Origin of the sequence: Streptomyces sp. NBC_01723 (assembly GCF_036246005.1) — a bacterium.
Lineage (GTDB): Bacteria > Actinomycetota > Actinomycetes > Streptomycetales > Streptomycetaceae > Streptomyces.
This window is the reverse complement of record NZ_CP109171.1, coordinates 8,471,895-8,528,606: the sequence shown is the minus strand read 5'-3', so window position 1 is coordinate 8,528,606 and position 56,712 is coordinate 8,471,895. Positions and strand designations below refer to the sequence as shown.

General features: G+C 72.5%; 50 protein-coding genes and 1 pseudogene (2 of these 51 running past the window's edge). 27 read left to right on the top strand and 24 right to left on the bottom strand.

Annotated features, from left to right (window positions below):
- The 5 genes in view from OIE75_RS39635 to OIE75_RS39615 are tightly spaced (at most 7 nt apart) and all read left to right on the top strand, a layout consistent with a single transcriptional unit that may run on beyond the window.
- A protein-coding gene (locus tag OIE75_RS39635) for a hypothetical protein (RefSeq protein ID WP_373463050.1) crosses the window boundary here: on the top strand, window positions 1–407 show its final stretch. Its footprint begins 925 nt before the window's first position; the window shows 407 of its 1,332 coding nt (coding positions 926–1,332); its start codon lies off the left edge, out of view; the stop codon is at window positions 405–407.
- Entirely contained in the window at window positions 404–1,351 is a 948-nt protein-coding gene (locus OIE75_RS39630; RefSeq protein ID WP_329473829.1) for a glycosyltransferase family 2 protein, read from the top strand. Before OIE75_RS39635 ends, OIE75_RS39630 begins: the two co-directional genes overlap by 4 nt.
- Window positions 1,348–2,586: a polysaccharide pyruvyl transferase family protein gene (locus OIE75_RS39625; RefSeq protein WP_329473828.1), complete on the top strand. Its 1,239-nt coding sequence runs from the start codon at window positions 1,348–1,350 to the stop codon at window positions 2,584–2,586. Before OIE75_RS39630 ends, OIE75_RS39625 begins: the two co-directional genes overlap by 4 nt.
- The gene (locus OIE75_RS39620; RefSeq protein ID WP_307017268.1) at window positions 2,583–3,134 is read left to right on the top strand and encodes a dTDP-4-dehydrorhamnose 3,5-epimerase family protein; all 552 of its coding nucleotides are present in this window, start codon (window positions 2,583–2,585) and stop codon (window positions 3,132–3,134) included. The genes OIE75_RS39625 and OIE75_RS39620 overlap by 4 nt, the downstream gene beginning before the upstream one ends.
- A gap of 7 nt (window positions 3,135–3,141) precedes the next feature.
- The gene (locus OIE75_RS39615) at window positions 3,142–4,476 is read left to right on the top strand and encodes a glutamate-1-semialdehyde 2,1-aminomutase (protein WP_329473827.1); all 1,335 of its coding nucleotides are present in this window, start codon (window positions 3,142–3,144) and stop codon (window positions 4,474–4,476) included.
- Between the two features lie 7 nt (window positions 4,477–4,483).
- Here OIE75_RS39615 and OIE75_RS39610 read toward each other — a convergent pair whose 3' ends face one another.
- From OIE75_RS39610 to OIE75_RS39600, 3 genes are all read right to left on the bottom strand, one after another.
- Window positions 4,484–5,164: a phosphatase PAP2 family protein gene (locus OIE75_RS39610; RefSeq protein WP_443078433.1), complete on the bottom strand. Its 681-nt coding sequence runs from the start codon at window positions 5,162–5,164 to the stop codon at window positions 4,484–4,486.
- Between the two features lie 117 nt (window positions 5,165–5,281).
- On the bottom strand, window positions 5,282–6,418 hold the full coding sequence (locus OIE75_RS39605; protein WP_329474163.1) for a PQQ-dependent sugar dehydrogenase: 1,137 nt from the start codon (window positions 6,416–6,418) through the stop codon (window positions 5,282–5,284).
- Window positions 6,419–6,618: 200 nt separating this feature from the next.
- On the bottom strand, window positions 6,619–7,476 hold the full coding sequence (locus tag OIE75_RS39600; protein ID WP_329473824.1) for an aldo/keto reductase: 858 nt from the start codon (window positions 7,474–7,476) through the stop codon (window positions 6,619–6,621).
- Between the two features lie 149 nt (window positions 7,477–7,625).
- On the opposite strand from OIE75_RS39600, the gene OIE75_RS39595 reads away from it, so the two are divergent.
- A complete protein-coding gene (locus OIE75_RS39595; protein WP_329473823.1) occupies window positions 7,626–8,198 on the top strand; it encodes a snapalysin family zinc-dependent metalloprotease in 573 nt (190 codons plus the stop codon).
- Between the two features lie 53 nt (window positions 8,199–8,251).
- Here the strand turns inward: OIE75_RS39595 and OIE75_RS39590 are convergent, their stop codons facing one another.
- The 3 genes from OIE75_RS39590 to OIE75_RS39580 are packed head-to-tail and all read right to left on the bottom strand — an operon-like array spanning window position 8,252 to window position 11,072.
- Entirely contained in the window at window positions 8,252–9,262 is a 1,011-nt protein-coding gene (locus OIE75_RS39590) for an ABC transporter substrate-binding protein (protein ID WP_329473822.1), read from the bottom strand.
- Between the two features lie 15 nt (window positions 9,263–9,277).
- Window positions 9,278–10,051: an ABC transporter ATP-binding protein gene (locus OIE75_RS39585; RefSeq protein WP_329473821.1), complete on the bottom strand. Its 774-nt coding sequence runs from the start codon at window positions 10,049–10,051 to the stop codon at window positions 9,278–9,280.
- A 1-nt stretch (window position 10,052) separates the two neighbouring features.
- On the bottom strand, window positions 10,053–11,072 hold the full coding sequence (locus OIE75_RS39580) for a FecCD family ABC transporter permease (RefSeq protein ID WP_307018307.1): 1,020 nt from the start codon (window positions 11,070–11,072) through the stop codon (window positions 10,053–10,055).
- A 263-nt stretch (window positions 11,073–11,335) separates the two neighbouring features.
- On the opposite strand from OIE75_RS39580, the gene OIE75_RS39575 reads away from it, so the two are divergent.
- Genes OIE75_RS39575 through OIE75_RS39560 form a run of 4 tightly spaced genes read left to right on the top strand, consistent with a single transcriptional unit; the run spans window position 11,336 to window position 15,535 of the window.
- Window positions 11,336–12,055 (top strand): GntR family transcriptional regulator, encoded by a 720-nt coding sequence (locus tag OIE75_RS39575; RefSeq protein ID WP_329473820.1) that lies wholly within the window; start codon window positions 11,336–11,338, stop codon window positions 12,053–12,055.
- Window positions 12,052–13,044, top strand: coding sequence for an ADP-ribosylglycohydrolase family protein (locus OIE75_RS39570; protein WP_307017252.1), 993 nt, complete (start codon window positions 12,052–12,054; stop codon window positions 13,042–13,044). The genes OIE75_RS39575 and OIE75_RS39570 overlap by 4 nt, the downstream gene beginning before the upstream one ends.
- A gap of 47 nt (window positions 13,045–13,091) precedes the next feature.
- Window positions 13,092–14,570: a purine-cytosine permease family protein gene (locus OIE75_RS39565; RefSeq protein ID WP_329473819.1), complete on the top strand. Its 1,479-nt coding sequence runs from the start codon at window positions 13,092–13,094 to the stop codon at window positions 14,568–14,570.
- On the top strand, window positions 14,567–15,535 hold the full coding sequence (locus OIE75_RS39560; RefSeq protein WP_329473818.1) for a PfkB family carbohydrate kinase: 969 nt from the start codon (window positions 14,567–14,569) through the stop codon (window positions 15,533–15,535). Before OIE75_RS39565 ends, OIE75_RS39560 begins: the two co-directional genes overlap by 4 nt.
- A 24-nt stretch (window positions 15,536–15,559) precedes the next feature.
- Here the strand turns inward: OIE75_RS39560 and OIE75_RS39555 are convergent, their stop codons facing one another.
- The 3 genes from OIE75_RS39555 to OIE75_RS39545 all read right to left on the bottom strand — a co-directional run bounded on the left by OIE75_RS39555 (window position 15,560) and on the right by OIE75_RS39545 (window position 18,856).
- Complete coding sequence (locus OIE75_RS39555) at window positions 15,560–16,006, bottom strand: response regulator (RefSeq protein WP_122619402.1); 447 nt, start codon at window positions 16,004–16,006, stop codon at window positions 15,560–15,562.
- A complete protein-coding gene (locus OIE75_RS39550; protein ID WP_329474162.1) occupies window positions 16,003–17,547 on the bottom strand; it encodes a sensor histidine kinase in 1,545 nt (514 codons plus the stop codon). The genes OIE75_RS39555 and OIE75_RS39550 overlap by 4 nt, the downstream gene beginning before the upstream one ends.
- A 70-nt stretch (window positions 17,548–17,617) precedes the next feature.
- Window positions 17,618–18,856 (bottom strand): PP2C family protein-serine/threonine phosphatase, encoded by a 1,239-nt coding sequence (locus OIE75_RS39545; RefSeq protein WP_329474161.1) that lies wholly within the window; start codon window positions 18,854–18,856, stop codon window positions 17,618–17,620.
- A 274-nt stretch (window positions 18,857–19,130) separates the two neighbouring features.
- Between OIE75_RS39545 and lanL the strand changes: the two genes are divergently transcribed.
- From lanL to OIE75_RS39515, 6 genes are all read left to right on the top strand, one after another.
- On the top strand, window positions 19,131–21,938 hold the full coding sequence (gene lanL, locus OIE75_RS39540; protein WP_329473817.1) for a class IV lanthionine synthetase LanL: 2,808 nt from the start codon (window positions 19,131–19,133) through the stop codon (window positions 21,936–21,938).
- A 4-nt stretch (window positions 21,939–21,942) separates the two neighbouring features.
- Window positions 21,943–22,077 (top strand): hypothetical protein, encoded by a 135-nt coding sequence (locus OIE75_RS39535; RefSeq protein WP_272924110.1) that lies wholly within the window; start codon window positions 21,943–21,945, stop codon window positions 22,075–22,077.
- A gap of 104 nt (window positions 22,078–22,181) precedes the next feature.
- Window positions 22,182–22,700 carry a GNAT family N-acetyltransferase gene (locus tag OIE75_RS39530; protein WP_329473816.1) on the top strand — a complete coding sequence of 173 codons (519 nt, stop codon included), beginning with the start codon at window positions 22,182–22,184 and terminating at the stop codon, window positions 22,698–22,700.
- 60 nt (window positions 22,701–22,760) lie between these two features.
- Window positions 22,761–23,696, top strand: coding sequence for a helix-turn-helix domain-containing protein (locus OIE75_RS39525; RefSeq protein WP_329473815.1), 936 nt, complete (start codon window positions 22,761–22,763; stop codon window positions 23,694–23,696).
- Between the two features lie 193 nt (window positions 23,697–23,889).
- Complete coding sequence (locus tag OIE75_RS39520) at window positions 23,890–24,822, top strand: ion transporter (protein WP_329473814.1); 933 nt, start codon at window positions 23,890–23,892, stop codon at window positions 24,820–24,822.
- Window positions 24,823–25,355: 533 nt separating this feature from the next.
- On the top strand, window positions 25,356–27,284 hold the full coding sequence (locus tag OIE75_RS39515) for a CASTOR/POLLUX-related putative ion channel (protein WP_329473813.1): 1,929 nt from the start codon (window positions 25,356–25,358) through the stop codon (window positions 27,282–27,284).
- Window positions 27,285–27,336: 52 nt separating this feature from the next.
- Here the strand turns inward: OIE75_RS39515 and OIE75_RS39510 are convergent, their stop codons facing one another.
- Window positions 27,337–27,639 (bottom strand): hypothetical protein, encoded by a 303-nt coding sequence (locus tag OIE75_RS39510; RefSeq protein WP_307017228.1) that lies wholly within the window; start codon window positions 27,637–27,639, stop codon window positions 27,337–27,339.
- A gap of 29 nt (window positions 27,640–27,668) precedes the next feature.
- Window positions 27,669–27,863 (bottom strand): hypothetical protein, encoded by a 195-nt coding sequence (locus OIE75_RS39505; RefSeq protein ID WP_307017226.1) that lies wholly within the window; start codon window positions 27,861–27,863, stop codon window positions 27,669–27,671.
- Between the two features lie 147 nt (window positions 27,864–28,010).
- Between OIE75_RS39505 and OIE75_RS39500 the strand changes: the two genes are divergently transcribed.
- Entirely contained in the window at window positions 28,011–30,473 is a 2,463-nt protein-coding gene (locus OIE75_RS39500; protein WP_329473812.1) for an SCO7613 C-terminal domain-containing membrane protein, read from the top strand.
- Window positions 30,474–30,501: 28 nt separating this feature from the next.
- Here the strand turns inward: OIE75_RS39500 and OIE75_RS39495 are convergent, their stop codons facing one another.
- The 4 genes from OIE75_RS39495 to OIE75_RS39480 all read right to left on the bottom strand — a co-directional run bounded on the left by OIE75_RS39495 (window position 30,502) and on the right by OIE75_RS39480 (window position 33,936).
- A complete protein-coding gene (locus tag OIE75_RS39495) occupies window positions 30,502–31,053 on the bottom strand; it encodes a YciI family protein (protein WP_307017222.1) in 552 nt (183 codons plus the stop codon).
- Window positions 31,054–31,116: 63 nt separating this feature from the next.
- Window positions 31,117–32,826: an acyl-CoA dehydrogenase family protein gene (locus tag OIE75_RS39490; RefSeq protein WP_329473811.1), complete on the bottom strand. Its 1,710-nt coding sequence runs from the start codon at window positions 32,824–32,826 to the stop codon at window positions 31,117–31,119.
- 65 nt (window positions 32,827–32,891) lie between these two features.
- Window positions 32,892–33,458, bottom strand: a complete 567-nt coding sequence (locus OIE75_RS39485; RefSeq protein ID WP_329473810.1) for a PadR family transcriptional regulator — start codon at window positions 33,456–33,458, stop codon at window positions 32,892–32,894.
- Window positions 33,459–33,561: 103 nt separating this feature from the next.
- Complete coding sequence (locus OIE75_RS39480; RefSeq protein ID WP_329473809.1) at window positions 33,562–33,936, bottom strand: AQJ64_40280 family protein; 375 nt, start codon at window positions 33,934–33,936, stop codon at window positions 33,562–33,564.
- A gap of 213 nt (window positions 33,937–34,149) precedes the next feature.
- Here OIE75_RS39480 and OIE75_RS39475 point away from each other — a divergent pair, with 213 nt between their 5' ends.
- Both OIE75_RS39475 and OIE75_RS39470 read left to right on the top strand, forming a co-directional pair.
- Complete coding sequence (locus tag OIE75_RS39475) at window positions 34,150–35,055, top strand: DUF7537 family lipoprotein (RefSeq protein WP_329473808.1); 906 nt, start codon at window positions 34,150–34,152, stop codon at window positions 35,053–35,055.
- 84 nt (window positions 35,056–35,139) lie between these two features.
- Entirely contained in the window at window positions 35,140–36,192 is a 1,053-nt protein-coding gene (locus OIE75_RS39470) for a LacI family DNA-binding transcriptional regulator (protein WP_329473807.1), read from the top strand.
- A gap of 36 nt (window positions 36,193–36,228) precedes the next feature.
- Here the strand turns inward: OIE75_RS39470 and OIE75_RS39465 are convergent, their stop codons facing one another.
- From OIE75_RS39465 to OIE75_RS39440, 6 genes and pseudogenes are all read right to left on the bottom strand, one after another.
- Window positions 36,229–36,939 carry a sulfite exporter TauE/SafE family protein gene (locus tag OIE75_RS39465; protein WP_307017209.1) on the bottom strand — a complete coding sequence of 237 codons (711 nt, stop codon included), beginning with the start codon at window positions 36,937–36,939 and terminating at the stop codon, window positions 36,229–36,231.
- A complete protein-coding gene (locus tag OIE75_RS39460; RefSeq protein WP_307017207.1) occupies window positions 36,936–38,345 on the bottom strand; it encodes an amidohydrolase family protein in 1,410 nt (469 codons plus the stop codon). The genes OIE75_RS39465 and OIE75_RS39460 overlap by 4 nt, the downstream gene beginning before the upstream one ends.
- Window positions 38,342–39,793: a uracil-xanthine permease family protein gene (locus tag OIE75_RS39455; protein WP_329473806.1), complete on the bottom strand. Its 1,452-nt coding sequence runs from the start codon at window positions 39,791–39,793 to the stop codon at window positions 38,342–38,344. Before OIE75_RS39455 ends, OIE75_RS39460 begins: the two co-directional genes overlap by 4 nt.
- 517 nt (window positions 39,794–40,310) lie before the next feature.
- Window positions 40,311–40,583: a DUF3253 domain-containing protein gene (locus OIE75_RS39450; protein WP_307017203.1), complete on the bottom strand. Its 273-nt coding sequence runs from the start codon at window positions 40,581–40,583 to the stop codon at window positions 40,311–40,313.
- Between the two features lie 954 nt (window positions 40,584–41,537).
- A pseudogene (locus tag OIE75_RS39445) lies at window positions 41,538–41,882 on the bottom strand (PRC-barrel domain containing protein); the annotation flags it as partial.
- 500 nt (window positions 41,883–42,382) lie between these two features.
- Window positions 42,383–42,763 (bottom strand): STAS domain-containing protein, encoded by a 381-nt coding sequence (locus OIE75_RS39440; protein WP_329473805.1) that lies wholly within the window; start codon window positions 42,761–42,763, stop codon window positions 42,383–42,385.
- A 530-nt stretch (window positions 42,764–43,293) separates the two neighbouring features.
- Between OIE75_RS39440 and OIE75_RS39435 the strand changes: the two genes are divergently transcribed.
- Window positions 43,294–44,478, top strand: a complete 1,185-nt coding sequence (locus tag OIE75_RS39435) for a type III polyketide synthase (RefSeq protein WP_329473804.1) — start codon at window positions 43,294–43,296, stop codon at window positions 44,476–44,478.
- Window positions 44,479–44,491: 13 nt separating this feature from the next.
- Here the strand turns inward: OIE75_RS39435 and OIE75_RS39430 are convergent, their stop codons facing one another.
- Together OIE75_RS39430 and OIE75_RS39425 are read right to left on the bottom strand one after the other, a co-directional pair.
- Window positions 44,492–46,657, bottom strand: a complete 2,166-nt coding sequence (locus OIE75_RS39430; protein ID WP_307017198.1) for an ATP-binding SpoIIE family protein phosphatase — start codon at window positions 46,655–46,657, stop codon at window positions 44,492–44,494.
- A 91-nt stretch (window positions 46,658–46,748) separates the two neighbouring features.
- On the bottom strand, window positions 46,749–47,651 hold the full coding sequence (locus OIE75_RS39425) for a carbon-nitrogen hydrolase family protein (RefSeq protein WP_329473803.1): 903 nt from the start codon (window positions 47,649–47,651) through the stop codon (window positions 46,749–46,751).
- A 235-nt stretch (window positions 47,652–47,886) separates the two neighbouring features.
- On the opposite strand from OIE75_RS39425, the gene OIE75_RS39420 reads away from it, so the two are divergent.
- The 3 genes from OIE75_RS39420 (at window position 47,887) to OIE75_RS39410 (ending at window position 51,825) form a co-directional block, all read left to right on the top strand.
- Window positions 47,887–48,798, top strand: a complete 912-nt coding sequence (locus OIE75_RS39420) for a LysR family transcriptional regulator (RefSeq protein WP_307017194.1) — start codon at window positions 47,887–47,889, stop codon at window positions 48,796–48,798.
- Between the two features lie 103 nt (window positions 48,799–48,901).
- The gene (gene hisD / locus OIE75_RS39415) at window positions 48,902–50,263 is read left to right on the top strand and encodes a histidinol dehydrogenase (protein WP_329473802.1); all 1,362 of its coding nucleotides are present in this window, start codon (window positions 48,902–48,904) and stop codon (window positions 50,261–50,263) included.
- A 113-nt stretch (window positions 50,264–50,376) separates the two neighbouring features.
- Window positions 50,377–51,825 carry an amino acid permease gene (locus tag OIE75_RS39410; protein ID WP_329473801.1) on the top strand — a complete coding sequence of 483 codons (1,449 nt, stop codon included), beginning with the start codon at window positions 50,377–50,379 and terminating at the stop codon, window positions 51,823–51,825.
- A gap of 4 nt (window positions 51,826–51,829) precedes the next feature.
- Here OIE75_RS39410 and OIE75_RS39405 read toward each other — a convergent pair whose 3' ends face one another.
- A complete protein-coding gene (locus OIE75_RS39405; RefSeq protein ID WP_329473800.1) occupies window positions 51,830–52,849 on the bottom strand; it encodes a LacI family DNA-binding transcriptional regulator in 1,020 nt (339 codons plus the stop codon).
- Window positions 52,850–53,050: 201 nt separating this feature from the next.
- Here OIE75_RS39405 and OIE75_RS39400 point away from each other — a divergent pair, with 201 nt between their 5' ends.
- The 4 genes in view from OIE75_RS39400 to OIE75_RS39385 are tightly spaced (at most 44 nt apart) and all read left to right on the top strand, a layout consistent with a single transcriptional unit that may run on beyond the window.
- On the top strand, window positions 53,051–54,190 hold the full coding sequence (locus OIE75_RS39400) for a cupin domain-containing protein (protein ID WP_329473799.1): 1,140 nt from the start codon (window positions 53,051–53,053) through the stop codon (window positions 54,188–54,190).
- Window positions 54,191–54,195: 5 nt separating this feature from the next.
- Entirely contained in the window at window positions 54,196–54,939 is a 744-nt protein-coding gene (locus tag OIE75_RS39395) for an alpha/beta fold hydrolase (RefSeq protein WP_307017185.1), read from the top strand.
- Between the two features lie 44 nt (window positions 54,940–54,983).
- Complete coding sequence (hisD, locus tag OIE75_RS39390; protein ID WP_307017182.1) at window positions 54,984–56,294, top strand: histidinol dehydrogenase; 1,311 nt, start codon at window positions 54,984–54,986, stop codon at window positions 56,292–56,294.
- On the top strand, window positions 56,291–56,712 hold the 5' portion of the coding sequence (locus tag OIE75_RS39385) for an SDR family NAD(P)-dependent oxidoreductase (protein ID WP_329473798.1). The gene runs 373 nt beyond the window's last position; the window shows 422 of its 795 coding nt (coding positions 1–422); it begins with the start codon at window positions 56,291–56,293; its stop codon lies beyond the right edge, outside the window. The genes hisD (OIE75_RS39390) and OIE75_RS39385 overlap by 4 nt, the downstream gene beginning before the upstream one ends.

The following is a 56,712-nucleotide window of genomic DNA, read 5'->3' as shown; positions in this document are numbered from 1 at the left end:
GCCTCCTCCTGGGCGGCGGGCAGGCCGTCGGCGCACTGCTCTGGGGCGCGGCGCTGCTGCTGGTCCCGGACCGGCTCGGCGAGCTGGTACTCGGTGATGTCTGGTACGCCGCGTCGGCCATCGTCGTGCCGGTCACGCTCGGTGTCGCGGGCGCCGGCCTCGGCACCGGCGCGGCGGCCGGGCTGCGCGCGCTGGCCGCGGCCCGGCGCAGCCTGCGCTGCCAGCTGTTCGCCTCCGTCTGCTACGTCGGCGGAGGGCTCGGTGGTGCCTTCGCGGCCGGCACGGCCGGTTCCGCCTGGGGCGTCGCCACCGCCGCCGCCTGCGGCTCCGCCGTCTGGTGGCTGCAACTGCGGGCCGCCCTGCGCGAGCGCCACCACCATTCCATCCGTGAAGTGAGGACGCCATGACCGCCCATCCCCGGCTGAGCATCGGCCTGCCCGTGTACAACGGCGAGGAGTACCTCGCCGAGGCGTTCGACGCCCTGCTCGGCCAGACCTACGAGGACTTCGAGCTGGTCGTCTCCGACAACGCCTCGACCGACGGCACCCGGGACATCTGCCGCCGGTACGCCGCGCGGGACTCACGGATCCGGTACCTCAGGCTGCCCAGGAACATCGGCGCCGCGCCCAATCACAACTACGTGTTCACCGAGTGCCGGGGCGAGCTGTTCAAATGGGCCTCGCACGACGACCTGTACGCCCGGGACCTGCTGCGGCGGTGCGTGCAGGCGCTGGACGAGCGGCCGGACGTGATCCTGGCGCACAGCGGCCAGGCGGTCGTGGACGGCGACGGCGAGGTGAAGGTCCCCTACGAGTACGGGCTCGCGACCGACTCGCCGCACGCGCCGGAGCGCTTCCGCAGTCTGCTGTTCGAGCCCGGCGGCGACGACTTCTACGGGGTGATGCGGGCCGACGTGCTGCGCCGGGTGAAACCGCACGACAGCTACCACCACGCGGACCGCACCTTCGTCGCCGAGATCACCCTGCACGGCCCCTTCCACCAGGTCCCGGAGCTGCTGTACTTCCGCCGCGACCACCCCACCCGCGCCGAGCGGGCGAACCCGGGCAAGCGCGCCCGGTGCGTCAACCTGGACCCGCGCCGGGCGGGCCCGCTGCACCCGACGCCCCGGCTGCTCGCCGAGTACCTCTGGGGCTTCGTCGCGGCGATCCGGCGGGCGCCGTTGTCGGCCGGGGACCGGCGCGCGTGCTACCGCCACCTCGCCGCGTGGATGACCAGCCGGGCCCGGCCCGGTGCCGGTGAGCGGGTCGAGGACCGCGCGCCGGTCGACCCGGGCCGGCTCACCGTCTCCGTCGACGCGCTCGTCGCCGGCCGCGAGGGGAGGCAGGCATGACCGCCCCGCACGAAACGCCGGTGCGCGTCGGGCTGTTCGGGCTGCTCGGCTCCGGCAACGTCGGCAACGACGGATCCCTCGAGGCGGCGCTCGGGTACCTCCGCGCAGAGCACCCGGAGGCCGTCGTGGACGCGCTGTGCGGCGGACCCGAGGACGTCGAGAGGCGATACGGGATCCCCGCGACGCGGCTGAACTGGTACAGCGGCGAGTACCGGACCGCCTCGCGGGCCGGCGCGATCGCGGCCAAGGGGCTCGGCAAACTCGTCGACGCCGCCCGCACCGCCGTCTGGGTGCGCCGGCACGACGTGGTGATCGTGCCCGGCACGGGCGTCCTGGAGGCCACACTGCCCCTGCGGCCGTGGGGTTTCCCGTACTCGCTGTTCCTGCTCTGCGCGACCGGGCGGCTGCTCCGCACCCGGGTCGCGCTGGTCAGCGTGGGCGCGGCCACGATCGGCCGGCGGCCGACCCGGGTCCTGACGCGCTGGTCGGCACGGCTGGCCGCGTACCGGTCGTTCCGGGACGACATGTCCCGTGACGCGATGCGGGCGATGGGCGTGGACACCGCCCGCGACGAGGTCTACGAAGACCTCGCGTTCGCCCTGCCGACACCGGCGACGGGCGTGCCCTCGGCTCCGCCGGGCACGGTCTGCGTCGGTGTCATGGCCTTCTACGGCGGCAACGACGACCGTGCCAGGGCCGACGAGATCCACCGGCGCTACCTCGACGGGACGACCCGGTTCGTCAGGGCGCTCGTCGCGGAGGGCAGACCGGTCCGCCTGATCACCGGCGACGAGCTCGACCGGCCCGTGGCCGACGGGATCGTCGACGCGGTGGACTCGCCGTTGGTCACCGTCGCCGAGACGGCCTCGCTCGCCGACCTGATGAAGGAGACGGCGGCCGCCGACACCGTGGTGGCGACCCGGTACCACAACCTGGTCTGCGCGCTGAAGGTCGGGACGCCGACGCTCGCGCTCAGCTACTCGGCCAAGAGCGACGCCCTGATGGCTCGCATGGGGCTGGCCCCGTACTGCCACCCGGCCCGTGAGGTCGACGCCGAGCATCTGCTGGAACGGTTCCGGGAGTTGGAGAAGCGCTCGGCGGAGCTGCGGCTGACCCTCGCCGAGCGGAACGAGGCCGCCGTCCGGCGGTTGGAGCGGCAGTTCACCGTCCTGACCTCGACCCTGTTCCGCTCGGCCGGCAACGCCGACGCCCCCGCCCGACAGGAGACTTCATGAAGGCGACCGCGGTCCCGGAGATCACCGGCGCGTACCTCTTCGAGCCGGTGCCGTACGCCGACGAGCGCGGCTTCTTCTGCCGCACCTTCGACGCCGACGTGGTCCGCTCGGTGGGCCTCGACCCGGACGCCTTCGTCCAGGACAGCGTGTCCCGCTCGGTCCGGGGCGTGCTGCGCGGGATGCACCTGCGCTCGGGTGCCGGAGAGGCCAAGCTGGTGCGGTGCTCGTACGGGCGGATCTTCGACGTCGTGGTCGACCTGCGGCCCGGCTCCCCGACCTACCGCAACGTGGCCACCTTCGAACTGTCCGGCGAGACGCAGATGACCCTGTACATCCCGGCGGGGTGCGCGCACGGCTTCCAGGCGTTGACCGAGACCGCCGACACCTCCTACCGGATCGACCGCCCGCACGATCCGGCCGAGGACGTCACGATCGCCTTCGACGACCCCGAACTCGCCGTCCCCTGGCCACTGCCGCCCATGTCGATGTCCCAGCGGGACCGGGAGGCGCCGAGCCTCGCCCAGGTCCTGAAGCAGAGAGAGGGCTGAAGTACGCGTGGACACCCAAGAGTCCGGAGGTTTCCTCCTGCCCCGGTCGCGGCAGGCCAACGAGCGGCTGCACGCCATGATTCCCGGGGGCGCGCACACCTACGCCAAGGGCGACGACCAGTACCCCGACGACCTGGCCCCGGTCATCAGCCACGGCCGCGGTGCCCACGTGTGGGACGTCGACGGCAACCGCTACGTCGAATACGGCTCCGGCCTGCGGTCGGTGAGCCTCGGGCACGCGCACCCGCGGGTGGTCGAGGCGGTACGGCGCGAACTCGACCGCGGCAGCAACTTCGTCCGGCCGTCCGTCGTGGAGGTCGAGGCCGCGGAACGCTTCCTGGCCACCGTGCCGACCGCGGAGATGGTGAAGTTCGCGAAGAACGGCTCCGACGTCACCACCGCCGCGGTACGTCTCGCCCGCGCCGTCACCGGGCGCGCACGAGTCGCCATCTGCGGCGACCATCCCTTCTACTCCGTCGACGACTGGTTCATCGGCACCACGCCCATGTCCGCCGGTGTTCCGGCGGCGACCACCGACCTCACCGTGGCGTTCCCGTACGGCGACCTGGCCGCGACCGAGGAACTGCTCACCCGGTACCGGGACGAGGTCGCCTGCCTGATCCTCGAACCGGCCACCCACACCGAGCCGCCGCCCGGGTACCTCGCCGGTCTGCGCGAACTGGCCGACCGGCACGGCTGCGTGCTGGTCTTCGACGAGATGATCACCGGCTTCCGCTGGTCCGAGGCGGGCGCCCAGAGCCTGTACGGCGTCGTCCCCGACCTCTCCACCTTCGGCAAGGCGCTGGGCAACGGATGCGCCGTCTCCGCGCTGGCCGGGCGCCGCGATCTGATGGAGTGGGGCGGGCTGCGTCACTCCGGCGACCGGGTGTTCCTGCTGTCCACCACGCACGGGGCCGAAACGCACTCGCTGGCGGCCGCGATGGCCGTGCAGACCACCTACGTCGAGGAGGACGTCACCGCCCGGCTGCACGCGCTCGGCGAGCGGCTCGCCGCCGGTGTCCGCGACGCCGCGGCCGGCATGGGCGTGTCCGACCACGTCGTCGTCCGGGGCCGGGCCAGCAACCTGGTCTTCGCCACCCTCGACGAGAACCGTCGGCCGTCGCAGCGGTACCGCACCCTGTTCCTGCGCCGGCTCCTCGCGGGCGGTGTGCTGGCCCCGTCGTTGGTGGTGAGCGACGCGCTCAGTGACGCCGACATCGATCACACCGTCGACGTGGTGGCGCAGGCGTGTGCGGTGTACCGGAAGGCGCTGGACGCGGGTGATCCCACACCGTGGATGGGGGGACGACCGGTGAAGCCGGTGTTCCGGCGTTCGGTGTGACGTGGCGTCAGCGGCGCTCCGGCCGAGGGGCGTCGGACATCCGGCCGGCCAGCCTGTCGGCCGTCCGGTCGACCATCCACGCGGTGGCCGGTGTCACCGCCAGCGCGGTGCACCAGCCGCCGAGCGCGTCCGTCGGGTAGTGCGCGCCCAGGGCGACCTGCGCCCAGCCCATCGCGGCGCCCGCCACCGTCGCCGTGGCAAGCACGAGCGACGGGCCGGCCGCGCCGCCGAGCCGGAGCCGGCCGGTCACGAGCAGCGCCACCGCGAGGGCGAACGCGGTGAGGAAAGCGGTGTGCCCGCTCGGGTAGGAGAGGTGACCGTCGTGGATGGTGCGTCCCACCAAGGGCTTGAGAAACTTCGTCGCCACCACGGTCAGGCCGGGACCGGCCACGACGAGCACCGCCGCACGAGGCCACCGAAGCAGCAGGGCGGCCGCCCCCGCGGCCACCACCAGCATCGCCGCTCCCCCGGGCTCCCCCAGGAAGTCCGTGGCCAGGGCGACGTGCCGCCACGACGCCCCCGCACCGTCCACCGCCGCCCCGACCCGCGCGTCCACCACCCCGGGCCCGCCGGCACCGCCATAGAGAATCCCGAGCGCGACGACCACCAGCCCGGCGAGGGCCGCGATCGCCCCCCACCACACGCGGGGACCCGTTGGAAGCACCGCGCGCTCCCGCGCACCGGTCACAGGCGCGCCCACTCAACGGGGGCGTCGGACGACGCGGTCGGGCCGCACGACGAGGGTCACTCGCCTACCCTACCCTTGCGAAGTGCGGCCCTTCCGGCGCTCCGTCATTCCCTCATGTCACGCCGGGTCGACTCGCCAGACCGTGCCGCCGATGGCCAGGGCGTACAGCTCGCCGTCGGTGTCCTGGGCGAAGGAGACGACCTCTCCGCCGTTCACACCGAGGTCGTGCTCGGCGGTCACCTTGCCGTTCTCGATCTCCAGGGAGCGCAGGGTGCCGTCGCAGTAGTCGCTGTAGACGTACTGGCCCTCGAGGTCCGTGATGGCCTGGCCGCGGTAGACGTAGCCGCCGGTGACCGAGCAGCCGAGGCCGTTGCGGTCGTACTCGTGGATCGGCGGGACGTGGTTCGCGGGCTCGGTGCCGCCGCGGAAGGGGTGGGTGCCCTCCATCTGCGCCCAGCCGTAGTTCTCGCCGCCCTTGCTGTCCGCGGGCGCCCAGTCGATCTCCTCCCAGGCGCTCTGGCCGACATCGGCGATCAGCAGGTCGCCGGAGCCGGCGTCGAAGGAGAACCGCCAGGGGTTGCGCAGTCCGTACGACCAGATCTCGCTCCTGGCGTTGGAGTCGCCGACGAACGGGTTGTCCTTCGGGACGGCGTACGGGGTGCCGCCCCGCGGGTCGATCCGGAGCAGCTTGCCGAGCAGGGTGTCGAGCTTCTGCCCGTTGCCGTCGGGGTCGCCGCCGCCTCCGCCGTCACCGAACGCGATGTAGAGGTAGCCGTCGGGACCGAACGTGATGTCGCCGCCGTTGTGGTTCGACTCGGGCTGCTCCTGGGTCAGGACGGTGCGCCGGGTGTCCTCCTGGATCGACCCGCCCTGGACGGCGAACTCGTCGATGGTGCTCGTGCCCTGGAGGTCGGTGTAGGAGATGTAGAAGTGCGCGAAGTCGTCGTCGAAGGTCACGCCGAGCAGGCCGCGTTCGCCGTCGGTGGTGGTCTCGTCGGAGATGTCGAGGACGGGTTCGCCGAGTCCGGCGTCGTTCAGGACCCGGACCGTTCCCGCGCGTTCGGCGATCCAGACCGTGTCGCCGGGTCCCGCGGCACCTGCGGTCGGGTTCGTGGCCCGGGCCACCTCCGTCAGCGCGACCTGCGGGGCGCTCGTGCCGATGGCGGGCTCGTCGGCGTACGCCGTGGCCAGAGCCAGGTATCCGACGAGACCGAGCGTGCCGATGATCGCCGACAATCTGGTGGGAACTTTCACCATGGCCTCCCGGAGGCGGTGAGTGGGGGGAGTTCACCCGTTGCTCGGGGTCGCGGTCGTGGGGCGTCGTCCGAGCCGGCTCGCAACTCGGGTGGGGGGGAAGGTCGTGCCGCCGGCCACCGCCGACCATACGAGCCCGGAGCGCCTAGGCCTAGACCAATGCGCGCCACTTCCGTCACTCGGCTTCCACACCGGTGGCGCTACTGATCCGTTCCCCGGCTCCGAGCGTCTGCGAGGCGGTCGAGGCGATCGCGATGGGCCTGGGACAGGTGGAGGTTCTCGGCGGCGAGGTTCTCCTCCAGGTGGTCGATCCGGGCGGTGCCCGGGATCGGGAGGACGACCGGCGAGTGGCCGAGGAGCCAAGCCAGGGCGAGCTGTGTGGGGGTGGCTCCGACTTCGGCGGCCACGGCGGCGACCTCGGCCCGCTGTCCCGACTCTCCCCAGGCGACGGGGCGCCAGGGCAGGAACGCGGTCCCCGCCGCCTCGCAGGCCGCCAGCACCGGCTCGTGCTCGCGATCGAGCAGGTTGTAGCGGTTCTGCACGCTCGCGATGCCGACGATCCGGCGTGCCTGGTCGAGTTCGCCCACCGTGACCTCGGACAGTCCGATCCGGCCGATCTTCCCCTCGTCCCGCAGCTCCCGGAGCGTGCCGACCTGGTCGGCGAGCGGGGTCTCCGGGTCGATCCGGTGGAGCTGGAGCAACTCGATCCGCTCGACGCGCAGTCGGCGCAGAGCCTGCTCGACCTGGTCGCGCAGAACTGCCGGCCGGCCGTCGAGCCGCCACTCGCCATCGGGGCCCGACCGGGCGACGCCGACCTTGGTGGTGATCAGCAGGTCATCGGGATAGGGGTGGAGGGCCTCGGCCAGGAGTTCCTCGTTGGCTCCGCCGCCGTACAGGTACGCGGTGTCGATCAGGGTGACGCCCAGCTCGACCGCCCGCCGGGTGACCGCGAGCGAGGTCCTGCGGGCCGGGTCCGGGTCCGTCGGCAGGTGCATGGCCCCGAAGCCGAGCCGCCGTACTCGCAGATCCCCGCCGATCAGGAACTCAGTCGAAGTCACGTGCCGCCCGCTCCCCCTCGCTCAGGGCGCCACGCTATCAGCGCGGTTGTTCGACACCGGGCGGAATAGCGGATTGACCGCCGGGTCGAGCGGGCAGGGACGCTGATGATGTCATGAGCACGACTCCTACCCCCACAAGGAGGTCGAACATGCACGTCCGTACGCTGACCGGCGGTATCGCCGCAGCCCTGCTGATGTCCATGCCCCTGCTGAGCGGCCAGGCCGTGGCCGCCGACGCCCCGAGCGGCGCGCGGCCCCTGGCCGCGGCCACGGTGCTCACCTACGACGCGAGCGGTTCCGCGGAGTTCCGGTCGGCCGTCGACCGGGGCGCGGCGATATGGAACGAGAGTGTCGAGGGCGTGGAGATGCGCCCGGCCGCGTCCGGGCAGCGGGCCAACATCCGCATCCTGGCCGACAACGGCTGGCCGCGTGCCTACACCACCTCACTGGGCAACGGCACGGTCTACATCGGACGCCAGGCGGTGGACCAGGGCTACAACACGGTGCGCATCTCGTCCCACGAACTCGGCCACATCCTGGGTCTGCCGGACCGCAAACCCGGGCCGTGCTCCAGCCTGATGTCGGGCTCCACGGCGGGCGTCGCCTGCACGAACCCGTACCCGAACGCGGCGGAGAAGTCCGAGGTCGAGGGCAACTTCGGCAACGCGGCCGCCTCGCCGTCCGAGGCTCCGGCGCGGCTGCCCGTGCTGGTGCGCGACTGACCGACGCGCGACTGCCGTACGGCACCTCGCCGGTGCCGTACGGCATCGCCCGGTCAGTCCGCGAGCCGCCGCAGGTACGCGCCGAACTTCTCCAGACCGTCGATGTTGCGGGGTCCGCTGATGCCCTCGTTGTAGTCGAGGACGAAGAAGTTGTTCTTCCGCACGGCGGGGAGCCCCTTGGTGTGGGGAGACTTCTTCAGGAAGTCGATCTTCTTTTTCGCGGGCAGGTCGCCGTAGTCGAGGATGACGACGACCTCCGGCTCCGATTCGGCGACCGACTCCCAGTTGACCTGGGTCCAGCGCTCGTCGAGTCCGTCGAAGACGTTCCTGCCGCCCGCCGACTTGATGATGTCGTTGGGCGGGACCTGATTGCCCGCGGTGAACGGCTGGTCGGTTCCGGAGTCGTAGAGGAAGACGGGGACCGGGTCATCCGCCGGAGCCTTGGCCTCGACGGCCTCGACGCGCTCCTTGAGGCCGTCGACCACCGTCTTGGCCTTCTCCTCTTTCCGGAAGATCCTGCCCAGCCGTTCGAGGTCGGTGTAGAGGGCCTCGAAGGGGGTGACCTTCTCCGGATACCCGGGATAGTTGAAGCAGCTCTCGGTGTGCATGAAGCTCTGTATGCCGAGCTTGTCCAGGATGGCCGGCGTGATGCCCCGCTCGTCCTTGAATCCGGAGTTCCAGCCCGCGACGACGAAGTCCGACTTGGCCTCGACGACGACCTCCTTGTTGAGCAGGTCGTCGCTGAGCATCTTCACCTTGGCGTACTCGGACGCATACGGGGACTCGCTCACCGGCGGGTTGGCCGGCGGCATGACGTAGCCGTGCACGTGATCGGTCAGGCCGAGGGCGAACAGCTTGTCCGCGCTGCCGGCTTCGTAGGCGACGGCCCGCTCGGGGACCTTGTACCGCACCGGCTCACCGCAGCGCTTGACGGTGACCTCGGCGGACGTCTTGGCGTCCGGTTCGACCTCGGCGCCGCAGCCGCTGAGCACGAGCGCCGCCACCAGGGCGGATCCGAGAGCCGCACGCTGCCGGGTCGGGACGGGGAAGGGACTTCTACGCATGTCGTGTGGCGCCTTTCACCGGGATGAGCCGAGCGAGTAGAGGAGTTGGGGACCGCCCGTGAGCGGGTGCGGGACGATGCTGGCCGTCACGCCGAAGACGTCGCCGACCAGTTCGGTCGTGAGGACGTCCGCGGGCGTGCCCGAGGCGACGAGGCGGCCCCGCGACAGCACGCCGAGGCGGTCGCAGGCCGCCGCGGCCAGGTTGAGGTCGTGCAGGACTACGAGGACGGTGAGGCCGGACCCGCGCAGCAGCGAGAGCAGCTCGACCTGGTGGCGGACGTCGAGGTGGTTGGTCGGTTCGTCCAGGATGAGGATGCTCGGTTCCTGGACGAGGGCGCGGGCCAGCAGGACGCGCTGGCGCTCGCCGCCCGACAGGGTCAGGACTCCCCGCCGTGCGAGGTGACCGATGTCGAGCTGGTGCATCGCGCGCTCGCACAGTTCGCGCTCCCGGCCACTGAGCGCCTGGTTCCCCTGGAGATGGGGCGCGCGACCGAGTGCGACCACCTCCTCGACCGTGAAGTCGAAGTCGACGGCGCCGTCCTGGGTCATCGCCGCGATGGTCCGCGCGCTCTGGCGGAGCGGCAGCCGCGCCAGGTCCCGCTCGCCCACCCAGATGGTTCCGGAGCTGGGACGCAGGGCACGGTACACGCACCGCAGCGCGGTGGACTTGCCACTGCCGTTCGGGCCGACCAGACCCACGACCTGCCCGTCCGGCACGTCCAGGGACAGGCCGCGCACGAGGCTCTTGCCGTCGGTCACGACGGAGAGTCCGTCGAGCCTCAGATCCATGTCAACGCCCCCCGAACGTATAGCCCTTGCGGCGCATCAGGGCGATGAAGACCGGCACGCCCACGAGTGCGGTGATGACGCCGAGCGGCAGCTCCCGGGGGGCCACCACGGTCCGGGCCGCCAGGTCGACCCACACCATGAAGATCGCTCCGGCCAGCGGTGCCACGGCGAGGACGCGGGCGTGGGTGGCGCCGACGAGCATGCGCACCACGTGCGGCATGACGAGTCCGATGAAGGCGATGGCACCGCTGACGGCGACCATGACGCCGGTGACGAGGGAGACGAGTACCAGCAGCCCCTTGCGGTGCCGGTCGGGGCCGACGCCCAGGCTCGCCGCGGTCTCGTCGCCGAGGGCGAGGACGTCCATCACCCGCCCGTACCGGTGGAGGACCAGGAGCCCGGTCGTGACCACCACCGCCACGACGGGCAGCGAGCCCCAGGTCGCGGCGCCGAAGCTGCCCATGGTCCAGTACAGGACCATGCTGGTCGCCTCACTGTCCGGCGCGAAGTAGACGATCAGGCTCATCACGGCCTGGAAACCGAGCGACATGGCCACGCCGGTCAGGACGAGTCGCAGGGGGGAGAGCGCGCCCCGGCTGGCGGACGCGGCGTACACCAGCAGCGAGGCGGCGAGCGCGCCGACGAAGGCTCCGGCGGAGACGGCGTAGATGCCGAGGGCCGCGAGCCCGCCCGTGACCGTTACGGCGACGGCGCCGACGGAGGCGCCCGACGAGACGCCGAGGACGAAGGGGTCGGCCAACGCGTTGCGCACCATGGCCTGGATCGCCACGCCGACCGCGCTGAGCCCGGCCCCGACCAGGGCCGCCAGCAGCACGCGTGGGGTACGGATCTGCCAGATGATCTGGTACGTCGTCACCTCGTCCTGGCCGATGCCGCCGCCGCTGAGCGCCGCCCACAGGTGGCGGGCGGTCTCCCCGGGCGTGATGACCGCGGGTCCCAGGCCGATGGCCACGACGACCGAAGCGAGCAGGAGGGCGGTCAACGCGCCGCAGGCCAGCAGCAGTCCCGTGCGGGAGGCGAGTCGGCCGCCGCCTCCCGCGGCGGGTGCGGGCGAGGGCGCCTCGTCCGCGGTGAACGCGTCGGCGCGCGCCGTCGGTATGGATGTCGAGGGCGGAGGCACGTGGCCTACCTACGCTTTCTTTCGATAATGGGAACCATGTTCAAGTGGGGAATCTAGCACGCCCGATTCCGCGTGATCGCGCCGTTCGGGAAATCCTCGGTCGGCTATGGACCTGACCAGACTTGTTCATTTACTGTTTGGACATGCCTGGACAGGTACACAAACACCATCGCATCGTCCGCGTCCTCTCCGACGAGATCAGGGCCGGAGTCCACTCCGACGGCAGCAGGCTCCCCGGGGAGCACGCGCTCACCCAGCGTTTCGGGGTCAGTCGCACCACTCTGCGGCAGGCGCTGCAAGCCCTCGGGGAGGAAGGGCTCATCGCCACCCATGCCGGGATCGGCTCCTTCGTCACCTTCGAGGGGACGCCGATCGACAACCGGCTCGGCTGGACCAAGGCCCTCGCCGAGCAGGGCACGGAACTCACCTCGGAGACCCTGCGTTTCGAGGAGGTCGACGACCACGAGTTGGCCGCCGAACTCGGAACGGATTCCGGTACGTTCATCGCGCTGGACCGGGTGAGACGACTCGCCGACGGACGGGGCGTGTCGCTGGAGCGCAGCAGGGTCCCGGCCACGGGAGACCTGGCCGGGCTGCCCGAACGCGGCCTCGTCGACGGCTCACTGAGCCGGGCGCTGATCGCCGCGGGCCGGGTCACCGTCTCCGGCGAGGGTGTGGTGTCGGTGCGCGGGCTCGACGCGCCGGACGCCGCTCTGCTGCACCGCTCGCCCGGCGAGTCCTTCCTGCGGCTCACCCAGGTGTACCGAGCGGGCGACGGCTCGGTCGTCGAGCAGGTCACCAGCCTGCTGGATCCCGCCAAATTCGAACTGCACGTGCGCTCGGGCCAGGGAGGCCGACCGTGACCGACCGACTCGACCGCGCCCTCGGCGCCTACTACGGGCTCGCCCTCGGCGACGCTCTCGGCATGCCCACACAGGTGATGTCCCGGGAGGACGTCGTCCGGGTCTACGGCAGGCTCACCGGCTTCCGGCCCGCGCTCCCCGACAACCCGGTCAGCGCCGGCATGCCGGCGGGCTCCGTCACCGACGACACCGACCAGGCCGTCATCGTCGGCCGTCTCATCGCCGAGGGACGCGGCCGGATCGATCCCCTGCGCCTGGCCCACGACCTGCTCGACTGGGAGAAGGAGATGAAGGCCAAGGGCTCCTTCGACCTCCTCGGCCCCTCCACCAAGGCCGCCCTGGACGCGGTGGCCGGCGGTGTTCCGGCGCGGGAGGCGGGCAGGAACGGCACGACGAACGGCGCGGCCATGCGGGTCACGCCGGTCGGCATCGCCTTCGACGTCCAGCCGCTGGACGTCTTCCTGGACCATGTCGTGGAGTCCTGCCAGGTCACCCATGACACGGGGCTCGGCATCGCGGGCGCGGCCGCCGTCGCCGCCGCCGTCAGCACGGGTGTCGGCGGCGGCTCGCTGGACGACGCCGTTGCCGCCGCGGTGGCCGCGGCCCGGGCCGGTGCGCGGCGCGGCCACTGGGTCGCCGGGGCCGACATCGCCGCCCGGATCACCTGGGCACGGGATCTCGTACGGGATCTCCCGGAGGCCGAGGCGCTGGACCGGATCGTCGCGCTCGTCGGCACCAGCGTCGCGAGCCAGGAGTCGGTGCCCGCCGCGTTCGCGGTCCTGGCGGTGGCCGACGGAGATCCCTGGCGGGCCGCCCTGCTCGCCGCCAACCTCGGCGGTGACAGTGACACCATCGGCGCGATCGCCGGTGCCGTCGCCGGGTCCGTCGCCGGGCTCTCCGGGCTGCCCGCCGAGGCCGTGGACACGCTGCGGTCCGTCAACTCCCTGGAACTCGAACCCCTGACCACACGGCTGCTCGCACTCCGCTGAGCCGCCGCGCACGCCCCGCCCCTCCGCACCAGCAAGGAGGTTCCGTCATGACCGCTTCGAAGACGAACGATCGCGTCGGCGCCATTGAGACCCGTGGGATCGAGCCGGTCCCCGACCACGAGCGGCACGGCCAGGCCGGTCAGATGTTCTGGACCTGGTTCGCGGCCAACATCAGCATTCTCGGGCTCCCTCTCGGCGCGACTCTCGTCGCCTTCCGCGGCCTGAACATCTGGCAGGCGGCCCTCGTCGCCGCTGTCGGTTCCTTCGGCTCCTTCGCACTGGTGGGAGCCCTGAGTCTGGCCGGCAAGAAGGGCGGGGCGCCCGCGCTCACCCTCTCCCGCGCGGTCTTCGGACAGCGGGGCAACGCCGGTCCGACCCTCATCACGTGGCTCAGCCGGGTCGGCTGGGAGACCATCACCACCACGACCGCGGCGTACGCGCTGCTGGCCATGGTGCACACCGCCTTCGGGGTGGGCCGGAACACCGTGCTGACGCTGGTCTGCCTGCTGGTCTTCATCAGCTGCACGCTGCTGATCAGCGGCCTCGGCCATGCCACCATCATGTGGATCAACAAGTGGGCCACGGTCGTCTTCGGCGCGCTCAACCTGGTCGTGATGGGCTTCCTGGTCGCCACCGTCGACTGGTCCGAGGTCCTCGGCACCCCGGCGGGTCCGGCCAGCGGTGTCATCGCGGGGATCGGCTTCATCGCCGCGGGTACCGGCATCGGCTGGGCCAACGCCGGTGCCGACTACGCCCGTTACCTCCCCCGGTCCGTCCCCGGCCGGCGGCTCATCGGGGCCTCGGCCTTCGGCGCGGGCATCCCCCTGGTCCTGCTGATCTCCCTTGGTTCACTGCTCTCGGCGGGCGATCCCACGCTCGCCACCTCCTCCGACCCGGTGGCGGCGATCAACGCGATGCTGCCCTCCTGGATGGCGATCCCCTATCTCGTCGCGGCCTTCGGCGGGCTGCTGATGTCGAACCACCTCTCCACCTACTCCGCCGGGCTGACGATGATCACCCTGGGGCTCCGGGTACCGCGGGCCGCCGCCGTCGCCCTCGACGTGGTGCTGATGTTCGCCGGCGGCATCTACTTCATGCTGATCGCCGACGACTTCTACGGGCCCTTCTCGACGTTCCTGACCCTGCTCGCCGTTCCCATCTCGGCCTGGATCGGAGTGATCGCGGTCGACTCGCTGCGCGGGCGCGCCTACGATCCGGAGGCGCTGATGGACACCACGTCGACCAGCCGTTACTGGTACTCGGGCGGCTTCCGGCTGCCCGCCGTCCTGGGCTGGGTCGCCGCCATCGTGGCCGGCCTGCTCTTCACCGAGGCCGCGACCAGTGAGGCGGACGTCTGGTTCGCGGGTCCGCTCTCCGACACCTGGCTGGGCCAGAACGGGCTCGGCTGGGCGATCGCCATGGCGGTCGGCGCCGCCGTGTACGCGCTGTTCGACCGCGGTACCCGCTCCGCCGCGGGCAGCGGGAACCCGACCGTGCCCTCCGCTCTCCAGGAGGCCGGACGATGACCGGCCGTCTCGTCCTCGCCGGGAATGTGATCGCCGACCTCGTGATCGAGGTGCCCGCGCTGCCGGAACGCGGCGGGGACGTCATCGGCACGCACGGCGGGACGACCGTCGGCGGTGGATTCAACACCCTGGTCGCGGCCCGTCGGCTCGGCACGGAGGCGGTCTTCGCCGGGCTGCACGGCACCGGTCCGTACGGCGATCTCGTACGCGAGGCGCTCGCCGCCGAGGACATCGGCACCCTGCTTCCCGCCCGTACGGAGGCCGACACCGGCTTCACCGTCGCCTTGATCGACAGCGGCGGCGAACGCACCTTCGTCACCAGCTTCGGTGTCGAGGCCACGCTGCGGCCCTCGGACATCGAGACGGTCGCGGGGCGACTGCGCCCCGGGGACCTGGTGCAGCTCTCCGGCTACGGTCTGGTGCTGCCGGCCAACGGCCCCCTGCTGTCCGCCTTCGCGTCCGGGCTCCCGGCGGGCATCACGCTCTGCCTCGACCCGGCGCCCCTGGTGGCCGACATTCCCGAGGCCGTCCTCGCGCCCGTCCTCGCCCGCACGGACTGGCTCAGCCTCAACGCGCGAGAGTCCCGCCTGCTCTCCGGACATGAGGATCCGGGGGCCGCGGTGGCATCCCTGCGGGAACGCCTGGCCCCGACGGCGGGCGTGCTCGTGCGGGCCGACAAGGACGGCTGCCGGCTGGCGCTGCCGGGCCAGGCGCCGATCCACGTGCCGGGATTCCCCGTCGAGGCGGTCGACAGCAACGGGGCGGGAGACGCCCACGTCGGTTCGTTCCTGGCCCTGCTCGCACAGGGCCACGACCCGCTGACAGCCGCACGCGGCGCCAACGCGGCGGCGGCCTTCGCGGTGGGCCGCCGGGGCCCGGCCACCGCACCCGACCGCGCCGAACTGACGGCGTTCCTGGGCGCGGACCCGCTCGCGAAGGCCCTGTTCGGCGCGGAGGGTCCGTAAGGAGGCCGTCTCCGCCCCGCTCGCTCAGAGGCCGCGTCGGGGCAGGCGTACCACCTGGACGAAGAAGTCGTCGATCTGGCGGACCGCGGCGATGAACTGGTCCAGGTCGACCGGCTTGGTGACGTAGGCGTTGGCGTGCAGCTTGTAGCTGCGCAGGATGTCCTCCTCGGCCGCCGAGGTGGTCAGGACGACGACCGGGATGTCGCTCAGCTCGGGATCGGACTTGATCTGCTCCAGGACCTGCCGGCCGTCGTACTTGGGCAGGTTGAGGTCGAGCAGGATCAGGTCCGGGCGAGGGGCCTCGGCGTGGCCGGCGCGACGGTAGAGGAAGTCGAGCGCTTCCTCGCCGTCCCGGACCACGTGCAGGGTGTTGCCGATCTTGTTGTCCTCGAACGCCTCGCGCGTCATCAGCTCGTCGCCCGGGTCGTCCTCGACGAGGAGGACGTCGATGGGGGTGGCGGGTGTCGTCATGCCAGGGCCTTTTCCTCGGTGCGGGAGTCGATGTCGCCGGTGTCGTTCCCGACGGTCGGCAGGGTGAAGCAGAAGCGGGTACCGCCCGTGTGGGCGGTGTCGATCCAGATGCGCCCGCCGTGGTGTTCGACGATCTTCTTGCACAGCGCCAGGCCGATGCCCGTGCCACCGTACGCGTCGCGGCTGTGCAGCCGCTGGAAGATGACGAACACCTTCTCGGCGAACTCCTCCGGGATGCCGATCCCGTTGTCGGTGACGCAGAACCGCCGGACCCCGGGGGTGTCGGGGTCCTCGTCGCAGGTGATCCGGATCCGTGGGGCGCGGTCGGGGTCGCGGAACTTGACTGCGTTGCCGAGCAGGTTCTGCCAGAGCATGACCAGCAGGGTCGGATCGCCGACGACCCGGGGCAGTTCCTCGGGGCGTTCGACCTGCGCACCGGTCTCGGTCATGACCGTGTCGAGGTTGATCAGGGCCTTGGACAGGGACTCGTCGAGACCGCACTCCACAGCGGCGTCGTGGAGCCGGCCCACCCGGGAGAAGGTGAGCAGGTCGTTGATCAGGACCTGCATGCGCTTGGCGCCGTCGACGGCGAAGTCGATGTACTGCAGGCCCCGGTCGTCGAGTTTGTCGCCGTACCGCTTCTCCAGGAGCTGGCAGAAGGAGGCGACCTTGCGCAGGGGCTCCTGGAGGTCGTGGGAGGCGACGTAGGCGAACTGCTCCAGCTCGGCGTTCGAGCGGCGGAGTTCGACGGCCTGTTCGTCCAGGTCGGCGGCCTGGCGGCTCAGGACGCCCTGCTGCCGTTGGGACGCGTCGAGTTCGGCCACGATCCGCTGCCGCATGTCCTCGACGTCCCGTGCCACGGCCGTGAGGTCGGCCGGGCCTTCGGCGGGGATGGAGTGCTCGAACTCACCGCCCGCCACCTTCCGTGAGGCCTCGCGCAGCTTCCGGAGGGGGCGCGCCACCAGCAGGCGCACCACGATCGCCAGCGCCACACCGGCCAGCAGGAAGGCCGCCACCATGACGCCGAAGGTCAGGTTGCGCAGCGTGCGGGCGTCGGCCAGGTCGGCCTTGCCGTCCTCGACGGCGTCGGCGAGGTCGCGGTTCTGCTGGTTCCAGCCGACGCGCATCGCGTCGAAGACCTTCTTGCCCCGCCCGGCGCTCGTCTGGTCGACGGTCCTGGGTTCACCGGGCGTGACGCCGTCCACGAGGGGGGTGGCGTAGACGCGTCGCCACTCGGCCGCCTGCCGCTGGACCTTCTGCAGGTCCGCCAGGAGCACGGGCTGGTCCCCGATGAGCGTGCGCAGCCGGGCCGCGGCCCGGGCCTCGTCCTTCCTGCCCTGCTCGTAGGGGGTGAGGAACTGCCGGTCGGCCGCGATGGCGTAGCCGCGTACGCCCGTCTCCTGATTGACCAGGGCCGCTTGCAGCCGGTATGCCTCGGTGCGGGCGGGCTGGACGCGGTCGGTGAGCTGGTCGGTGAGGTCCGTGGTGCGCCCCTGCACCTGGGCGCCGACCACGGCGCCCGCCACCACGATGAGGACCATGAGGCCCAGTACGAGCTGAAACCAGCCCTGGACCGTCAGCCGGCCGCCGCCCCGCGGCCGCCGTGTCTCGTCAGCCACTGCCTTCGTCTCCACCCTTGTTCTCGTTCTCCTGCCGCGCGTTCCAGCGCAGGTGCAGCACGGCCACGTCGTCGGCGAGGCCGCCCTGCTCCTCGGCGAGGTCCTCGGCCCGGTCGATCAGACCGTCGACGAACGGCTCCGGGGCCAGCCGGGCCGCCTCCTTCGCGAGCCGGAGCAGCCCTTCCTCACCGAGCCGCTCCCTGCCCCGGCCGACGTACCCCTCGAAGAGTCCGTCGGTGAAGAGCACCAGTGCCGCTCCCGGCGGGAGGGGCAGTTCCTGCACGGGCCAGTGGGCCAGGCCCGGCACCACGCCCAGGGCCGGTCCCCCGGCGACCTCGACCCACCGCACGTCGCCGTCGGTGCGCAGCAGCAGGCCCGGGTGCCCGGCACGCACCATCCGCGCGCAGGGTGCGCCCGGCGGAAGGATGAGGCTGGTCAGCGTGGCGAACACTTCGGTGCGGGCACGTTCGGCCACGAGGATCTCCTCCAGGCGGCCGATCTGCTCGGGGCCGGTGACACCGCTGAGCACCAGGGTGCGCCAGGCTATGCGCAGCGCGACGCCCAGGGCGGCCTCGTCGGGGCCGTGCCCGGAGACGTCACCGACGACGGCGTGCACGGTTCCGTCGGGGCTCTGGACGATGTCGTAGAAGTCGCCGCCGAGCAGCGCCTGGGCGCGGCCGGGGCGGTAGCGGGCCACGACGTCCACGCCGGTGCCGTGCAGCAGCGGGCGGGGCAGCAGGCCCCTCTCCAGCCGTGCGTTCTCCCGGGCGTGCATCTGGCTGGCCTGCAGCGCCACCGCGGCCTGCTCGGCCTCCTTGCGCTGGATCGCGTACCGCACGGCCCTGCCGAACAGTTCCGGCTCTACGCGGCCCTTCACCAGGTAGTCCTGCGCGCCCGCCATGAGGGCGGCGAGGCCGGTCTCGTCCTCGGCCAGGCCGGTGAGCACCACGACGGCGACCTGGTCGGCCAGGGCGTGGACCATCGACACGGCCTCGAGCCCGTGGGCGTCCGGCAGGTGGAGGTCGAGGAGCACGCAGTCCGGCGCCTCCACGAGCAGCACCTCACGGGCCTCGGCCATGGACCGGGCCCAGCGCAGGCGCATCTTCAACGCGCTGTCGGCGACGAGTTCCTCGACCAGCAGGGCGTCGCCCGGGTCGTCTTCGATCAGAAGCACCGACGGTTCCCGCCACTGCCAGGCCTCCGCGGCGGAGGTCCTCGCGGACGCGGGCATGCCGCCGGCCCATGACTGTGGCGCCGCCACCCTGCCTCCACCTTCCGTCCCGTCAAACACGGGATCATGGCTCCGAGTACGGGGTCCAGCACACCCGGGGCCGTCTCTCCCGCGACGACTGCGCCCGCCCTTACAGAATGTACACAACATCGGGCGGGTGACGTGCCGGATGTGCTCCACGCAACTCCCCGTGAGGTGTACCGGATATCACGCGGATGCTCGGCACATATCCGGTGATCCCAGACTGAAGGCGACCGTCGAGATGAGGTGCCGAATGACTCTGGCCCCCCTTTCCGGCCCGGTCGGTGACGACCACGCCTATCGGGGCATCCTTTCCCGTCTCCTTGACGAGTTCGTGCCGGGTGAGGGCTGGCGGACATACGTCCGTGACCTGTGGTGTGTGGTGACCCCGCCCGGCGCCGGGCTCCGTGTGCAAGGCTGGAAGATCCATCTGTCGGCCACCCCGCGCTCCGCGGAACGGGTGCTGACGGCTGCGGCCGGCATCCTTCTGCGGGAGCGGGCCGCCTTCAAGTTCGCCCACGACCCCGGCCGCCTGCGGAGCCTGCTCTCTCCCCGCACGGACCGTGGCGCCGGGGGCAAGTTCGTCACCGTCTATCCGGACGACGACGCCCAGTTCGTCCGGTTGCTGGAAGCCCTGCACGAGGCGACCGAGGGCCTGGAGGGGCCCGCCGTTCTCTCCGATCGCGCCTACCGGCCGGGCAGCCTCGTGCACTACCGCTACGGAGGCTTCGGCGGCCTGCCGCCCAGGCTGGAGGACGACGGCTTCTACGTCCCCGTCCTCGTGGCCCCCGACGGCAGCTGGACACCCGACACCCGCAATCCCTGGTTCTCGCCCCCGCCGTGGGCCACCCTGCCGGCCCTGGCGACCGACGGGGCGAACGCGCACGACAGCGGGACGCCGGCGATCGCCCGCGTCCCCTCCCCCGTTCTGCTGGGCGGCCGCTTCCTGGTGCGGGAGGCCATCCGGCATTCCAACAGGGGTGGTGTCTACCGCGCGCTGGACCGGCACGACGGCGACCGCCGGACGGTGGTCAAGGAGGCGCGTCCCCACATCGACGCGAGGGCTGACGGCGTCGACGCGCGGGACCACCTCCGCAACGAGTACCGGACACTGACCGCGCTGGAGCCGTTGGGCATCGCGGTCCGGCCGGTGGACCTCTTCGAGCATCAGGGGCACCTCTTCCTCGCCGAGGAGGAGGTGCCCGGTACGACCCTGTACCGGTGGGCACGGGAGCGGGTGCTCGGCGAACCCGGCCGGGGCCTGGCACCCGAGCAGGTGCTGCCCACGGCCCGGCGCCTGGTCGAACTGGTCGCGGCCGTCCACGACAAGGGGCTGGTGATCAGGGACTTCGCCCCCAGCAACGTGATGGTCACCCCGGGCGGGGACCCGCTGCTGATCGACACCGAGTTCGTGGCGGCGGTCGAGGAGCCGGTGACCGGTGTCGGTACTCCGGGCTTCACCGCGCCCGAGGTGTGCCTCGGTTCGGACAAGACCTTCCCGGCCACCGCGGCAGCGGACCTCTACGGTCTCGGGGCGACGCTCTTCCACCTGTGCACCGGCTTCGTTCCCCTCCTGCCCGAGGACCGGCCCGGCACCACGCGCACCGTCGCACCGCGCTCCCACGACGAGCGAGTGCGGCATCTGGTGACGGCGGCTTCCGAGGACAGTCCGGCGCTCGCCGCCCTCGCCCCGCTGATCACCCGGCTCATGCGGGAGAACCCCGAGGAGCGCCCCGCACCCGCCGAGGTGCGGGACGTCCTGCACGCACCGCCCGCGCAGCCGACGGCGGCCGGGAAGCCGCGGCGTCGCGTCCCCCTCGACGCCGACCGGCTGCTCACCGACGGCTGGGACCAGCTCGTCACCGCCCTCGACCCGTCCTCCGACCGCGCGCCCTGGCCGGTTCCGGCGATCGGCGGACAGCGCTTCGACCCGTTCGCCGTCCAGGCGGGTGTCGGCGGCACGCTGGAGGTGCTCCGCCGCGGGGCGCTGACCGGATACGGCGGGCAGCGGCTGGTCGGCGCCCTGCGCACCGCCCTGACCTGGCTGGACCAGCGCGCCGACCGTGAGCCGCGGCAGCTCCCCGGCCTGTACTTCGGTCGCGCGGGCACGTACTGGGCCATGTACGAGGCCGCCGACACCCTCGGCGACGAGGAGGTCCGGCAGCGATGCGCCGGGCGCGCCAAGCGCCTGCCCACCGTGTGGCACGAGGCCGACATCACCCATGGGCTGGCCGGCAACGGGCTCGCCCAACTGCACCTGTGGCGCCGCACCGGGGACGAGGAGTTCCGGGACCGGGCGGAGCGATGTGTCACCTCCCTGCTCGGCGCGCGCACCGCGCAGGGCGGGAGGTGGCTGGATCCGGAGGCCATGCGCACCACGACCGACGCCGGTGACCACGGTTTCGCACACGGGCTCGCCGGGATCGCCGCTTTCGTCCTCGCCGCCGCGCGGGAGCTGGACCGGCCCGACCTGCTCGACATCGCGGTACGCGGTGGAGAGTCCCTGCTCGACGCGGCCCGCGAGGACGGGGCCGGCATCCGGTGGCCGGTCACCGGTCCGGAGGGCGACGGGGACGAGCGTGCCCGCATCTCGTGCTGGTGGTGCAACGGCGCTCCTGGCATCGGCACCTTCCTGATTCGGCTGTGGCGGGCGACCGGCGACGACCGTTTCCGCGCTGCCGCGCACCGAGCCGCCGTCAGCGCCCACCAGCGGAGGTGGCTGCTGGCCCACACGCACTGTCATGGGCTCGCCGGCAACGGGGAGTTCCTCCTGGACATGGCGGCCCTCACCGGAGAGGAGCGGTACCGGGACTGGGCCGCGGACCACGTCACGGCGCTGTGGCACTTCTGCGCGCTGCGTGAGGACCGCCTGGTCGTCGTGACGGAATCCGACACCGAACTGAACCACAGCTACAACCTGGGGATGGCCGGACCGATCGGATTCCTGCATCGCCTCCGCCTTGGGGGCGAGCGCTGGTGGATGACGGACGACTTCACGCTCGCGGCACCGAACACGCCGGGCGCCGTCCGTACGACGCGAGAACCCACAACAGAAAGGTGAACCAATGTCGGACAACGTCAACGATCTTCAGCTGTTGGAGCCGACCGAGATGATGGAGGCCGATCGTCTGCACGACCTGGGATGTTGCTGTGACACGGTGACCGGCATCGGCACGGAGGGCAGCAACACGTTCGGCTGACCCGGCCGCCGCACGTCGGGCCGTGCCGTCCCGCCGGGTTCGTCCGGCGGGACGGCACGGCCGCGGGAGGTCAAGGGGAGGACGGGGCAAGGGCAGGAGGAGAGATGGCAGCCGAGCGGATCGACACCGACCGGCTCGTGCTCGTACCGCTTCGGGTGGACCACGCGCACGAGATGGCCGAAGTGCTCGCCGACCCGTCGCTGTACGCGTTCTTCGCCGGGGCACCGCCCACGGCGGAGATCATGCGTACGCGCTACGCGTACCTGGTCGCCGGTTCGCCGGATCCGGCGGTCTCGTGGTGCAACTGGGTCGTCCACCTCCGCGAGGCCGACTGTCTCACGGGCTTCGCGCAGGCGATCGTCACACGTTCCGACCAGGGCTCGACCGCGGTCATCTCCCTGGTGACGGGGCGGCCCTGGCAGGGCCGGGGCATCGGCGGGGAGGCGGCTCTGGGTATGCTCGGCTGGCTCCGGGGACAGGGCGTCGACACCGTCGTGGCCGACATACACCCGGACAACCGGGCCTCCGCCGCGGCCGCCGCCCGGTCGGGCTTCACCTGCACCGGCGAGGTGCTCGACGACAGGCTCCGCTGGCGGCTGCGCCTTTCCGGGAGCCGCCGATGAGGGCGGCCGCGGTCGCTGAGGCTTGACTCTCCAGTGGCTGGAGACCGGAGAGTGGGCGTCATGAACGGCGCGACGCTCCCGCACTCGATCGGTGACCTGTCCGTCCGTACCGGCGTTCCGGTGCGGACGATCAGGTTCTACTCGGACACCGGACTGCTGCCCCCGGCTCATCGCACCCCGGCGGGCTACCGCCGGTACAGCGACGCGTCCGTCGGGCGGCTGCACCTGATCTGCGTCCTGCGGGACCTGGACGTCGATCTCACCACCATCCGCCGCGTCCTGGACGAGGGCCTCTCCGTCGCGGAGGTCGCGGCGGCGCAGAGGGAAGCCACCGCACTGCGGATCCGCACGCTGCGCCTGCGTCAGAGCGTTCTGCGGCTCGTCGCCGAGCGTGGTTCCAGCCCCGAGGAGACCGTTCTCATGCACCGCCTCACCCACCTCACCGCCGAGGAACGGAAGCGCCTGGTCGCCGACTTCGTCGCCGCTCTCACCCCCGGCACACCGCAGGCCCGCGGTGCGGCGGCGGTACTGGGCACCGCGCTGCCCGTGCTGCCCGACGACCCGTCCGACGCCCAGCTGGCCGCGTGGGTGGAGATCGCCGAGCTCATGGCCGACGACGGTTTCCGTGCCCGCCTGGCGAACGGGGCGTTCGCCGCCTCCGACGAAGCGGCCCTGCCGCGGGTGGAGTCCGAGAAGGCGGCCGAGCTGGTGTCCTTCACCAGGGAGGCCGTCGCCGCCGCGCGGGACACGGGCATCGAGCCGGACAGTGCCGGGGCCGTCCCCGTCGTCGACTCCGTGGTCGCACGCTTCGCAGCGGTTCTCGGCCGCCCGGCGGGCCCGGCGCTGCGGGAGTGGATGGCCCGGGAGTTCGAGGCGGGACACGACCCGCTCGTGGAGCGGTACTGGCGTCTCGTGTGGACCGTGAACGACTGGCAGGTCGTCGACGGACATCTGCCGTTCCAGTCCTGGATGGCCGAGGCCCTCGGCCGGCCCTGACGAGCGGCGCGCGCGGGCCTGCGGGAGCGGGCCTTCGCCGAAGTGGATGAATCCCGTGGTCATTTACCCCTCGCGCCGCAGCCTGAGGACGTCTCGTGCGTTAGGCGCGAGGGGGCAGCCGCTCCTGCCGCCCGGGGGTCGCAGCGCACGCTCCGTGGCGGGTGCCCGACTCAGTCCCGCATCGGAGATCCCCATGACCACCGCCCCGGCTCCCGTCCGGGCCCGGCTCGCGGCCGCCTGCCGCGCCGTGACCGAGGCCCGCCTCTTCTCCCTGGCCGTCCTCGCCGTGATCCTGCTCAACGCCGCCCTGCTGGGCGCGGAGACCTACCACGGCTTCGCCGCCGACCACATGGGCCAGTTGCGCTGGGCCGAGCACGGCTGTCTGGCCTTCTTCACCGTGGAGATGCTGCTGCGGGTGGCCGCGCACGCCGACCGGCCCGGAGCGTTCTGGCGTGACGGGTGGAACGTGTTCGACCTGATGGTCGTCGCCTCGGCCTACATCCCCCTGGTGCGGGAGAACGCCACCGTGCTCCGGCTGCTGCGCCTGGTACGGGTACTGCGCACGGCGAGGTTCCTGCCCCAGTTGCGGGTCCTGTTCCTGGCCGTGTCGCGCAGTCTGCCCGGCACCGTGAGCTTTCTCTTCGTCGGCGCCGTCATCCTCTACGTCTACGCGATGATCGGCTGGCTCTGCTTCGGCTCCAGCGACCCCGCCCACTACGGCTCGCTCGGCCGGGCCATGCTCACCCTTTTCCTGCTCATGACGCTGGAGGGCCTCCAGGATGCCGTGTACTCGGGCCTGTCCATCTCCCGGCTGAGCATCCTGTACTACGGCTCCTACGTGATGCTCGCGTCCTTCGTCCTGGTCAACGTCCTCATCGGCGTCGTCCTCAACAGCCTCGACGAGGCGCGCGAACTGGACACCGCGGCGCTCGACGACGCGCGGCGCCCGACGGGCGACGGTGAACTCGCGGCCCGGGCCGCCGTGGTGAGCCTTCCCGCGCCGGACCCCGCGGTTCTCGCCGAGCGCATCGCCGGCATGCGCCAGGCGCTCGACACCCTGGAGCAGTCCCTGGCCGCGCAGCCACCCGCCGCCAACGGCCAGGACCGCGTCACCACCACCGTCTGACCGCGTAGCGCGGCGCGCTCGTCAGCCCGCTCTGAGCTGGTTGTTGTAGAGGCGTCTCAGGTGTTTGGCCACGGGACACTTCGCACCGTCCGCCTCACACTGACGGCAGCTCCGCAGGTGCCGTTCGTAGTCGTGGCGTGCCTGCTCGAGGCGGTCGTGCGGCGTGGTCATCGGGGTTCCTGTCACTGGGGAGCTGAGACGCGGAACCAAGAATGATCTTGTTACTGGAAGTACAGCAAGCCGAGGCCCCACGTCTGCCCGCACGGACCGGCCGCGGGTGCCATGGTCCGGACCAATGGCTTCCCCGGCGTTGCCCGTTGTGGCAGGGCCGCGACGGCGCGGCACCCGCTCCCGGTGCTCCAGCGGCCTCCCGTAAGGGTGAATATCCAGCTGGCACGGTGTGTCGCGAGAGTCGCTGCCAGCACTCTGCCGCTGACGGCGGACGCCGGGCGGGTTGGCAGGAGGTGGCTGTGGAGCGGCGGCATCGACCGGCTTCGTGCCGGGACCGGGCGCGTTACGCGTTCGACCGGACGTTGGCCCGGAGCACCGGGGCCCTGCTCGGCTGGCTCGCCGTGTGCTGCCTGGCGGTCGTGGTACCGGTCAGCACGCTGCTGGTCTGGACGGATCCCCAGGCGCCGCGTTCGCGCTCCGAGCGGCTGGTCGCGGTGTGGCGCACGAGCGCGGAGACCCTGCGCCTGGGCGGGATCACGGGCGCGCCGCTGCGGATGCTCCTGTCCGTGGTCCTCGGGCTGATCGCGCTGCTGTGTGTGTCGACTCTGGTCGGCGTCGTCACGACCGGGCTGGGTGACCGGCTGGAGGAGTTGCGGCGAGGGCGCTCCACGGTGCTCGAGCGCGGGCACGCGGTGGTACTCGGCTGGTCCGACCAGGTGTTCACGGTGGTCGGTGAGCTGGTCGCGGCCCAGTCCGCCCGGCCGAGAGGTGTCGTCGCCGTCCTCGCGGACCGGGATTCCACCGAGATGGCGGCCTCGCTGCACACCGCGCTCGGTGCGACGGGCGGCGTCCGGATCGTCTGCCGTTCCGGCTCACCGGCCGATCCCGACGCGCTCGCCCTGCTCACGCCGTCGGCGGCGGATTCCGTGCTCGTGATGCCGTCCGACGACGACAACGCCGACCTCGAGGTGATCCGGATCCTGCTGGCGCTGCGGGCCCTGCTCGGCGAGCAGGCGGGGCCGCCGGTGGTCGCCGCGGTGCGCCACGAGCGCCACCTGACGGCCGCCCGGCTCGCCGCCGGCGCGCGGGGAACCGTGCTCGAGACGGAGGCCACCACTGCACGGCTGCTCGTGCAGGCCGCCCGCAACCCCGGGCTGGTGGCCACGCTGCGGGACCTCCTCGACCTGGCGGGGGCCGAGTTCCACGTGGTCGACGAACCGGAGGCCGTGGGACTGGAGTTCGGGGAGCTCGCGCTGCGATACGCGAGAGCGTGCCCCGTCGGCTTCCTGCTGCCGGACGGACGTGCCCTGCTCACCCCGGCGGCGCGGACCCGGTGCGGGCCGGGCGACCGCCTGATCGTCGTCGCCCCGGACGAGCGGCCCGAACGCTCGGCGGATGGGGAGGCACACGTCGACGCCGGCGTGCTGGCCCCGGCCGTCGCGCCACCCGGTCCGCCGGCACGCTTCCTCCTGCTGGGGTGGAACAGCCGGGCCCCGCTGGTCGCGGACCTGCTGAGCCGCACGGCACGCCCCGGTTCCGTCCTCGACATCATGACCGCACCGCGGGCGGCGCCCGCGGCGTCCCGCCTCGTGGGTCGCGTGAGCGGCGGACGGCTCACCGTCACCCACCGCACCGGCGGGTCGGCCCTGCCGGAGCAGGCGGCGGAGCTCGACCTCTTCGGCTACGACTGTGTGATCGTCCTGGGGCCCGACGAGGGGACCGTCTCCTTCGGGCCGGACGACCAGACGCTGCTGACGCTACTGACCCTGCGGTCGTGCGAGGAGTCGGCGGGACGGCCGCTGCCCGTGGTCGCCGAGCTGAGTGACCACCGCAGCCGGGCGCTGGCACCCCTCGGCCCGCGGTCGGCCGCCGTGGTGCGTGCGGAACTCACCGCCCTGGTCATGACGCGGATCTCCCACGCCCCGGCCACGGCCTCGCTGTTCGAGGAGCTGTTCGCCTCAAGGGGCGGCGCGCTGGCCCTGCACCCCGCCTCCCGCTATGTGCTGACGGGTCGGGAAGCGTCCTTCGCCACGGTGGTGGCCGCCGCGCTCGCGCGCGGAGAGTGCGCCATCGGGTACCGCCCGCACGCCTCGGGCGGCCCCGACGACGTCCGGCTGGCGCCCCGCAAGTCGGAGCGGCGGGTCTGGACCGCCGCCGACGAGGTCCTGGTCGTGGCTCCGCCCGACGACGAGCGCCACTCCCCCGGCGGCCACCGGACCCTGCCGGGCATGCGCGGGGCGGAGCGGATCGAGACGGACGACAGTTCGGCGCCCGGCCCACCGCACGACTGACACCGACGGCAGGACGGACGCCGCTCGTCGCGGCGGTACCAGCGCCGTCGTCTCAGGCGCCGGCGTGGTGCGGACCGACCGCCTGTCGCGGTGCCGCGTGGTGTGCGGGCCTGGCCGGACGCGCCTTCTCCAGACGGCGGGTCCACAGCGAGGTCATGAGCAGCAGGGCCGCGAAGACCGTCAGAAGGAGCACGGACACCCACATCTGCCGACTGCCGGGCGATTCCCACCCCGTCCAGGCGGTGGACACCGCCCACAGGGCGAGACCGACCAGGTAGGAGGCCCGGGTGCGGCGGAGCTGGCGCAGCCGGCGCACGGCCGACAGGGGTGCGGGGGAATCGGTGCTCGTTGCCATGCGGCACCGTGTACCCGGCACTCGGCACGCTATGGGCGCCGTTCCTCGAAGTCCCTCCGGACGGCCGCACCCTGGTCCTCCGTCAGCCCCTTGCCGTCGGGCGTCTCCAGGACGGACCCGCAGTGCTCGCACAGTGTGCCGTTCCCGGCGGGCGTGCCACATGCCTTGCAGTAGCGGATGCGGCGCTGTTCCTCGGGTGTCTGTTCCTCGGGTGTCTGCGGCATGGTCTCTCCTCCGGCTCGTGAACCTGACGGTTGCCGGGTGCCCGGGAGAGCGCCGGTGATTCGGGGGTCCGGACCGGCGGGTACCTGAGTACGGACTGAGTATCCGCGCTCATGTCCGGCCACGTGGCGGCGGTCACACTCCGAGGCATGACGAACTTTCCGCCCCCGGCCGAGGAACTGCGGTTCCTCGATGCCGAGCTGCGGCAGCTCGACGCCCGACGTGCCGTCCTGCTGCGCCGCCGCGAGTGGCTGATCCACACCCTGCGGGCGACCGCCGCGCCGACCGGATGGGGTCCCGCCGGTCCCGGCGCCGTCCCGCCCCCGAGGCCGGAGGCGACGGGACCCGGCGTGCAGAACGTGCTGCTGGTCCTCGGCGGAATCCTCCTGACGATCGCCGCGATCGCGTTCACCCTGGTCAGCTGGGGCCACATGGGGATCACCGGGCGGGGCCTGGTGCTCGGTGCGCTGACCCTGGGGGCGCTGGGTGCGCCCCTGGCGTTGCTGCGGCGCGGGCTGCGGTCGACCGCCGAGGCCGTGGCGGGTCTGGGGCTGGCGCTGACCTCGCTGGACGCGTACGCGCTGTACGAGGTGGCGTTCAGCGGCACGGACGGTCTCGCGTACACGGCTGTCGCCTCCGCCGTGCTGGCGGCGACGTGGGCCGCCTACGGCGTGGTGACCGGCGGACTCGTGCCGCCGGCCGCGGGGCGCCCCGTGCCGGAGGCCGACTCGACGACGAAGGACGTGCGCCGCACGCTCCGACTGCCGCTCCCCCTCGCCGTGGGGATCGCGCACCTGCCCCTGCCCCTGTGGGCGGTCGCCGTCGGCGCGGGTGCGCACACACTCACGGCCGTGCTGCTGGTGACCGCCTCGGGCGGCACCGCGCTCGCCCTGCGCACGGCCCTCGTGCCGGTGCGCCTCGTCGCGGTCGTCGGGGCGCTGAGTACGGGTGCCGTCGGTGTCCTCGCGGCCGGCGGGCTCTGCTGGACCGCGGCCGATCCCGGCGAGGCCGCGCGGGCGGCGGCGCTGCTGGTCTTCGCCGCGGTGGTCGCGCTGCTCGCCGGCGGGTTCGCCCCGAGGGAGGACGTCGGGCTGGGCGCGGCACTGGCCGCCGGGCTGTGTGTGGTCGCCGGGGCGGGCGGGGTGCTGCGGGTCTCGGTGCCCGGTGAGTGGGCGGTGCCCGGGTGCCTGGCCTGCGCACTGGCCCTGCTCGCGGTCGTCCGCACACCACTCCCCCGGCCGCTTCGTCAGGGGCTGGTGTGGGCCTCGGTGACCGTCCAGGGGTACGCCGTGCTGTGGACCCTCCCGCTGTTCGCCGGGACCCTTCTCGGTCCGGTCGCGGGGGTCGAGCGGCCCTGGTCCGGCGTGCCCGGGGACACGCGGGACGCCGTGTTCACTCACCTGCCCTGGCCCCCGTACGCGACCACCGTGCCGCTCGTGCTCGCCGCCCTCGCCGTTGTGCTCGTGGTGGCCGAGCGGCGCGCGATCCAGCGCCCGGCGACCGCGGTGGGCGCGCTCGTCCTGGGGTGGGCGGCCCTGTTCGTGCTGCCGGTGGTGCTCGAACTGCCCTACGAGGCGGGTCTGGTGACGCAGGGGGCAGTGGTCCTGGCCGCCCTGGGGTACGCCGAGTGGGCACGGCGTCCCGCCGCCGAGGCGTCGCCGTTGCCCCTGACGGCCCTCCTGCTGGCCCTCGTCACCTCGGTCCACCTCGCCTTCCTCTCGCTGGCCTCCGAGCCGGCGACGCTCGGTGTGCTCGTGGCGTTGGCGGCCCTGTTCGGTGCGGCCGGGTTCCGCCCGGCGCTCGGTTGGCTCGCCGCCCCCGCCGCCCTCGGGTACGCCGCGGCGCTGGCGTGCGCGGTCGGCGCGTCCGCCGGATGGCAGCCGCACCACACGGCGCTGCTGGTCGTCGTCGTGCCCGCCGTCGCCGCCCTGATCGCCGCGCGACTGGGCGGAGGTTCCCGGACCACCGTCCCGGTCGAGGGAGCCGGTGCGGCCGCGGGGATACTCGCGCTCTCGCTCGCCGTGACGGATCCGCCGACGCTGGCCCTGGTGCTCGCCCTCTGCGGGGTCGTCGCCGCCGGGACCGCGCTGCGCCCCGACCGGCGCCCGGTCGGTCGCGCGGCCGCCGCGATGTTCCTGCTGGCGGCCTGGGTCCGACTGGTCGCCTGGGACGTCACGACGCCGGAGGCCTACACCCTCCCGGTGACCGTGCCCGCGCTCGTCGTCGGCCTGCTGCGCCGGCGCCGCGAGCCGACGGTCTCCTCGTGGACGGCGTACGGTGCCGGGCTGGCCGTCACTCTGGTGCCGAGCCTGCTCGCGACCTGGGGCGACCCGCACTGGACGCGCCCGCTTCTGCTCGGCGCGGCCTCCCTCGCGGTGACGCTGGCGGGTGCCCGGCACCGGCTCCAGGCGCCGCTGCTGCTCGGCGGGGGCGCGCTCGCGCTGGTGGCGCTGCACGAACTCGCCCCGTACATCGCCCAGGCCGTCGACGCGCTGCCCCGCTGGGTGCCGCCGGCCCTCGCCGGTGTGGTGCTGCTCGTGCTGGGCGCGACCTATGAGCAGCGGCTGCGGGACGCGCGCAGGGTGCGGGAGGCGCTCGGCCGGCTGCACTGAGACGTGGCCGTGCGGGCGCCCACCGGGGTCAGGACGGTCGTCCGCCGAACTGCCAGTCGTGCACCTCGATGCCGGCGTACCGGTCCGGTGTGAGGCAGGACCGGGCCGAGTCGGCGTCCGGCGCCCGCACCAGCGCCGCGGTGCCCAGCCAGCCGGCGCCGTCGTCGGAGAGCAGGGGGCCGTACGCGATCAGCTCGTCCTGGGCGGGCGGCACGGCGAGGTCGGCCGCCCGCCCGGAGCCGAGGCCGAGCACGAGGTACCGGTTGCCGTCGGCCGGCCCACCGGGGAAGTCCCACATGGTGCGCCCCAGCAGGTTCCGCCACCGGCGCAGCATCACGTCCCGGTAGACACCCGCCTGATGGCCGGGCTCGTCGAAGGCGAACGCGCGGGCCGCGGCGGGATCCGGCAGGTCGAGGATGTGCACGCTGCCGGTGGGAGCCTCGCCGTCGCCGGAGAAGGTAGGACCGCGGGCGATCATCTCCTCCGCGTACCCGTCCATGTAGGACCAGTGCTCCTCCAGCAGCTCATGCCGCAGCGCCAGGGAGCCGGGCCGGTCGCGGTGGTAGCAGAAGAACTCCATGCGCCCAGTGTTCACCAGCGGGCGCGGGCCGCCGCCACCGGCCCGGTCCCCGTCGTGGGCCCGTCAGGCGTAGGCGCCGGACAGCGCCTCCACCCGCTCCCAGACGCGGGCCGAGCGGGCCTCGTCCACGACCGGGCGGCGGACGGCCCCGAGGGCCCAGTTCTGCTGCTCCTGCGTGGCGGAGTCCTTGCCGTGGAGTTCCACGGCGTGGCCCGAGAAGTCGCGCACGAGCACGGCGAACAGCTCGTCGAGGACGTCCTCGTCGAGGCCGGCCGGCTCCGCCTGCTCCAGGATGAGCTGGCCGTGCACCACCAGGGCGAACAACTGGCCGACCGCGAGCAGCAGGTCCAGGTCGCGGCTCTGCCGCTCGTCGGGAGCCGCGGTCGTCACGAACGTGCACAGCGCGTCGGCCTGCTCGCGGAACCGGGCCACGTTGGGCACCCCGGCGTAGGCGTCGAAGGCCGTGCGCCAGTCGTGGAACCGGATGGAGCCGAGTCCCCGGGCCGGGCCCTGGCGGAAGAGGAAGGAGTCGTCGGCCGCGTCGAGGCGGGTCGGCACCCGCGGACGGTCGACCGGGTCGAGCAGGTGGTTGCGCATGAACTTGAGGATCAGCGCGAGGTTGACGTGCACCGTGCCCTCGAGCTTCGGCAGACCCCGGATCTCGACCGCGGCCTGGGCGAAGTAGGTGTCCTTCTCGAACCCCTTGGCGGCGATGACGTCCCACATCAGGTCGATGACCTTCTCGCCCTCGGTGGTGACCTTCATCTTGGTCATCGGGTTGAACAGCAGGTAGCGGCGGTCGTCCGGGCCGGCGGTGCGGAAGTAGTCGACGGCGCGGTCGCTGAACAGCTTCATGCCGACGAGGCGCACGTAGGCGTCGACCAGTTCGCGCCGCACGTGCGGGAACGCGGTGACCGGGCGGCCGTACAGGATGCGGTTGTGGGCGTGGGTGACGGCCTCGTACATGGCGTGTTCGCAGATGCCGATCGAGGCGGTGCACAGGTTGAACTTGCCGACGTTGACGGTGTTGAGGGCGGCGTCGAAGGCGGCCCGTCCGGTGTGCAGGACGTCCTCGGGGCCGACGGGGTAGTCGTCGAGCCGGAACTCGCTGACGTACTTGGAGGAGTCGACGACGTTCTTGACCAGGTGGTAGGCGGGGTGGCGGCTGTCGGCGGCGAAGAAGACGTAGCCGTCCGGGCCCTCGACGTCCGTGCGGCGGCCGAACACCGAGACGAGTCCTGCGGCGTTGCCGTTGCCGATGTAGTACTTGGAGCCGGTCGCCCGGAAGCCTCCCCTGCCGTCGGGTGCCAGCAGCATGTCCGTGGAGTAGATGTCGGCGCCGTGGCTCTTCTCGGAGAGGCCGAAGGCGAACACCTCGCCCTGGGCGAGGAGTTCGGCCGCGCGGGCGCGGGCGGCGGTGTTGTCGCTCTGCCAGACCGGGCCGAGGCCGAGGATGGTGACCTGCCAGGCGTACCAGTAGTCGAGGCCGTAGAAGCCGAAGATCTCGTTGAGGGCGGCGATCCGGGCGGTGTCCCAGCGCTGGTCCGGCCGGTCGCCGTCCGCCGCGGGGGTGAGGAAGGTGGCGAACAGTCCTTCCTTCGCGGCGAAGGCGAGGAAGTCCTCCAGCCAGACGCGCGAGCGGTAGTCCTCGATCAGCCTGCGCTTGCCGCGCGCCTCGAACCAGTCGACCGTGGCGCGCAGCAGCCTGCGCGTCTCCGGGTCGAAGTGCGCCGGGTCGTAGGTGCGCGGGTTGAACAGGAACTGGTCGGCCATGAGGGGTGCCTTCCGGAGCGGGTCGCGGGAGCGGACGTGGTACTGGTGCGGGGGGCGCCGGGTGTTCAGGCGCGGGACTTCCCGGCGTGGAGCCGGTGGAGGGTGTCGAGGACGTCGTCGAGCCAGGCGATGGTCATGCGCTCGTAGGCGATGCCGCCGCGCAGGACGACGTGCTGGAGTTCCTGGCCGACGTCCAGGGGGTCGGGTGCTTCGGGCCCGGTGAAGTCCCGCTGCTCCCCGGTGAGGTAGCGCCGGAGCCGGTCGTCGTGGACCTTTCGGTGGCGCTCGACCTCGGAGATCAGCGCCGTCGGGTCGTCGAAGGCCGCTCCCCGGATCTTCACGGCGAGTTCGTGGCGTACGCTCTCCGGTTCGACCGGCTCGTGCAGCCATGCCGAGAGCACCGCGCGGCCGGGGGCCGCCACGGAGTACTCCTTCTTGTCCGGCCGCCCCTGCTGCGGGACGTCGCGGACGTGCAGGAGGCCGCCACCCTCCATGCGTCCGAGGACGCGGTAGATCTGCTGGTGGGTCGCGGTCCAGAAGTACCCGATGGACCGTTCGAACCGGCGCGCGAGTTCGTAACCCGAGCCCGGCTTCTCCAGCAGCGAGACGAGGATCGCGTGTTCGAGCGCCATGCCCCGATCCTTCTATGCAACTTGTTGCATAGACAAGGCGGCAGGCCCGGATGAGACACGCCTCACCCCGGGGCGCCCGAGCCGGACCGCCGGATCAGACGCCTCAGCCCATGTTCCACGCCTTTAGCAGAGCCGGCCGCACGTCGTCGCCGAGCAGGAGGTGCGTCGCCTCGCCGGGCAGGGTGGGCAGCTCGGCCCAGTGGGTCACGCTGTCGTCGCTGTCCGGGTCGTGGGGGAAGCGCACGACGCCGTCGGAGTCGACGAAACAGTCGCGGTGCACCCCGCCGGTCTCGGTGTGGTGCCGGTCCGTGAAGTACATGGTCCTCACCAGCCAGAATTCCTGCCGTCGCGCGGTGGCGGGATCGGCGGTGGCCTCGGCCGGATACCGTCCGGTGATCGCCGCCGCTACGGGGTGACCGGCCCGCGGCAGCCGCTCGCGTACGTCGACCCAGGTCACCGTGGTGTGCAGCTCCGCCATCTCCACCCTCGCTCGTGGCTGTCGTCCGGCCGGCCTTCTTCCACCGCCGGCCCCCTTCGACAGGACCGCACGACGGCCGCGGAGGTTGCCAGGCCCGTCCCATCCGCAAAACGACGCAGCAATAGGCGTGTTGAGCCTCATCACGGGCATGCGGCTCGAAAGCCGGACGCCGGGTGACGGCGGCCGAGAGCCGTTGAGGAGAAGGGGATTCACATGCGCAGCAGGGGGATGAAGGCCGGCGCGATCGGCACCGCCGCCGTCATGGCGAGCGTGGTGCTGGCGGGATGCGGGGGTGACGGCGACTCGCAGGCCGAGGACATGGGCAAGGACAAGGGCGCATCGGCGAGCGCGAGTTCGAGTGCGAGCGACAGCGGCTCCGGCGGGGGCGGCCAGGGGCAGGACACGAAGGCGGTCCGGGCGGCCTACGACAAGACGGCCGCAGCCGGGTCCGCGCGCATGACGATCGACATGGAACTCACCGCCGGGGACGAGCGGATCACGACCGACGGCCAGGGCACGATCGATCTGGCCGAGGGCGACAGCGTGATGACCGTCACCGCCCAGAACAAGAAGATCGAGCAGCGCGTCGTCGACCAGGTCCTGTACCAGAAGGTGCCCGGGCAGAACGCGGGCGGCAAGCCCTGGATCAAGATCGACCTCAAGAAGGTCGCCCAGCAGCAGGGCCTGGGCAGTCAGCAGCTCGGCGATCCGGCCCAGACCGCCGCCTACGCCAAGGCGATCACCGACAAGGACGTCAAGAAGGTCGGCACCGAGAAGGTCGACGGCGCCGAGACCACCCACTACCGGGTGTCGGTCGACGTCGCCGAGCTGCCCGGCGGCGAACTGATGCGCCAGCAGCTCGGCCCGACGCTGCCGATGCAGGTCTGGCTCGACGACGACGGCAGGCTGCGGCGCCAGCAGATCGACATGACCGTCAAGGCACCGGCCTCCGCCTCCGCGAAGCCCGACGGCGGCTCGTCGCCCAAGGAACTCAAGATGAGCACGGTCATGAACTTCTCGGACTTCGGCACCGAGGTCGACGCCGAGGCCCCGCCCGCCGCCGAGGTGACCGACATGACCGGCCAGGCCCTCGAGGGCGCCGGGCAGCAGCAGGGCTGAGCGCGGCCGAACTCCCGGTGAGCGGCGCCGTCGGGGAAGATGGTCGGGTACGCCCTTCCCCGCCAGCGAGGAGAGTCCGCGCGGATGACCGCTTCCGCCCCCGGCCCGAGACAGCCCACCATCGCCGACGTCGCCCGCGTCGCGGGGGTCTCCCGGACCACCGTGTCCCACGCCCTCAACGGGCTGGGGAAGGTCGACCCCCGGACCCGGGAACGCGTCAGGCAGGCGGCCGCGGAGCTGGGATACCGGCCCAACCTCCGGGCCCAGAGGCTGCGCCGCGGAGAGGCGAAGGCGATCGCGCTGGCGTCCTCGATGCCGTTCGCCGTGGCGGGCGGCCCGTCCCGGCTCGGCTTCTACATGGAGGTCGCGGCGGCGGCCGCGGAGAGCGCCCTCACGCACGGCTTCGCGCTCGTGCTCGTACCGCCCGTCCAGTCTGGGTCGGCGCTGTACTCCGTGGACATCGACGGGGCCATCGTGGTCGAGCCGGACACCGCGGACGCCGCTGCGGCGCAGTTGCGCGAGCGCGGGCTGCCGTACGTGGCGCTCGGCAGGCCCATGGCGCCGGACGAGGACGTGCCGTACGTGGATCTGCGCGGTGGGCGGGTGACCGAGCTGCTGTTGCGGCACCTGCACGACCAGGGCGCGACCCGGCCGGCGCTGATGGTGGGCTCGGGCTCCCGGCACTCGTCCGTGGACGCGGTCGCCGCCTACGAGCACATGGCGCGGGAGCGTGGCTGGCCCCCGGTCGTGGCGCGGGTCGCCGAGTCGGGTGGTGAACAGGCGGGCTACGAGGCCTGCGCCACGCTCCTCGCCGAACACCCCGGCACCGACGCGGTGTGCGCGATGGTCGACGCCTTCGCCGTGGGCGCGGTCCGGGCCGTCCGGGACAGCGGGCGGTCCGTTCCGGACGACGTCATGGTGGCCACCCGCTACGACGGCCTGCGCGCCCGCACCTGTGAACCGCCCCTGACGGCGGTCGACCTGCACCTGGAGCAGGCGGCGTCGGCTGCCGTCGAGCTGCTGCTGCGGAGGCTGCGCGGGGACACCACCACGCCGACGGTGGCCGAGTCCCCGGAACCGGCGGTGATCGCCCGCGCCTCGTCGGTACGGGACCGGGAGCGGGGCGGGAAGGGCTGACCCCCCTCGTCGCCCCGCCGTTCAGTCCCGGCCCGTTCAGAAGCCCAGCAGCAGGACGGCCCCGGACACCAGCGCGAACACCAGCACGAACAGTCGCATCCTGCGGGCGTCCAGCCGGTGGTGCACCAGGCGGCTGAGCCCGGCGCCCAGCGCGATCGCCGGCAGCGCCGCCGCCGCCCAGCCGAGCTGGGACGGCTCCGCCTTCCCCGTGGCGAACAGCAGCACCAGGGAGGCGACCTCCCCCACCAGGAAGCAGGCGGCGACGGTGGAGCGGAGTTCGGCCGGTGACCGGTGCTGGTAGACCAGCGCGAGCGGCGGACCGCCGACGCCGGTGGCCGTCTCCGTCAGTCCCGTCACCGCGCCCGCGCCCAGGTAGGCGGCCCGGCCGGGAGTGAACACGGGCGCGGCCAGGCTCACCACGGCCGCGAGCACGGTCGCGGCCCCGACGAACACGCCGAGGCTGCGCTCCGGGATCAGCCAGAGCAGTGCCAGTCCCGCGGGGGTGGCCGCGAGCCGTGCCCCGGTGATCCAGCCGGCGCCCCGCAGGTCGAGCGACGCCCGTTCCCTCCAGGCGACGTACAGGTTCAGCGGGATCATCGCGGCCAGGACGAACACCGGGACCAGACCCGGGGCGAGGATGCCGGCCACGGGCGCGACGACCAGCGCGAAGCCGAGTCCGCTGCTGCCCTGGACGAAGGCGGCGACGGCCACCGTCACGGCCAGGGCGACCAGCGAGGGCCAGCTCACAGGATCACCGTCCGCTCGTGCCGTGCCCGGGCCTCGGTGGAGGTGGGGTGTGCCCGCACGACGCCCGCCCTGGTCACCGCCGCTCGGGCCAGTTCGGCCGCGCGTCGCACCAGCGCGGCACCGTCCCAGTCGGTGGGGCGACCGTGCCACATGCGCAGCCGCCCCGCGACGAAGACGGCGGTGATCTGGTCGCGGTTGCCGCGCCGGACCAGCTCCCAGGGCAGGTCCCAGGAGAGCGCGAGTTCGGGTGTGTCGATGTCGACCAGGAGGAAGTCGGCGGCCCTGCCCGGCGCGACGGTCCCCGTGCGGCCGCCGAGACCCACGGCGTCCGCTCCCCCGCGTGTGGCGTGCTCCAGCCAGGTCCAGCCGGCCCCGCACGACGAGTCGCCGGTGGTCAGCCCGTACGCCAGGCGCTGGGCGAACTCGGCGGCCTCCGCGAGCCGGAAGCCGTCGCCGCGGGTGCCGTCGGTGCCCAGGCCGACGCGGATTCCGCGCTCGGTCATGTCGGCCGCGGCCGCGACCGCGTTGCCCTTCCAGGCGCTGGCGACCGGGTTGTAGCTGACGGCGGCGCCCGTGTCGGCGAGCAGGGACAGTTCGCGCGGGGTGAGCAGCGTGGCGTGTGCGGCGAGCAACTGCGGGCCGAGGGCGCCGACGCGGTGCAGGTGTTCGAGGGGGCGCAGCCCGTGGCTCAGGAGCGACCGTTCGACGCCGGCGAGATGTTCGTTGACGTGGATCTGCACGACGGCGCCTGCCTCCGCAGCCAGCCGGGCGGTGTCGCGCAGGGTACGTTCGGTGGCCGCCTCGGGGATGGAGACGGCGAGGGAGGGATGGACGAGCGGATCGCCGTCGTAGCGGGCGAGGTGTTTCTCGGCGTCGTCGAGGACGGCCCGGGGGTCGCTCCCGGGCTCGCGGTCGGTGTCGTTGCACACGAGGCCCAGGACGCAGCGGATGCCCGCGTCCCGCGCGGCGGAGGCGACCACGTCCACGTCGACGTCGGCGCGGGTGCCGGCGTCGGTGACGGTCGTGAAACCGCCGCGCAGGGCCTCGAAGGAGGCCAGTTTGGCCGCCGTGTACGCCGACTCCTCGTCCAGCGCTCCCTCCAGTGGCACCCAGACCCGGCGGAAGATCTCCGACGGTTCCCCGAAGGCGAGCGCCGCTCCGAAGCTCTGCGTGAGGTGGTGGTGGGCGTCGACGAATCCGGGCATCAGCAGGTGTCCGGGGAGGCGTACGGTGTCGAGTCCCGGATGGGCCCCCGCCAGCTCCGCCGCCGGTCCGACGGCCTGGAAGAGTCCGTCGTCGACCAGTACGGCATACCCGTCGGTGGGGCCTTCGGGCAGCAGGACGGCGTCCGGCGCGAGCAGCAGGGGGCCCTGGCCGGTGAGGGGGGCGCGGTCGAGTCGGTTCATCGGTCGCTTTCTGTGCGGGGGTTGGTCAGCCGCGCGGCGATGCCCGGCCTGACGTGGTGGAAGAGGACGTTGAGCACGGCGGCGGCGCACGCCCCCACGGCGACGCCGCTCTCGAGCAGGATGCGGACGTTCGGCGGGAAGCCTCCGTAGACGCCCGGGACCAGGATCGGGAGCAGTCCCAGGGCGAGCGCGACGGCGACGACGAAGGTGCTGGTGTGCCGGTCGAGGTCGGACCGGCCGAGCATCTGGATGCCGAGTACGGTGATGACGCCGAAGACGATCATGGCGGTGCCGCCGACGACCGCGGACGGGATCACGCTGATGGCGTGGGTGACGGGCGCCAGCAGCCCGATGACGACGAGCACGACTCCGGCCACGGCGGTGACGAAACGGCTGCGGACGCCGGTGACGCGGACGATGCCGATGTTCTCCCCGCTGGTGACCATGAGAGGCAGGCCGAAGCAGCCGCCCAGGAGCGAGGTGAGGGCGTCGCCGCGGACGGTCTTCGGGACGTCGGTGCGCTTGTCGATCGTCTTGCCGACCGCCTCGGCGTTGATGACGGTCTGGCCGGTGGCCTCGGCCATCGAGGCCAGGCTGTAGAGCATCAGGGGCAGCGCGGCGACGAGGTTGAACTCGGGTGTGCCGAAGGGCATCAGGTGCGGCAGGGTGACCAGTTGTCCGTCGGCGAGGGACCCGGTGTGGATCGCGCCGGTCGCCGCGGCGAGGGCGGTGCCGGCCAGCAGGCCGAGCATGACGGCCAGTTGGCGCAGGACGCCGGTGAAGAGCAGGTAGAAGACGATGGTGAACCCGATCGTCGCCATGCCCAGGCCGAGGTCGCCCGGGTCGGCGAAGCCCGGTGAGCCCGGCGGGCCGGTGACGAGGAGCGCGCCGACCTTCACCAGGTTGACGCCCACGATCACGATCATCGTGCCGATGACGAGGGCGGGGAAGAAGGCCAGCAGCCGCGAGAACACCGGCAGTACGACGAAGCAGAACGCCGCCGTGAGGATCACGGCACCACCGGCGGTGGGCAGGCCGTGCTGTTCGGCGATGGCCAGGAAGAGGATGAGCGGGGCGCCGCCCGGCAGCATCACGAACGGCAGCCGGGGCCCGAACTTCCATGGGCCGAGCGACTGGATGAGGGATCCGACGCCGGAGAGCACGAAGGCCGCGGAGAGCAGGTCGACGGTGAGGCCGTCGTCCAGCCCGAGGGTGGCGCTCATCAGGAAGATCGCGGAGATGGGCGTGGCCGCCATCACGAGGACGTGCTGGACGCCGAAGAGCAGGACGCGGTGGAACGGGCGCGACTCGTCCACGGGGTGGGCTCCCGACCGTTCACCGGCGTCGGGCGTGGACCGCGAGTCGGCGGCGGACTCCCGGGGTGGGGGCTGCGGGGGCTGATCGGTAAGTCCGGCCTGGGGCGGCCGGCTCTGGTGGGCACTGGTCACGTTGGACTCCGTTCGGGCCTACAGCACGCTCGGGGTGGAACAGCGATCCGGCCCTGGACGGAGAGCCAAATCGATTTGGCCAAATCGATTTGGCCGCCAGTATGGGAGGGCCGCGAGCCCGCGTCAAGGTGGGCCGGACGACTGCGGGAGACCGGACACCGAGGCCGGGCAGGCCCGTCCTGCTCCGAGAGGAGACCGCCCGACTCTGCCGGGAGCGCACCTTGGACACCCCGCCGCTACCCGCCCTCCCGGAGGAGAACCCGGCCGTCGCGGGCGTCAAGGAAGCCGAGGGCCTGGAGGCCGTGCTGCGCTCCGGCTCGAGGCGGACGACACACTCATCCAGCCCGTCATGACCTGAACGAGGCGAGCGTGTCGGACTCCCCTACCGGAGACCGGCCCCGAGGCCACCCGTGTCACGACCACGCCCTCTGTCCGCACCTTGAAGCGGTGCACCGGACGTGCGCGCGCCCACGGACGCGCTCTGCCGCCGCATGTACGGCGTCGTCGACCGAGCCGGTCAGCGGGCGCGGCGGATCCGGACGGGGCCACGCGCCGTGGTCGGGTCGACGGGCCGACCGCGCTGGGTAACGGTGACCTCGCCGGCCTCGGCCAGCCGTCCGGCCGCGCGGCGGGCCGGCTCCATGAGTGCCCGCCAACCGTCGCCGTCCCCTTCGTGCACCGCGCGTGCGGCGTCCGAGGGGCAGATCGTCGCGTCCGCGCGCCGACGCTCCAGCAAGGCCAGGATGGCTCGCTCCAGGCGCCGGACCGTCCGCTCCTCCTGGTCCGCCACCCTGCCAGTATGGCGATCCAGGGGCGGTCGCGCGCGGGCCCGCCGGTAACGGTGAGTCACCTGGGTCGAGGGATGCGCGCCGCCGTCGCCCAGCGGCCGCTGAAGCCGCTGCCGCACGCGCCGCGGAGGGTGCGACGCCATGGATCTGCTGCGGCCCACGGCTGCGGCACCGTGCGCCGGCTTCGACGGCGGGGGCCGCATCGTGGGTGGGCACGTCGCCAAGACCCAGCTCACGTGGATGCTGCTCGCCGGCGAGTCCATGACGGGGGTGCCGCTGCGGTTCCCGGTACTGCCGAAACAGCGAACGCGAGAACTCGGCGGGTCTCAACGCGGCCCGGATTGTCGGTGGCGGTATCTACAGTTGACCGGTGTCGCTCACTGCTCTGCGGAGAACGAGCGCACCGAGTGGGTTGCCCCCTGTGTGTCCCAGGGGGCAACCCACTCCCCCGGCCGGTGAATGGAACACGGTGCCGGGCTGGGCCGGCCGGCCCCCTACTGTCCGAACGAACCGGAACCGGCACAAGTCCGGTACCCCACCAGCGGATTTCACACCATGGCTCGGACACCGATTGACGCTCGCCCGGGGGTGGAACAGGCGCGTCCGGTCGGCCGCGGGAGGGGCGCATCACTCGATCGGCGCACTGACCGGCCGGCTCGAATCCTCGTTCGGATCTGCCTGCCGGTCCGGCCGATCGTGCGGAATCACGGGCGCGTGCTTGCCCGGGCTCCCGGGAAGTACGCGGGGTTCGGCACAGTCTTCGCTGATGGTGGCTCCCCTGCAGAGTGCGGTGGGGGCGAGGTGACGGCTTCGCCTCGCCCCCACCGCGCCGGTATCTGGCAGCGGCGCTACAGGCCAGTGGGGCTCGAGGGTGTGCCCGTACCCGGCGCGCCCTGGGCGGCGCGAGGCGTGGGGGTGCCGTGGGCGACACCCGTGTGGGGCGTCCCGTGCATGTCGCGGGCGTGACCGTAGTGATGTCCGATCCGCTCGTGGTAGCCGGGGTCACCCAGATGCTCGTCCTTGTCGAAATCCGGAGCAGACTTGATCTCGTCCTTGGTCCGGGATACCTGGATGAGCCTCTCGTCCGTGTTGACGGCCACGACGGTCCCGGCGGGCAGGAGCACTTCCTTGCCGAAGATCCACACACCGATGTTGACGACGATGTACTGGTCGCCGACTTCCTTGGAGTGCTTGGCGACCTTGCCGATGTCGCCGTCCCTGGCTTCGACCTTGAAGCCGGTCAGGTCGGTGCCCTGGATGTGACCGGTGGTCGGCTGGTACTGCCACATGCTGTCGCTCACGGTTCGTCCTCCGGAGTCCCACTCGCGAAGGAGCGATGCCAGTTTGCACCGTGCGTCCCCGTCCGCGGCCTACTGGCGTCTGTCCCCTGGATGCGAACCGAAACGACGCAACGTCGACGTGAGGATGGCCAGGAGGGCCGTGCTACAGCTTTCGGGCGGTCGTCCGTCTCGGGTCGTTCTCGGCCTCGCGGATGCGGTACCCCAATTCGCCCTGTGCGCACGAGAGGTCGAGGGCCGCGACGCGCGCCACCCCCTGAGTTCCAGGCGGAGGTACGTGTCGTGGTCGCAGCCGCGGTCGGCAGCGCTCCGGCGTTCGACGGGAGCGGCGGTCCGGACATGGTCTCGTCGGAGGCTTGCCGAGGAAGTGACGGTGCCATCCTGGCATTTCGGAACCCACGGCGGCGCAGTGGCACGTGGGCGAGTGAGGGCATCTCCCGGCGAGGCGGCGAACCTCTCCGGCCCCATGACCGTGACGACACGGGCCGGCCGATGGACGGCGGTCAGGCGCTCTTCCGAGCGCCCGCCGTGCGGGACGCGTGCCGGACCGCGGCCTCACGGGAGGCCAGCACGATGAGCACAGCGCCCACCCCGGAGACCTCGAACAGTCTGGATACCTGCGGGGCGAGCGGACCAGCCAGCGACAGCGGCACTTCCTGAGTCACTCGCAGCAGCATGTTGAGGGCGGTCGAATCGGCGAACGTCACCCCGGAAAGATCCGCCACGAGCGGCAGTCCCGAGCGAACCGCCGCCTCGAAGCAGAGGGTCACTTCGTGATGTGCAGTCAGGTCGATCTCACCGTGGAGCACCACGATGGCCGCCTGATCCGTGACGGAAAGTGACACGACAGAAGTCGCGTTGCCGTTGGGCGGGCCGGTAGTCATGTCAGGAAATCCTCGGAACAGGGCCCCTTCACCAGGGCCGACGGCACAGGACAAGGGATCAGGCGGGCGCAGGTACCGCCCGCGGACCCCATCCCCCGGAACCCGTCTTCCACCGGCTCCGGTGCACCTGTCTGTCCAAGCGCACGGCGCACCATACACGGGCACGGCCAACACGACGGCATGGGCGGACCCGTCGGCCGGGCAGCACCGGAAGCGAGCAGCATCGGGCCCGAACGAGAGGGCGGGCACCGGGCCGGCGGGCGGGTGGTGGCCCGGAACGGCGAACTGACCTGAGAGGGGTACCTCCGGAGCGGTTCCACACAGGGATGTGTGGAGCGTCACGCACGACAAGAGCCGTCCAAGTTGTCTGAGTCACAGCGCAAATGTCCATTTAGCCGCCATGCTCGAATCGGATGCCGACGCCCGAAGTGACGCGCGTCGGCATGGACTTGGACGTGGGGTGCTGGAGTGAGCCATGCCACAGCACTCGGGACTTTCCCTCTCTTGTTCACCGGAGAAAGGTGCGAATCGTGGCCGCATACCTGTGCCCGCCCGCCGTCATACACGGCGAGCACGCCGTCAAGACCAGCCAGATCGTGGAGGAGGTCCGCGAACGGCACCCGGACGCGGCGTGGGCGCCCCGGATCGACGGCATCGCGGCCAGTACCGGCATCGAGACCCGGGGCTGGATGCTGCCGCTGGAGACGGCCGTGGCGCCCGGCGCCTCGGGCGCTCTGCCGGCGACCGGCACCGGGCCCGCGCGGGAGGCGCTGGTCCGCGACGGGTTCACCGAGCAGGACGTGGACCGCGTGGTCGCCGCCCTCGAAGCGGTGCCGGCACCGCAGACCGTGCAGGAGCGCACCGCCCCGGCGTGGGAGGCCGTGCAGGCGTACGGGGAGCGGGCGGCGCGCGGGGCTCTGCAGATCGCCGGGCTGGACGTCTCGGACGTCGACTGCCTGATCACCAGCAACTCCACCACCCCGGCGCTGCCGGGTCTGGACGTCGCCCTGGCCAACCGGCTCCCGCTGCGCGGCGACGCGATGCTGCTGCCCGCCTCGCAGTGGGCCTGTGTCGCCGGTACCCGTTCCCTGGCACTCGCGGCCGACCTCGTGGCGGCCGACCCCGACCGGGTGGTCCTGGTCGTGATCTCCGAGGCGCTGAGTACGACCTACCAGCCCGCGGACGACACCCTGGAGTCCCTGATCGTCCGGCTGCTGTTCGCGGACACCGCGGTCGCGACGGTGGTCACGGGCCGCCGCAGGCCCCAGTCGGTGCTGCGGCTGGACGCCTCCTGGCACCACACCCTGCCGGACACCCAGGACCTGCACCGCCTGGAGACGCGTGCGGACGGCACCCACTTCGTGATGGACCGGCGCGGCCCGCGCGCCGTGCAGAACACCGTCACCGCCATGTGGGACTGGCTGCACGACCGCTACCAGGACGCCCCGAACTCCTGGCACCCCGACGTGCTGCTCGCGCACCCCGGCGGGACGCGCGTGCTGGAGTACATGGAGCAGACCATGCCCGAGGAGTGGCCGTCGGGGCTCCTCGACCACAGCCGGGACAGCTACACCAGCGGCAACCGCGGCGGCGCCGCCGTGTTCGACATCATGCGCCGGGCGCACGACGCCGGGCAGCGGCCGGGCAGTCGCGCCGTGCTGTACGCGGCGGCCCCGGGCCTCACGGCGACCGCCCTCGAAGGAGAGTGGCTGTAGCGCGGCCGCGCCGTCACCTGGCCACCACCGCCCAGACCACCTTGCCGGTGTCCGTCCACCGCACCCCCCACCGGGCGGTGAGCCGGTGCACGACGTGCAGGCCGCGACCGCCGTCGTCGAGCAGTTCGCCGCGGCCGAGGCGGGGACGGCCGTTGCCGGTGTCGCCGACCTCGCACAGCAGTCCGTGACCGGCCCTGATCAGCCGTACCGTGATGGGCCCGCGGGCGAACCGGACCGCGTTGGTGACCAGCTCGCTGACGAGGAGCAGCGCCCTGTCCCGGGTGTCGTCCCCGGTACGCCACTCGCGCAGCAGCGCGGAGACCAGCGTGCGGGCCCGGGCGGCCGCGTCGTCGCGGGCGGGCAGCCGCCAGGTGGCGGTGTCCCCCTTGCGGTAGCCGATCATGCGGGCCAGCAACAGGGTCACGTCGTCGCGCCCGCGCTGCGGCGACAGCCCGGAGACGACCCACCGCGCGGCCTCCTCCAGGACGTCCCAGGGGTGCACCGTGGACACGGCGTCCGCGAGCCTGCCGATGCCCTCGTCGATCGGCACGGCGGGATCCTCCACCAGCCCGTCGGTGTAGAGGGCGAGCAGGGAGCCCGGGGGTGCGGCGAACGTGTGCACCCCGAACGGCTCCCGCAGGGCGAATTCCGCGCCGAGGCCGGGATGCGGGCGGACCGCGAGCGGCGCGGCGCGTCCGTCCGGAAGTACCAGGACCGGGGGGAGGTGGCCCGCGCTGGACAGGGCCACGCGGTGGCTGACCGGGTCGTAGACGGCGATGCAGCAGGTCGATCCGAGGGCGCTGTAGCCGGCGGCCAGCCCCGACTCCGCGTCGTCCAGCATCGTCACCGTCTTGTCCAGGTGTTCCAGCACCTCGTCGGGCGCCAGCCCCGCGGAGAGCAGTGCGCGGGCCTCCATGCTCAGCTGGCCCATCGTCGCCGCGGCTCCCAGGCCGTGCCCGACCACGTCGCCGACGACGAGGGCGGTACGGCCGTCCGGGAGCGGGAAGCTGTTGACCCAGTCACCGCCGACGCCCGCGCTGTCGGGGGTGGCGGGCTGGTAGACGCTGGCGGTCTCGACGGTGTCGCCGCCGGTGCGCGGCAGCAGTCGGCGCTGCAGGGCCAGCACCTGGGTGTGCTCGCGCTGGTGCTGCCGGGCCAGGTCGACGTGGTGCGAGGTTCTGGCCACCAGTTCCTGGAGGTCGAGCAGCTCGCCGTCGTTGAAGGGGCGGTCGGCCCGCCGCCAGACCTCCGCCACGCCGAGCACGACGGGCGGCGACCCGTCGAGGACGAGCGGGATGCAGGCCACACCCGCCGACCGGTCGCTGGGGACGAGGGCACGTACCAGCTTCGGGCTGCCGAGGACCCGCTCGATCGACTCGCGGTCCGGGATGACGATGGCCTGGGCGGCGTCGTCACGCCGGATCGCCTGCGACAGCAGATGACTCGCATCCTTGGGTAGGTCGTCACCTTCAGTCACGTACCCCTCGGGCCAGACCCGGTCCGGCACCAGGGCCGCCCGCCGCAGCCGGATGCGTCCCTGGCCGTGCTCGGTGACCCCCTCGCCCGTCCACACGGCGAAGTCGAGGTCGATGGCGGCCACGTCTCCCCAGGCCAGCAGCGACTCCGCCAGCGACTGCGCGGTCTCGCCGATGTCCAGCGAGGTGCCGATCGCGGTCTCGGCGGCGTACAGGTGCAGTCTCCTGGCCATGGCGATCAGGGAGACGGTCAGGCCCTCCTGCGGCGCCGCGGCGGACAGGATGCTCATCGAGACGACCAGCTCCGAGCCGTCCGCGCGCCGCAGCCGCTGGACCCGGGCGACATGTGCCTCGCCGGTCTCCAGGACCTGCCGCAGCCGCCGGGTGACGGTCGGTACGTCCCAGGGTGGCAGCAGGTCGACGAAGGGGCTTCCGGTCACGACGTCCAGACCGGCGAAAACGGGGGCGTCCAGGTTGCTGCGCGTGATGCGCAGCTCCCGGTCCAGGTTGACCGCGCCGAGGATCTGCTCCTGGAGGCCGGCCGCCGGGTCGGGGTGGACGCGTACGCGGGCGGTGGTCTCACCCGGCGCTCCGGAGGCGTCGGCCGGCGCCGCTCCGCCGCGCGGGATGTACTTGCCCAAGGCGCTGCTGACCAGGTCGAACGGCGACGAGGACGAAGAGGACGAAGGAGAGGGTGTGTCCATACGGCTCTCTCAGCTCGCTCGCCGGCCCCGGCACGGCGCCGGGCCGTACTCGCACCCGTGCGGCGGGCCCCGAGATCTCCGACCGCACACCTCATTCAATAACACGCCGGGCGCCTTCGCCCACACCGGCGCCGCGACGCCAGCGCTCGGGCTCGATACGGCCCGCGTACAGGGGCAGCTCCAGCGGCGGCCCGCCGTCCTCGAAGGGGTCCCACACCCGGGTGAGCCCCGCGGTGCCCCGCGCTCGCACCCGCCGGGCCTCGGCCAGGTCGAGTACGTCGGTCAGGACCTCCTCCGCCCCGGGCCCGGCCTCGGCACGCATCCGCCCCTCGGGGTCCACCACGACGCTGCGCCCGAGGCCGTCCGGCGCGGCCGCGTTGAGGCTGGCCATGAAGACCTGGTTGACGATCGCGTTGGCCTGCGCGAGCACGACTTCCTGGGCACGGTCGACGGTGGGGGTGCGGACCAGGTTCAGTACGAGGTCGGCGCCCTGCCAGGCGAGGTGGCGGGTGACCTCGGGGAACCAGGCGTCGTAGCAGATCGTCAGGCCCACCCGTCCGTGCCCGGCCAGGTCGAAGACGACGAAGTCGGAGCCGGCCGCCGTGGTCTCGTGAGGGCGCCACGGGAAGATCTTGCGGTACGCCGCGACCCGCTCGCCCGCGGGCGAGTAGACGGGGGCGGTGTTGTATATCCGGCCGTCGGCACCCTGCTCGTAGACGCTGCCGGGCACGAGCCAGATGTCCAGTTCACGGGCGAGGGCGGCCAGCCGGGCGCCCCGCGGGCCGTCCAGGGGCTGGGCCCCCGCGGTCATGACCCGCTCGGGGTCCTCGCCGGGCTCGTGCCCGCACAGATGCAGTTCCGGGTAGGCGAGCAGCCGGACGCCGGGGTGCGCCGCCATGACGCGGCGCACGTCCTCGGCGAACGCGTCGGTGGCATCGGCGGCGTGGTGCCGCGCGGCCGTCTGGACGAGGCCGATCGGCAAGGGAGTCGTCATCACTGGGCAGCCTTCCGCGGTCGGTGGCGTGCGGGGACGGGGGCGTTGGTCGAGCCAATCACCGGGCCATCCACGGGACAAGATCCCTTCGTCCAGCGGGATCCACAGGAAGAACCTGTGGGCCGCGCGGCGGCCGCGGCGTCCCGCGCCGCCGGGCGGCCGTGGTAGAACGAGGACCCCCCGCGTCGGCGTGATGGCGTCGCGCGCCCCCGACTCGACAGGACACGGACCGCGTATGACCCTCAACCAGCTGAGGGCCTTCGTCGAGGCGGAGCGGCTCGGCTCGTTCACCGCAGCGGCGCGGGCCATGGACATCGCCCAGGCCTCCGCCTCCGAACTGGTGCGCCGCCTGGAGACCGAGCTGGACGCCGAGCTGTTCGCGCGGGGCAGCCGCACCCTGGCACTGACCTCGGCGGGCCAGGAACTGCTGCCGTACGCCCAGCAGGCGGTGGAGGCCGCCGAGAGCGGGACCCGGGCGGTGCGCTCCCTGGGTTCGCTGGGCGGCGGGACCGCCACCTTCGGTGTGCTGCGCAATGCCGACTACTACCTGCTGTCCAACCTCGTACAGCTGTTCCACGCCCGTTATCCGTCCGTCCGGGTCAGGCTGGTGGGGCAGAACTCCGCCGAGACCGCGGCGGCCGTGGCGGCGGGACGGATCGAGGCCGGGCTCGTGGTGCTGCCGATCGAGGACGAGGGGCTGGTGGTGACGCCGCTGCTGCGGGACGAGGTGTTCTTCGTCAGCGCGAGCGAGGAGCGCACCCGGACGCCCATGACGATCGAGGCGTTCTCCCGCACCCCGCTCGTCCTCTACGACGCCCACTATGGCTGGCAGGACCCCACCCGGCGCCAGCTCGCGGAGCGGGCCCAGCTGGCCGGGGTGAGGGTCGATCCCCTGATCGAGCTGGAGCACGTCGAGGCCGCGCTGGGTCTGGTGGCCGCCGGTGTGGGCGACACGATCGCCAGCCGGGCCGTGGTCGCCGGGGCGACGTTTCCCGCGGGGCTGCGCACCGTCCCGTTCGCCGACCCCCTCTACGACACGATCGCGCTGGTCAAGCGGCGGGGGCATCCGCTGTCGCGGGCCACCCGGGAGCTGGTCAGGATCGCCGAGGACACCTTGCGCGAGATCCGGGACGATCTCGGCCTCTGAGTACCGGCCGCTGAGCGACCGGACAAGCCACAGGGAAACCCTGTGCTTCGGACAGGAATCGCCCCTCTGGTCCTGTGGCAGGTTGCCGTCTAGCGTCCCAGCCATGCAGATCACGCACGACGAAGCACAGTCCCTCCCCCCGTTCCAGTGGCTCAAGAAGCCGTCCGTGGACGGTCCGCCCGCCCAGCGCGACCCCTCGGTGGTCGAGCGCGTCTCACAGATGCTGAGCGAGATCGAGCGCAAGGGCATGGACGCGGTACGCGGCTACGCCCAGGAACTGGACGGCTGGTCCGGCGACCTGGAGATCGAGGCCGCCGAGCTGAAGAAGTCGGGGGACGCGCTTCCCCCGGACGTCCGTACCGCGCTGGAGATGGGCTACGAGCGCACCCACCGTTTCGCCGCCGCGCAGCGCGAGCACCTGACGGACTTCGAGATCGAGGTGGCTCCCGGTGTCGTCGGCGGTCAGCGCTACGTTCCCGTCTCCCGCGTCGGCGCCTACCTGCCCGCCGGCCGGTTCCCCCTCCTCGCCAGCGCCTTCATGACGGTGAACGTGGCCAAGACGGCCGGCGTCCCCACGGTCCTCGCCTGCACTCCCCCGTCCGGCGAGCACGGCGCGCACCCCGCCGTGCTGTACGGCGCCTACCTGTCGCGCGCCGACCGGGTGTTCGCGCTCGGTGGCGTCCAGGCGCTCGGCGCGATGGCCTTCGGACTGCTCGGTGAGGCTCCGGTCGACATGCTGGTCGGCGCGGGGAACGCCTACGTCACCGAGGCGAAGCGGCAGCTGTTCGGCCGGGTCGGCATCGACCTGCTGGCCGGGCCCTCCGAGGTCGCCGTCATCGCGGACGCCAGCGCCGACCCGGTGTGGGTCGCGGCGGACCTGCTGGGGCAGGCCGAGCACGGGCCCAACTCACCGGCCGCCCTGGTCACCACCTCCGCCGAGTTGGGGCGCGCCGTGATCGCGGAGGTCGAGCGCCAGCTGGGGACGCTGACCACCCGGGACATCGCCGGCCCGGCGTGGCGCGACTTCGGCTCCGTCGTCGTGGTGGACGACCCGGCCGCCGCCGTCGCGGTGGCCGACGTGATCGCCCCCGAGCACTTGGAGATCCAGACCGAGGACGACGACTACTACCTGGAGAACCTCGCCAACTACGGCTCGCTGTTCATCGGATCGTGGTCGACGGTCGCCTACTCCGACAAGGGCATCGCCGGCACCAACCACGTACTGCCGACCGGCAAGACGGCCCGCTACAACGCGGGGCTCTCCGTGTCCCGGTTCCTCAAGCCGCTGACGTACCAGCGTGCCTCGAAGGAGGGGACCGCGTCGCTGGCCCCGGCCGTCGAGCGCGTCTCGGCCTTCGAGGGGCTGGCGGCCCACGGTGCGACGGCGACGCTCCGCATCGACCGGATCGGGCGGAAGTCCGGCGCGTTCGACGACGTTCCGGCCGCACTGCGCGACCAGCTGTGACCCCTCGCGTGCCGCCGCACGGCATGCGGCGGCACGCGACCGCCGCTCCGGTGCCGAAGCCCCCCTCCCCGCCACGCCCGGCCACGCGCCCCGTCCCCACCCGAGGTTCTGCCATGCCACACCACCCGTCCGCGCCACCGGCGCCCGCCGGAACAGGGAGCGGCACCGCTCTCACCCAGGGCCTCAAGGGCCGCCAGATCACCATGATCTCCATCGGCGGGGTGATCGGCGCCGGACTGTTCGTCGGCTCGTCCGCCTCCGTGACCGCCGCCGGGCCGGCCGCCCTGGTCTCCTTCCTGCTGGCCGCGGGGCTGGTGGTGCTGGTCATGCAGATGCTGGGCGAGATGGCCGTGGCCCAGCCCGACACCGGTTCCTTCTCCACCTACGCCGACCGTGCGCTGGGCCGCTGGGCGGGCTTCTCGATCGGGTGGCTCTACTGGTGGTTCTACATTCTCGTCATCCCCATCGAGGCCATCGCCGCCGGTGAGGTGGTCGCGGGTCTCACCTCGGTGCCCAGCTGGATCCCGGCGCTGGTGGTGATCGGGCTGCTGGCGGGCAGCAATCTTCTCGCGGTGCGCAACTACGGGGAGTTCGAGTACTGGTTCGCCCTGTTGAAGGTCGTCGCGATCGTCGCGTTCCTGGTTCTCGGTGCGCTCGCCGTCCTCGGTCTGCTGCCGGGGTCGGACACCCACGGGGTGTCGAACCTGTGGAGTCACGGTGGCTTCGCACCGCAGGGCGGCACGGCCGTCCTCGCCGGTCTGCTCACCGCGATGTTCAGCTTCCAGGGCAGCGAGATCGTCACCATCGCCGCCGCCGAGTCCGAGGAACCGCGCAAGAACATCAGGAAGGCCGTGCGCGCGGTGGTCTGGCGGCTCGGCCTCTTCTACATCGGCTCGATCCTCATCGTGGTGTGTCTGGTCCCGTGGAACGCCGACGATCTGGCGGCCGGCTCCTACCAGGCCGTTCTCGACCGGATGAACATCCCGGGTGCCGCGCGGATCATGGACGTCGTCCTCATCGTCGCCGTGGGCAGCTGCCTCAACTCGGCCGTGTACACCGCGTCCCGCATGATGTTCTCGCTGGCCGGGCGCGGCGACGCCCCCGCGCTCTTCGCCCGCACCTCACGGCAGGGAGTCCCCCGCAACGCGGTCGCGGCCTCCACGGTCATCGGGGTGGCCGCGGTCGTCGCCAACTACCTGCTGCCGGACGTCTTCTCGTACCTCATCGCCTCCAGCGGAGCGATCGCCCTGATCATGTATATGGTCATCGCCCTCACTCAGTACGCGAACCGGCGCAAGGGAGGGCAGCCGGCCGAGGTGCGGATGTGGGGGTTCCCCTACCTGACCCTCGCCACGGTCGCCTTCATCGCCGGGGTGCTGGTGGTCATGGCCGTGCTGCCGGGACACCGGCTGGAGCTGTGGCTCTCGCTGGGTCTGACCGCGGTCCTGGTGGGCGTGGGGGTGCTGCGGCAGCGGCGCCCGAGGGGCGGCGAGGGGGACGCCCCGGCGTCGGCGGTCCGGGAGTCGGAGCGGGCGGCACGGCACGCGGTCGGCGGACGCTGACGGATCATCGGGCGCGGGCGTGCGTGGCGCGGGGCACGAACTCGGTCGGCAGGACCAGCCGTTCGCCGGCCGGGTCGACCTCCTTGGCGATCCGCCGGACCAGCAGCCGGGCGGCCTGGCGGGACAGCTCCCGCAGGTCGTGCCGGACGGTGGTGAGCCGGAATGCCTCCCACGCGGCCATCGGGAGGTCGTCGAAGCCGATGACGGTGAGGTCGTCGGGGACCCTGACGCCGGCGGCGAGGGCCGCGTTCAGCACCCCGATGGCCACGACGTCGTTGCCGCAGAAGACGGCGGTGGGCGCCCGGTCCGCGTCGAGCAGGGCGGGCAGCGCCCGGTACCCGGTGTCGTACTCGAAGGCCCCGCGTACCACCCGGTCCTCCGGCAGTCCGACGCCCGCCTCGGCGAGGGCCAGCCGGAACCCCAGCTCGCGCTCGCGCCCCGTGGTGGTGTTCGCCGCGCCGAAGACACCCGCGATGTGCCGGTGCCCGAGGGACACGAGTTCCCGGGCGACGAGCCGCCCGCCGCCCTCGTTGTCGACGACGGAGGCGAAGTCGCCGGCCCGGCCGGTGTCCCGGTTGAGGAAGACGTAGGGCATGCCACGACGGTCCAGCTGAGCGGGCAGGCGGGAGTCGGTGGTGGCCGTCGCGAGGACGACGCCGTCCATCGACTGGTCCAGCAGCTTCTCCTCCGCGACCGCCTCGTCGGACCGCTCCGTGATCAGCATCATGCGGTAGCCGAGGCTGCTCAGTTCGTCGTGGAGCGGGGCGATGACGTGCGGGTAGAACGGGTTCGTCAGGTCGGTGACGATAACACCGACCCGTCGGGTGGCACGCGTGGAGAGGGTGCGTCCGGCCTCGCTCGGCACGTAGTTCAGCGCCTGGGCGGCGCGCCGCACCTTCTCGCGCGTGGCCTCGGAGACACGGGGATCGTCGCGCAGGGCCCGGGAGACCGTGGGCTGCGAGACACCGGCCAGTCTGGCCACGTCGTGACTGGTGATCCCCATCGGCTCTCTCCTCGTCGCCACCGGCGCCACCCGATGGCGCACGCCCACCCAATATACGTATGTCAATCCACCCCCAACCAGTCGCCCCTGCGCCGCACTCCGCCGCACCCACTGCGGCCGGTCGTCGATATCCGCACACAAAGACCTTGACCCACCCCCTTGACATCACGGCCACCGGCGCCTGTCATGGAATGCATACGTATACACACGCAAGGAGCTGTCATGCCCGACGTAGTCGTCACCCCTCACGAGCTGGCCCGCCGTACGGTGCGCCGCAGCGACTTCGTCTCCTGCGACCAGGCGTTCATCGACTGCCGCACGCCCGGTTCCGACCGCAAGGAGAACTACGCGATGATCGGGCCGGGCGTCTCACAGGCCGCCGGTCAGCACGTCAACCTCAGGCTGCCGCACGGCTACAACATCGGCGCCGCCGCCATGCCGCACGGCATCACCAACAACCTGCACCTCCACTACACGGCCGAGGTCTTCGTCTGCACCGAGGGCGAGTACCTGCTGCGCTGGGGCGTCGACGGCACCGAGGGCGAACTCACGCTCCGGGCCGGCGACATCGCGTCCGTCCCGACCTGGATCTTCCGCGGGTTCACCAACACCGGCCCCGACGACGGCTGGCTGTTCACCGTGCTGGGCATGGACGACACCGGCGGCATCATCTGGGGCCCCTCGGTCCTGCGCGAGGCGAGTGAGCACGGCCTGTACCTCACCGCCGACAACGAACTCGTCGACACCGTCGCCGGGGACCCCCTCCCCGCGGAGTCCGAGCTGGTCAGCCCCATGGCCCGGGAACACATCGACCGGCTCCGCCGCTACACCCCCGACGAGATGAGGCGCCGCATCGCCGCCGCCGACGACCTGGTCTTCTCCGAGCGGCCCTTCCTCGACAGCACCCTGCCCGGTGGCGGAGCCCGGCTGAGCTGCGTCATCGGCTACGGCATGACCGAGGACCCGCACCAGGAGCCCCGCGTCTTCAACCCGCACGGCCACAACGCCGCCTGGCTCCGCGCCGATCCCGGGCAGGGCGTCTCGACGCACCGCCAGCACGAGACCCAGACCCTGATCGTGAAGGACGGCCTGTGGGAGGTCACCCTCAACCGCACCGACCCCGTCACGGTCCGCCTCGGTCCGCGCGACATGCTCTCCGTCCCGCAGGACGCCTGGCGCTCCGTACGCAACGCGGGTGACGAGCGGGGCGACCTCCTCGTGGTCAACTCCGGTGACGGGCGGGTCCGCCTGGAGTGGGACGACGAGGTCGTCAAGAGCGCGGCGGACGCGGGCCTGGGCATCGACCACAACGGCTACGTCGCCCCCTACGCGCTGCTGCCCCGCTCCGCACGTCCCTGGTGACCGGCGTGCCGAGCGAGGACCCGGCCGGTCCGCCGCCCCTGGTCGTCGTGCCCGGCATGCTCTGCGACACCAGGCTCTGGGACGACGTCGACTTTCCGGAAGGCCACGCCGTCCATCACGTCCCGCTGCGGCGGGACGGCATCGGGGCGCTCGCCCAGGACGTGCTCTCCACGGTCACGGGCCCGTTCGTCCTCGTCGGGCTCAGCCTCGGGGCCATCGTCGGCTTCGAGGTCCTGCGCCGGGCGCCCGAGCGGGTCGCGGGGCTGTGCGTGATGGCGACCAACCCGGGTGCGCCGCGCCCCGGGCAGTACACGGCCTGGCGGGAGATGGACGAACGGATCCGGGCCGGCCGGTTCACGGACGTCGTCGAACGGACGCTGCCGGACATGTTCCCCGACCGCAGCCCCACCCCCGGGGCCACGCGGCGCTACCGGGTCATGGCGCACGCGGTGGGTGCCACCGCCGCCCGCGCCCAACTCGCCGCGCAGGCCACCCGCACGGACGCGACCGGCGTACTGCGGACCGTCCGCTGCCCCACCACGGTACTGGCCGGAGAACGGGACGCACTGTGCCCGCCCGCCTTCCACCGGGCGATCGCGCGGACCGTACCCGGAGCCGGTCTGACGCTGCTGCCGGACGCGGGACACCTCGTGCCGTGGCAACGGCCCGACGCGGTGTCGTCCGCACTGCGCGACCTGGTCACGGCCGTCGGCACGACGCCGGACGGCCCTGTGCCCACCCCCTCCTGAACGACCTGCCACCCCACCCCTTCACCCACTGGAAGTGAGCCGCCATGCCCCGACACCTCAAGTCCCCCGTGCCCGCCGCCCGAGTGACCGCGGCCCGGGCGGACGTCGCCGAGCGCGTCCGCGTCATCCTCGACGACATCCGCGAGCACGGCGACGACGCGGTACGCCGGTACTCCGAGAAGTTCGACGACTGGAGCCCCGAGTCGTTCCGCCTCTCCCCCGACGAGATCCGCCGGATCGTCTCCCAGGTGCCCGACACCGTCCTGGACGACATCCGCTTCGTGCAGGACCAGGTCCGCACGTTCGCACAGGCCCAGCGTGACGCGCTGGCCGACGTCGAGATCGAGACGCTGCCCGGCGTCCGCCTCGGCCACCGGCACGTCCCCGTGTCCGGCGCCGGCGCGTACGTACCCGGCGGGCGCTACCCGCTGACCGCGTCGGCGCACATGACGATCGTGACCGCCAAGGTGGCGGGCGTCCCCCGGGTCGCCGCCTGCACCCCGCCGATCCGGGGTGAGATCCCGGCCGCGACGGTCGCGGCCATGCACCTGGCGGGCGCCGACGAGATTCATCTGCTGGGCGGCGTCCAGGCCGTCGCGGCACTGGCCGTGGGCACCGAGACCATCGAGCGCGTGCCGATGCTCGCCGGGCCCGGCAACGCGTACGTGGCGGAGGCCAAGCGGCAGTTGTTCGGCGAGGTCGGCATCGACCTGTTCGCCGGACCCACCGAGATCCTGGTGATCGCCGACGAGCACGCGGACCCGTTCGTGGTGGCCGTCGACCTGCTGTCGCAGGCGGAGCACGGGCCGGACTCCCCCGCCGTGCTGGTCACCACGTCCGAGGAACTGGGCCGCGAGGCCGAGCGGCACATCGAGCGCCTGCTGCCCGGCCTGCCCACCCGGGACTTCGCCGGACCGGCCTGGCGCGACCACGGCGAGATCGTGGTCGCCGACAGCCTCGACGACGCCTTCCGGATCGCCGACTCGTACGCGAGCGAGCACGTGGAGGTGCTGACCGAGAACCCGCGCCAGGCCCTGGACAGGATGCGGGACTACGGCGCCCTCTTCCTCGGGGAGGGGACCTGTGTCTCCTACGGCGACAAGGTCATCGGCACCAATCACGTCCTGCCCACCCGCGGCGCCGCCCGCTACACGGGCGGCCTGTGGGTCGGCAAGTACCTCAAGACGGTGACCTACCAGGAGGTCACCGACACCGCGTCCTCCGCGCTGCTCGGCGAGGTGTGCGGCCGGGCCGCGCGCGTCGAGCTGTTCGAGGGGCACGCCCGCTCCGGCGACGTGCGTGCCGCCAAGTACGGCCGGGGCAGCCTGCCCTGGAACGAGGAGGGCGCCGCGTGAGCCCCCGTACCGCAGCGCCGGCCGGACACAGCGCGCCGTTGGCCGGGCGTACCGCTCTGGTCACCGGGGGAGGCAGCGGCCTCGGCCGGAGCATCGCACGGCGGTTGGTCGCCGACGGGGCCCGTGTGGTGATCACGGGCCGCGACGGGACCAGGCTCGAGGAGACCGCCGACCGTCTCGGCCCGGGCGTCTCGCACCGCGTCTGCGACGTCTCCAGCCCCGAAGCGGTCGCGCAACTCGCCCACGACCTGGCCGACGAGGAAATCTCGATCCTGGTCAACAACGCCGGGACGGCGGGACCGGTGGCACCGCTCACCGAAATCGACCCGCGGGAGTGGGACGAGGTCTTCCACGTGAACGTGCGCGGGGTGTTCCTGATGTGCCGGGCCTTCCTGCCCGCCATGACCGCGCGGGGCGC

Bases quoted from the DNA above. Each gene is read 5' to 3' on its own strand.
- hisD (WP_329473802.1), top strand. From the start codon at position 48,902: ATGCAGATCACGCACGACGAAGCACAGTCCCTCCCCCCGTTCCAGTGG.
- OIE75_RS39555 (WP_122619402.1), bottom strand. From the start codon at position 16,006: ATGACGACACCCGCCACCCCCATCGACGTCCTCCTCGTCGAGGACGAC.
- OIE75_RS39630 (WP_329473829.1), top strand. From the start codon at position 404: ATGACCGCCCATCCCCGGCTGAGCATCGGCCTGCCCGTGTACAACGGC.
- OIE75_RS39585 (WP_329473821.1), bottom strand. From the start codon at position 10,051: ATGGATCTGAGGCTCGACGGACTCTCCGTCGTGACCGACGGCAAGAGC.
- OIE75_RS39430 (WP_307017198.1), bottom strand. From the start codon at position 46,657: ATGGACACACCCTCTCCTTCGTCCTCTTCGTCCTCGTCGCCGTTCGAC.
- OIE75_RS39575 (WP_329473820.1), top strand. From the start codon at position 11,336: ATGCCTGGACAGGTACACAAACACCATCGCATCGTCCGCGTCCTCTCC.
- OIE75_RS39420 (WP_307017194.1), top strand. From the start codon at position 47,887: ATGACCCTCAACCAGCTGAGGGCCTTCGTCGAGGCGGAGCGGCTCGGC.
- OIE75_RS39460 (WP_307017207.1), bottom strand. From the start codon at position 38,345: ATGAACCGACTCGACCGCGCCCCCCTCACCGGCCAGGGCCCCCTGCTG.
- OIE75_RS39490 (WP_329473811.1), bottom strand. From the start codon at position 32,826: ATGGCCGACCAGTTCCTGTTCAACCCGCGCACCTACGACCCGGCGCAC.
- OIE75_RS39620 (WP_307017268.1), top strand. From the start codon at position 2,583: ATGAAGGCGACCGCGGTCCCGGAGATCACCGGCGCGTACCTCTTCGAG.
- OIE75_RS39470 (WP_329473807.1), top strand. From the start codon at position 35,140: ATGACCGCTTCCGCCCCCGGCCCGAGACAGCCCACCATCGCCGACGTC.
- hisD (WP_307017182.1), top strand. From the start codon at position 54,984: ATGCCCCGACACCTCAAGTCCCCCGTGCCCGCCGCCCGAGTGACCGCG.
- OIE75_RS39530 (WP_329473816.1), top strand. From the start codon at position 22,182: ATGGCAGCCGAGCGGATCGACACCGACCGGCTCGTGCTCGTACCGCTT.
- OIE75_RS39480 (WP_329473809.1), bottom strand. From the start codon at position 33,936: ATGGCGGAGCTGCACACCACGGTGACCTGGGTCGACGTACGCGAGCGG.
- OIE75_RS39410 (WP_329473801.1), top strand. From the start codon at position 50,377: ATGCCACACCACCCGTCCGCGCCACCGGCGCCCGCCGGAACAGGGAGC.
- OIE75_RS39520 (WP_329473814.1), top strand. From the start codon at position 23,890: ATGACCACCGCCCCGGCTCCCGTCCGGGCCCGGCTCGCGGCCGCCTGC.
- OIE75_RS39525 (WP_329473815.1), top strand. From the start codon at position 22,761: ATGAACGGCGCGACGCTCCCGCACTCGATCGGTGACCTGTCCGTCCGT.
- OIE75_RS39495 (WP_307017222.1), bottom strand. From the start codon at position 31,053: ATGGAGTTCTTCTGCTACCACCGCGACCGGCCCGGCTCCCTGGCGCTG.
- lanL (WP_329473817.1), top strand. From the start codon at position 19,131: ATGACTCTGGCCCCCCTTTCCGGCCCGGTCGGTGACGACCACGCCTAT.
- OIE75_RS39505 (WP_307017226.1), bottom strand. From the start codon at position 27,863: ATGCCGCAGACACCCGAGGAACAGACACCCGAGGAACAGCGCCGCATC.
- OIE75_RS39500 (WP_329473812.1), top strand. From the start codon at position 28,011: ATGACGAACTTTCCGCCCCCGGCCGAGGAACTGCGGTTCCTCGATGCC.
- OIE75_RS39595 (WP_329473823.1), top strand. From the start codon at position 7,626: ATGCACGTCCGTACGCTGACCGGCGGTATCGCCGCAGCCCTGCTGATG.
- OIE75_RS39425 (WP_329473803.1), bottom strand. From the start codon at position 47,651: ATGACGACTCCCTTGCCGATCGGCCTCGTCCAGACGGCCGCGCGGCAC.
- OIE75_RS39510 (WP_307017228.1), bottom strand. From the start codon at position 27,639: ATGGCAACGAGCACCGATTCCCCCGCACCCCTGTCGGCCGTGCGCCGG.
- OIE75_RS39400 (WP_329473799.1), top strand. From the start codon at position 53,051: ATGCCCGACGTAGTCGTCACCCCTCACGAGCTGGCCCGCCGTACGGTG.
- OIE75_RS39475 (WP_329473808.1), top strand. From the start codon at position 34,150: ATGCGCAGCAGGGGGATGAAGGCCGGCGCGATCGGCACCGCCGCCGTC.
- OIE75_RS39535 (WP_272924110.1), top strand. From the start codon at position 21,943: ATGTCGGACAACGTCAACGATCTTCAGCTGTTGGAGCCGACCGAGATG.
- OIE75_RS39485 (WP_329473810.1), bottom strand. From the start codon at position 33,458: ATGGCGCTCGAACACGCGATCCTCGTCTCGCTGCTGGAGAAGCCGGGC.
- OIE75_RS39560 (WP_329473818.1), top strand. From the start codon at position 14,567: ATGACCGGCCGTCTCGTCCTCGCCGGGAATGTGATCGCCGACCTCGTG.
- OIE75_RS39550 (WP_329474162.1), bottom strand. From the start codon at position 17,547: ATGGTCCTCATCGTGGTGGCGGGCGCCGTGGTCGGCGCCCAGGTGCAG.
- OIE75_RS39590 (WP_329473822.1), bottom strand. From the start codon at position 9,262: ATGCGTAGAAGTCCCTTCCCCGTCCCGACCCGGCAGCGTGCGGCTCTC.
- OIE75_RS39565 (WP_329473819.1), top strand. From the start codon at position 13,092: ATGACCGCTTCGAAGACGAACGATCGCGTCGGCGCCATTGAGACCCGT.
- OIE75_RS39625 (WP_329473828.1), top strand. From the start codon at position 1,348: ATGACCGCCCCGCACGAAACGCCGGTGCGCGTCGGGCTGTTCGGGCTG.
- OIE75_RS39440 (WP_329473805.1), bottom strand. From the start codon at position 42,763: ATGACTACCGGCCCGCCCAACGGCAACGCGACTTCTGTCGTGTCACTT.
- OIE75_RS39545 (WP_329474161.1), bottom strand. From the start codon at position 18,856: ATGCCCGCGTCCGCGAGGACCTCCGCCGCGGAGGCCTGGCAGTGGCGG.